This window comes from Streptomyces sp. CA-288835 (genome assembly GCF_050936385.1).
Lineage (GTDB): Bacteria > Actinomycetota > Actinomycetes > Streptomycetales > Streptomycetaceae > Streptomyces.
In genome coordinates this window covers 4,389,200-4,444,797 of the sequence record NZ_JBNJMW010000001.1, presented here as the reverse complement: position 1 = coordinate 4,444,797, position 55,598 = coordinate 4,389,200, and the positions used below count along the sequence as shown (strand labels likewise).

The following is a 55,598-nucleotide window of genomic DNA, read 5'->3' as shown; positions in this document are numbered from 1 at the left end:
CCAGCACGGGTGAGAAGCGAGCGGGCGGCCCGAGGAAGGGTGTCCCAGGTCGGCTGAGGGTGCGGTGGGGAACCTGGTCACCCGGAGGGCGTGGGCGCGCTCGCGCCTCGCCAGCACGCCGGGCCGGCTCAGCGGCCGACGGCCGGTGGGTGGGTAGGTGAGTTACGGAAAATGTGACACTGAGGGGGTCAAGTGTCACACTTTCCCGCAACTGGTACGGAGCCTGGGGCGGGCGGCCGAATCGCCGCAACTCCGAAGCAACCAGGGGGAAGCAACCAGGGTGGGTTCAGGCCGACGGGCAACGACCGCCCCGCTCCTTCATCGCATCAATTACTTCTTGATGTTCGAGAGGAAGGCGGACCAGGCGGTGGGGCTGAGCAGGAGTACGGGGCCGTTGTGGGACTTGGAGTCGCGGACGGGGATTGCTTCGGGGAGGTTGGGGGCTACCTCTACGCAATCACCGCCGGTGCCGTTGCTGTAGCTGCTCTTGCGCCAGAGCGCGGCGCTCAAGTCAATCTCGTGGCTTGCCATTTCGATAGTCCTCTGCCGCAGCCTCGATCATGGCCAGGGACGCCTCAGGCGGCAGTGCGGCGGCCCTGAGCAGATCGTACGACTCGCGGTACTGCTTCACGAGCGCCGGGTAGTCGATGACTTGGCCGCTGTGCAGGCTCTCGACGTACACCACAGGGGGAGCATCCGCGAAGGTCATGATCTTGGTCATGCCCATCATGAACGGGTGGGCAGCTGCGTTTTCCGGGACGATCTGCAAAATGGAGCGTGTGGTCCGGACCACCTCCGCGATGTGATCCAGTAGTTCGGCCATCTGCTCGTCCGGGAGGATCGGGCGACGGATCAGCGACTCGTCGAGAATCGCCCAGAACTTCGGTGGATTCTCCGAGCTGAAGAGTTCCACCCGTGCCACCCGGGCGCTCACCTTCTCCTCGACCTCTTCGTCCGAAGCCCGGGGCATGGCTGCCCGTACGAGCGCCCGCGCATACGCCGCGGTCTGTAGCAGCCCAGGCACCAGCATCGGTGCCCACTCCTCAATCGACGCCGTCAGCCGCTCCATCTCCGCGACATCCGCGAAGTACTCGGCGTGCCCCGACCTTCGCGCCTTGCGTACGTCCTCGCACCGGCGCTCGAAGAAGCCGTCGGTCTTCAGGACCCGGTCCACGTGCTGCGCCAGGTCGCGCGGCATGCGCCGCTCGCCGCGTTCGATCTCGCTGAGGTGGCTCTGTCCGTAGAAGCTCCCCTCTACCAACTGCTGAAGCGTGAGCCCCGCTTCCTCCCGCTTCCACCGCAGCTCCTTGCCGTAGAAGGTCGGGACGCTCTCCGAACCGTCGATGTCCTTGCGTCGCACCATGGCTTCCGCCCAATCCACAACCGGGCGAGGCCGCGCATGCCGATGGGGGTCGAGCCCACCTGGCTCGGCCCCCATCGGAGACGCCTCGGCCGCGGCGGTTCCCCCTCCGCGCCGCCGCGGCCGATCCCCGTCGGGAAGTGGGCTTCTTGGAGTGTCAGCTGGGCGGGCTGTTGTCCTCGGGCTTGGTGTCTCCGTCCGCCACCGGCTGGCTGGGCGGGCTGTTGTCCTGGGTGGTCGCGCCGCCGTCTGACACCGGCTCGCTCGGCGGGCTGTTGTCCAGCGTGGTGAAGCCCTCCTTGCCTACCGGCTCGCTGGGCGGGCTGTTGTCTGCGGGCTTGAAGTCCGTGTCCTTGGCCTTCTCGGTCATGTGCTCAACTTCCTCTTCTCTGGTGAGTGCGAAGTGAGGAACGCCCGCCCGGATGCTCCCCCGAGGGCCACCGGACGGGCGTCTTGGAGCCGTATCCCCCGGTCGGGCTCCTCGTCAGACCGTCTGCCCCCCGACGCGACGGTGTGACAGATATGACAGTGCCTTGCGGCGATAAACGAATGCTGAACGTCCGCAACACACTCGAGCATCTCCTGTTGCCAAGGCACGCTCAGGCCGCCGCGGTAGGCCTGAGCAACGCGCGTACCTCGTCGGCTTCCTCGGCGCTGTCGTTCGCTTCGTAGAGGTTGAGAGCCTCCCGCCAACAGGCCTGCGCCCGGTCCGCCTGCCCGAGAGCCGAGAGTGCCCGGCCGAGGAGGGTCAGGACATTGCCCCGCATCCAGTCGCCGCCGACGCAGCCGAGAGCGAGCGCCTGTTCGGCTCCTTGGGCCGCTCGTGCGGGGCGACGGACGGCGAGATGCACCTCGGCGATCCGGAAGTGGGTGTTTCCCTGCCAGAGCCGCTGCCGATGGTCGGTGAAGATGCCCAGCGCGTCCGAGAACTCGCTGAGCGCCTCGGCGTGACGTCCGGCGGCGGTCAGAGCCATGCCCAGGTTGTAGTGCCCGTTGGCTTTGCGCATCGGCTTCCCCAACTCGGAGTGGGCCGCGAGTGCTTGCTCTGCGATCTCGACCGCCTTCGCGACGTTGCCCATCCCCAGATGGGCGCGGGAGAGGTTGGCGAGCGCGACGGCTTCGTTGAGTCTGTTGCCGACCGCCCGGTAGCCCTCTATCGCCTGGTCGAAGAGCGTCTTGGCGTCCACGTACCGCTTCTGCCGCAAGAAGATGTTGCCCCGGTCGTTGGCCGCCCAGCTCCTCGCAGTGATGTCCTGCGCGGAGGCCGCGAGTTCCATGGCCAGCTCGGCCTGTTCCGCCGCCTGATCGATACGGCCGCAGACCAGGAGGACCTGAGAAAGGGTCGTACGCGCTCTGCCCTCCGCCCGTACGTCTCCCGCCGCCCGGGTGGCCTCGCAGGCCGCTCTCGCCGTTGTCTCGTACTGGTGGGAGTTCGCGCCCGACTCGGTCAGGTCCTTGGCCATCCACAGGAGGTCGACCGCGCGCCGGATCCGGTCCGTGCCTGCGGACTGCTGTACGCAGGCCAACAGGGAAGCCGCCTCCGTGTACAGCCAGTCCAGGGCGGCGGCGCCCTCGGTGAACCGCAGTCCCGCGTACTCCGTCGGCTCCAGGTGATCTACGAGCCGGTCACCGGGCCGCTCGATCGCATAAACCCCCGCCGCCGTGGCCAGGTAGAAGTCCAGCAACCGCGACATCGCCGCATCCCGCTCGCTCGGCGGCTGCTCATCCCGCTCCGCGCATGCACGCGCGTAGAGCCGCACCAAGTCGTGGTACCGATAACGACCCGGCGCCGCGGACTCCAGCAGTGACGTATCGACGAGCGACTCCAGCAAGTCCTCGGTGTCGTCCGGCGGAAGGTCCAGTACGGCCGCGGCGGCGGCCAGGGAAATGTCCGGCCCGTCCGCCAGCCCCAGCAGCCGGAACGCCCGCGCCTGCGCCGGCTCCAACTGCCCGTATCCCAGCTCGAACGTGGCCTTCACCGCCAGATCTCCGGCCTGCAGCTCATCCAGCCGCCGCCGTTCATCGCCCAGCTTCGCCGCCAGCACCGACACGGTCCACGTACGACGGGCGGCCAGCCGAGACGCAGCGATGCGGATGGCGAGCGGCAGGAAGCCGCACGCCGCCACCACGTCCAGCGCGGCCTCCCGCTCCGAAGCCACCCGTTCCTCGCCCACGATCTTCGTGAAGAGCAGCAGCGCTTCCTCGGGGGACATCACGTCCAGGTCGACCAGATGCGCGCCCGCCAGATCCACCATCCGTACGCGCGAAGTGACCAGCGCCGCGCAGCCCTCCGTCCCGGGCAGGAGTGGACGCACCTGGGCGGCGTCTCGCGCGTTGTCCAACAGCACGAGCACCCGGCGCCCGTCCAGGACCGACCGGTACAGCGCCGCCCGCTCCTCCAGCGAGTCCGGGATGGCTGAGTCAGCCGTCCCCAACGCCCGCAGAAAGGCCCCCAGCACCGTCTCCGGCTCGGCCGCCCGCGCCCCCGCCCCCTGCAAGTCCACGTACAACTGCCCGTCCGGGAAGGCGGACCGCGCCTGATGCGCCACATGCACCGCCAGCGTCGTCTTCCCCACGCCCCCGATCCCGGCCAACGCCGACACCGCCATCACCCGGCCCTCGGCCGCCGACGCCGCCGACAGCACCTCGCTCAGCTCGGCCACGAAGGATGCCCGGCCGGTGAAGTCCGAGACGGTGGCGGGGAGTTGGGCCGGTTTCACCGGTGCGGCCGCGGGCTCCTCCACCGGCGCCGACGGTTCGGCCAGCGCCGGGTCCGCCTGCAAGATCCGCTGCTGCAAGTCCTTCAGATCCGGCCGCGGGTCCACGCCCAGCTCATCCGCCAGCAGGCGCCGCGTATCCGCGTACACCGCCAGGGCCTCCGCCTGCCGCCCGCTGCGGTACAGCGCGAGCATCAGCAGTTCCCGCAGGCGCTCGCGCAGCGGATGGGCGGCTGTCAGAGCGGTCAGCTCGGAGACGGCCTCCGCGTGGCAGCCCTGGTCGAGGTCCATGTCGAGCCGGGTCTCGACCAGTTGCAGCCGCCACTCCTCCAACCGGGTCCGCTGCGTGTCCGCGTACGGACCCGGAACACCCGCCAGCACCTCCCCGTCCCACAGGCTCAGCGCCTTGTTCAGTAGGACGCGCGCATGGCACAGATCGCCGGCATTACGGGCCTTCTCCGCGTCCGTCGCCAACTCCTGGGCCAGAGCCAGGTCCAGCGCCCCCTCGCCGAGCGAACGGATCGCGTACCCGCCCGACTCGCTGACCAGGACCCCGGAGCCGAGGACCTTCCGGAGGCGAGAGGCGTACGTACGGACCGCCGCCAGGGCCTGGGAGGGCGGCTCCTCGCCCCAGAGGGCGTCGATCAGTTCGGAGGCCGTGGCCGTACGGCCCTCGCGCAGGAGCAGTGCCGCGAGCAGTGCTCGTTGCTGCGGGGAACCGGTGGGCAGTGGCTCCGCGCCGTGCCAGGCGCGTACCGGGCCGAGCAGGCTGAAGCGGAGCGGCGCGTCCGATTTCTCGGGGCGCTCCTGCTCCAGCGGCTCTACTCGCGGTACACCGTCCATCGCTGTCCCCCTGCCGAAAACCCCTGCCGAACTGTCATGACAACCAGGCCAGTTTGCCTTGTGACCGCCGGATACGTCAGCCGTGGGAGACGCCGATCACAGGCGGACATGCCATGGACTGAAACGTCTCACATAGCCCTCACACGGTCCTCTCAACCTAGAGACCGCTTACCGCAAACGGATACAGGGGCGGCTCGGCCGGTGAGCCGTCGACCGCACGGCGCCCGCATAGCTGACGCCCCGTCAGATCAGCGCTACCGTAAGACCTCATGGAGACCATGGAGACCTTCCCGAAGATCATCTCGGTGGACGACCACACGGTCGAGCCCCCCAACGTCTGGCGGGACCGGCTCCCGTCGAAGTACCAGGACCGAGGCCCCCGTATCGTCCGCGCGCCGCTGAAGGAAATGACCTTCCTGGGCGGCAAGTTCGCCCCCGTCATGGGCAACCCGGGCGACGACGGCCCGATCGGCGACTGGTGGGTCTACGAGGACCTGCACCGCCCCCTCACCCGCCTCGACACCGCCGTCGGGTACTCCCGCGACGAGATCAAGCTCGAGATCATCACATACGAGCAGATGCGCCCCGGCTCGTACGACGTCCCGCAGCGCCTCGCCGACATGGACGTCAACCACGTCCAGAGCGCCGTCTGCTTCCCCACCTTCCCCCGCTTCTGCGGCCAGACCTTCACGGAGGCGAAGGACCACGAGCTGGGTCTGCTGGGGGTGCGTGCGTACAACGACTGGATGGTGGAGGAATGGTGCGGGCCCGAGGCGCAGGGGCGGCTGATACCGCTCACCCTCATCCCCCTCTGGGACGCCGAACTGGCGGCGCAGGAGGTACGCCGCAATGCCGCTCGCGGCGTACGCGCCGTCGCCTTCTCCGAAATACCCCCGCACCTCGGACTGCCGTCCGTCCACACCGACGACTGGGACCCCTTCCTCGCCGCCTGCGACGAGACCGGCACCGTCATCGCCATGCACATCGGGTCCAGCAGCAAGATGCCCTCCACCTCCGCGGATGCGCCGCCCGCCGTCGGCTCCACCATCACCTTCGCCAACTGCTGCTTCTCGATGGTCGACTGGCTGATGAGCGGCAAGTTCGAACGCTTCCCGAACCTCAAGGTCATGTACGCGGAGGGCCAGATCGGCTGGATCCCGTACATCCTCGAGCGCGCGGACGTCGTCTGGGAGGAGAACCGCGGATGGGGCGGAGTGGCCGACAAGGTCCACCGCCCGCCCTCCGAACTCTTCGCCGAGCACGTCTACGGCTGCTTCTTCGACGACGCCTTCGGCCTGAAGAACCTGGACGCGATCGGCGTCCCGAACGTGCTCTACGAGACCGACTACCCCCACTCCGACTCCACCTGGCCCAAGTCCCGCGAGGTCGGCGAGGCGCAGATGGGCCACCTGGACGCGGACGTGGTCGACCGGATCGTACGGCGGAACGCCATCGATCTGCTGGGGCTGACGGAGGACGGGCTGTGGGCCGGACCGGGCGGTGCCAGTTGAGCATCGGACCGCAGCACGGATTGCAGTACGGGATGCAGCTCCCGATCCAGTCGCAGAGCACGATCTACGCCGAGGCCTGGGAGGCGGCGGCCGGCCCCGACGACCTCGTGGAGATCGCCCGGGCGGCCGACCGCTCCGGCTTCGCGTACATCGCGAGCTGCGACCACGTCGCCATCCCGCGCCGGCTCGCGGCCGCGATGAGCACCGTCTGGTACGACCCGGTCGCCACGCTCGCCTTCCTGGCCGCGGCCACCGAACGCGTACGGCTGCTCAGCCATGTCGCCGTGGTCGGACTCCGGCACCCGCTCATCACGGCCAAGCAGTACGCGACCCTCGACCACCTGAGCGGGGGCCGCTTGATCCTGGGCGTCGGCGCCGGCCACGTACAGGAGGAGTTCGAGGCGCTGGGGGCCGACTTCGAGCGCCGCGGACCCGTACTCGACGAGAGCATCGACGCGCTGCGATCCGCCCTGGGCCCCGACGAATTCCCTGAGCACCACGGGAAGTTGTACGACTTCGAAGGGCTCGGGCAGCGGCCACGGCCGGCGCAGGCTCACGTACCCATCTGGGTCGGCGGTTCCTCACCCGCCGCCCTGCGCCGGGCCGCGGTCAAGGGGGACGGGTGGCTGCCGCAGGGGGATCCGCGGGACCGGCTGCCGGGCCAGATCGCCCAACTGAAGCGGATACGGGAAGAGGCGGGCGTCGCCCAGCCGGTCGTCCTCGGCGCCATCACCGAGCCGCTCTACGTGGGGGAGCCAGGGTGGGACGTCGGGCGTCGCACACTCTCCGGCCACCCCGAAGCCCTGGCCGAGTCCCTACGGGCGTACCGGGCAATGGGCGTACACCAGATCCAGGTCCGCTTCCGCTCCCGCAGCCGAAGTGAACTCACGGACCAGATGGGGACGTTCGGAGCGGAGGTGGCTCCGCATCTCTAGCTGAACCACTCTGGCCTTTTCCCCCTCTACTCGGCTAGAACTTCTTCGGCCCCACATTCACCAGTGGGTTCTCGTGGATTCGACCGCTCAGGGGGAAACTTGACGATGTATCACCACACGCGGAGACGTCCCAGGCGTCTCAGACTCGTCGGTGCCGCGGTGACCGCGCTCGTGCTCGCGGCGACGGGGACCGCGACACAGGCGATGGCCGCGCAGGACACGGCGCGGAAGGCACAGTCCGCCAAGACACCGCCGCCGCCCGTGCCGACGCTCACCTGGTCCGACTGCCAGGGCGGCTTCGAGTGCGCCAACGCCGATGTTCCGCTGGACTACCGGGAGCCGCAGGGCCGCACGATCACGCTCGCGGTGGTCCGCAAGAAGGCGGCCGACCCGGCGAAGCGCAAGGGCACGCTGTTCATGCAGCCCGGCGGGCCCGGCAACTCCGGGGTGGACTTCGTCCGCAACAACTACGAGGACCTGCCGGCCGCGCTGCGCGACTCGTTCGACGTCTTCGGCTACGACGTCCGCGGTGTCGGCCGCAGTTCGGCGCTGACCTGCTTCGACGACGCCCGCTACACCAAGGCCGTCACCGACGCGAAGGGCGTTCCCGGCCCCGACGCCTTCGGTCCGGCGGTGCGCGAGGCGGCCGAGTTCAACCAGGCCTGCCTCGACAACTCGGGCCCGCTGCTGCCGTACGTCGGCACCGAGTACGTCGCCCGTGACATCGACCTGCTCCGGCAGGCGCTCGGCGAGGAGCAACTGACCTACTACGGGCGGTCGTTCGGCTCGTACATCGGCACCGTCTACGCGGCGATGTTCCCGAAGCGGGTGCGGGCGCTGTCGCTCGACGGGGCGTACGACCCGTACAAGTACGCCTACCGCCCCTACGACTACGACAGTGCCCAGTACCGGGCGCTGGACGGCTCGATGAGCCGCTTCCTCGACTGGTGCGCCGCCGACCCGGCGACCTGCGGCTTCGGCGACGGCGACCCGCGCGGGGCGTTCGAGAAGCTGAAGAGCGACCTCGACGCCAACCCGGTGCCGACCGCGAACGGCGGGCAGGCCAACGGCTACACCCTCGTCTACCGGCTGATGTTCAACATCAACGAGGGCAAGGTCATCTGGCCCTCGCTCGGCGCGGCGCTGAAGAAGGCGCAGCTGCGGGACAACACCTCGTTCCTGCTGCGGCCGCCGTCCCCGGCCAGCTTCGACTTCCTCGGCCCGAACGTGGTCGTCGAGTGCGTCGACAAGGACTACCCGCGCAGCCCGCACAAGCTGAAGCGGAACGTCACGGCCAACGCGAAGGCGGCGCCGCTGCTGGGCCCGGCCATGGCGTACGGTCCGCCGACGTACGACCACCAGCACGCCACCGCGTGCGTGCAGTGGCCCGCCGAGAAGGCCAGCCGCTACGACGGCTCCTTCCGGGCGAAGGGCTCGGCGCCGATCCTGGTCCTCGGTACCACCGGTGACCCGGACACCCCGTACCAGGACGCGGTCGCCCTCAGCCGGCAGCTGGACAACGCCTCGCTGCTGACCTTCCAGGCCGAGGGGCACACCGCCTTCGGCCGCAGCGCCTGCGCGACGGACGCGGTCGTCGGCTACCTCGTCGACCTGAAGGTGCCGGCCTCCGGCACGACTTGCGCCGACGAGACCCAGCCGCCGTCCACCACACCGAAGAAGGCCCCGCCCGGCACGACCCTGGGCGAACTCCGCAACGGCGTCAACGAGCGCGTGGAGCGCATCGGCGACGTGAGCTGACGGTTTCAGTGGACTGACCGGCTCGGTGAACTGACCCGTTCGGTGAGCTGATCGGTTCCGTGAACTGACCGGTTCGGTGAGTTGATCGGTTCCCTGCCCGATCGGCCGGTACGAGCCCCGGGTGCCCGCCTCACACGGCGAGCGCCCGGGGTTTCGCGCGTCCTCACACGGCGAGCGGCCCCGGGTTTCGCACGTCCTCAGCACGTTCGAGGGAGCCTGTCTGACAGCATGACAGCGGTTTCTTTGAACATTTGAACAGGATCACGCCGAGCCCCGTACGTACAGACGTCACGACTTCGGCTGAAGGACCCGCGAGATGCGATCTTCCAGGCACGTCAGCACGGCGAATCACGTCCCCCGTCCTCCCGCTCCCGTTGATTCTTCCCGGAGACTGACCGTCATCCTGGCCTGCGCCGAAGACGACTGGCCGCACCACGACTGGCCGGCCTCGGACGATCCGTACGTGGGCCGAGTGGTGCACGCGCCCGAGCCCCACCTCGCGCTGCACGAGCATGCCGACATCGCGGACGTCGTGGTGCTGCCCTGCGAGAACCCGGCGTACGCCTTCCCGCGGCTGCTCGGCTCTATGGGTGACATGAACGCATCAATGATCGTGATCAGCCCCGACCGTGACCCCGAGACGATCGTCGACGTCTTCCGCGGCGGAGCCGGCTACCTGGTCGAAGGCGACTACTGCACCTGCATGCTCTCCGCGGCGGTCGTAGGAGCCACGACCGGCCACACCTATCTCTCGCCGGCGGCGTGCGCGGCCCTCAGGGAGTGCGCGCAACGGATGGCGCCCCCGCGCGACGACGCCCGGCAACGACTGAGGGCCCTGCTCTCGCCCCGCGAGCTCCAGATCATGGAGTTACTGTCCACGGGCTTGGGCGCGCAGGAGATCGGCGTGCGCCTGAGGCTGACCGAGAAGACCGTCCGCAACAACCTCAGCAACATCTACGCCAAGCTGGATGCCCGGGGGAGTACGGACGCGGTCCTGCGGTGGCTGGGCGCCAGGCAGGGCGACAGCCTGGGGTCCCCGAGCTGACGTTGCCGTGACGGCCACGGAAGAAGCCCCCGCGTGAGCGCGGGGGCTGGTTGTGCTCCGTTTGTCGCCGTTGGCTGTCGCCGTCCGCCGACGAGCTACGGCGCCGGGATCTCGGACAGCGGGATCTCGACGTCCGTGACGTTCGCGCCGCCCTCGCCGAATCCGGGCTGCTGCGACTCGGCGCGGATCTCGGCGCTCTGCGGGCTGCTGGCGCCCTGGACTTCCTCGGCCTCCGGCGTACCGCACTTCACGTTGCGCAGCCAGAGGCGGCCGTCAGGGGTGCCGTTCTTCAGGATCTGCGGATAGAAGACATGCACGGTCCTGGCGCCCTCGCTGGGGGAGAAGAACACCTTCTGGCCGTTCTGCTCTTCCTTGTACGTGGCCTTGAGGTACCCGCTCACGTCGGTGCGCTTCTCCGACCACATGAAGAAGCCGATGTGGTCGGGCTGCACCTTGTCGGTCCTGGAGAAATCGAAGCCGGTGCCGGTGTCGTCACGCTCGAGGTTGAATTCCGTCGTGTTGAACTTGGCGCCGATCTCGAAGAACGAGTTCCCCAGCTTGGAATCGGCGGCGGCGACGAACCCGTCTTCGAGCGTGATGGACCTGACCACAGACGTGGACACCGAGAAGTTCTTCTCGAGAGCAGTCGTGGCTCCGCAGTTGTCGGACGGGGTGGAAACGCGCTTGTTGGGCCCCAGGTTGTTCCTCTTGACCTGGACGTCGACGAATTCGCAGTTCTCCAGTGCGGCGGCGTCCTCCGCGCAGTCCCTGGACACTTCGGAGGGGGTGGCGGCACCCGCCGAGTACATCAGCGGAACGGCCACCCCAGCTGCCACCACTGGAGCCAGCATGAAGGTGATGCGCTTCTTGCTGCTCCGGTGATTTCCCTTGCGGCTGCTGCGTGTCATGGTGCGTCTCCTTGGGGGGAAGTGTGAGGGGCTGGGTTGCGGGCGTCCGTCAGCAATCGGTCAGGACGGGATCGGGCTCCCCGTCCGCGATTCCGGGAGCGCCGGCGGCTCCGGGCAGGGTGACGGGTCCCTCGACGACATCAGGCGCCGTGTAGTTCTGCTCGGGGACGGCATTGGTGGTGGTGGTCGCCTCGCGGGCCTCGATCTTCACTCGCCATTCGCCCGTCATCCGCTGCATCTTCGGCGTGAACTCCATGTGGAGAACCTTGCCGACCGGAACTTCCCTCGTTTCCTTGTCGCCTGCGGTCACCGTCTTGAGGGTCAGGTCGGTCGTTCCCTTGTGCTTGAGCCAGGACCCGCTCAGGGCGCCGAAGAGCCCTCCGCCGGCGCCCTGTTGAGTCGCGGTGTACTTGCCCTCGCCCTGACCCACGGTCGCCTTCCAAGTGGCGTCGACCTTCGCGGGCTCGGTGGCGTTCGGCTCGCAGTTCGGGAAGTCGACCGTGACCTTTTCCGTGGGGCCGTCGAAGAACTCAATGCTCTTTGTCTCGACGAAATCGCAGGTGTCGGACTCGAAACCGGGGCCGGCGATCCCATGGCCGCCAAAGTCCTCGAGTGACTGTTTCTTGCCGTTGAGGACCTTGGTCCTTTCGCACAGCCTGATGATCTCTTCCGCCGTCTTCTCCTCGGCCGCGTTGGCCGACGGCAGCAACACCGTGGCGACGGCGGCGCCCGTCGTGATCGCCGCGCCGATAGCTACATACCGGACCTTCTTGTTCTTGAATCGCCTCTTGGCCACGCTGGCCTCTCCTTGATGGGGGGTTTATTGGGAGTTCCTTTGCCTTCCCGTTGAGAAATATTGGCGTCCGCTTCGTGGTCCCGACAGAGTCAAATGTCCCTACCGGCCGGTCACTTGGCGTGTCCATTGCCACACGCTTCGAACGCCGCCACCCCTTGCCCCGGCGGGCACTGTGCTGTCTCCGCCGAAGCCGCCAACCCTTGCCTGACGGTCCGTCAGCTAAGACCATGGGGATCGTCGTCATGTGTGTGACGAAGCGTCAGGAATGCAGTCAGCGCGCGTCCTCCACCACTGAAGGAGAAACCCATGGGCAAGCTCGACGGACGCGTCGTCCTCATCACCGGTGCCGCGCGCGGCCAGGGTGAGCAGGAGGCGCGGCTCTTCGTCGCGGAGGGCGCCGAGGTCGTCATCGCGGACGTACTGGACGATCAAGGGGAGGCGCTGGCCAAGGAGTTGGGCGCGCGATACGTGCACCTCGACGTGAGCCAGGAGGCCGACTGGCAGTCCGCGGTGGCCGTGGCCAAGGAGGCGTACGGGCGGATCGACGGGCTGGTGAACAACGCCGGGATCCTGCGCTTCAACGAGCTGGTGAGCACGCCGCTCGAGGAGTTCCAGCAGATCGTGCAGGTCAACCAGGTCGGGGTCTTCCTCGGCATCAAGACCGTCGCGCCCGAGATCGAGGCGGCGGGCGGCGGCACGATCGTGAACACCGCCTCGTATGCGGGCATGACGGGCATGGCCTGGATCGGCGCGTACGCGGCGACCAAGCACGCGATCGTCGGCCTGACGCGGGTGGCCGCGCTGGAGCTGGCCGGGAAGGGGATACGCGTCAACGCCGTCTGCCCCGGCGCGATCGACACCGCCATGAGCAACCCGGCCCAGCTCAACCCGGACGAGGACGCCGAGAAGGCCGCGGCCGGCATCGACCGGCTGTACCGCAAGCGGGTGCCGCTCGGGCGGATCGGGCAGCCGGAAGAGGTGGCGCGGCTGGTGCTCTTCCTCTCCGGTGACGACTCCTCGTACATCACGGGGCAGCCGTTCGTGATCGACGGTGGCTGGCTGGCCGGGGTCAGCGTGCTCTGATGTCCTGACGCCTCGTCAGCTATTGACCCTTCGCGGGTGCGGTGCGACAGTCTGCGCAGCAGAACTGACGCCTCGTCAGATCCGCTTCAAGCCGATGTTGGGGACGGTGAACCTCCTTGGAATTCGGGCTCTTTGTACAGGGATACGTGGGCAAGCGGGCCGAGACCGATCCGCTCGCCGAGCACAAGGCGCTGATGGAGGAGACCGAGTACGTCATCCAGGCGGACAAGTCCGGCTTCAAGTACGCGTGGGCGTCCGAGCACCACTTCCTGGAGGAGTACTCGCACCTCTCGGCGAACGATGTCTTCCTCGGGTATCTGGCGCACGCCACCGAGAGGATCCACCTCGGGTCCGGGATCTTCAACCCCCTCGCCCAGGTCAACCACCCCGTGAAGGTCGCCGAGAAGGTCGCGATGCTCGACCATCTCTCCGAGGGCCGCTTCGAGTTCGGCAGCGGGCGGGGCGCGGGTTCGCACGAGATCCTCGGCTTCATCCCCGGCGTCACCGACATGAACTACACCAAGGAGATCTGGGAAGAGACCATCGCCGAGTTCCCGAAGATGTGGCTCCAGGAGGAGTACGTCGGGTTCCAGGGCAAGCACTGGTCGCTGCCGCCGCGCAAGATCCTGCCCAAGCCGTACGGGAAGGCGCACCCCGCCATGTGGTACGCGGCCGGGTCCCCGCCCTCGTACGCCATGGCCGCCCGCAAGGGGCTGGGCGTGCTCGGCTTCAGCGTGCAGAAGGTCTCCGACATGGAGTGGGTGCTGGAGCAGTACAAGACGGCGGTGGTCGAGGCGGAGCCGGTGGGTGCGTTTGTCAACGACAACGTCATGGTGACGTCCACGGCTGTCTGTGCGCCTACGCATGAGGAGGCGGTGCGGATTGCCGCCGGCGGGAATCTGCACTATCTGCAGTCGCTGGTGTTCCGGTACCACGACACGTTTCCTCGGCCGGAGGGGTTCCCGGTGTGGCCGGAGACGCTTCCTGAGTTCAGCGAGGAGATCATCGAGCATCTCATCGCTGAGGAGTTGCTGATCTGTGGGGATCCGGATGAGGTGCTCACGCAGTGCAAGAGGTGGGAGCAGGCGGGGGCCGATCAGCTGTCCTTTGGACTGCCGATCGGGATTTCGCGTGAGGACACGTTGCAGACGATTCGGCTTGTCGGGGAGCACGTGATTCCGAAGATCGATACGGATCCTGTGCATCGGACCTCGCGGTTCCGCGCCAGCGCGTGAGCGTCGTTGAACCGGGGGTTCGATGGCGGCTGCGGGCCGTCCGTGGTTGCTCGCGCAGTTCCCCGCGCCCCTAAAGGGCGCGTCCAGTGCACCGAGTTTTAAGGAGGCGAGCTCCATGCTCGATCACGTCATCAAAGGCGCGACCGTCGTTGACGGGACGGGCGCGCCCGCCTATACCGCCGACGTGGGGATACGCGACGGTCGGATCGTCGTCATCGGTACGGTCACCGAGGAGGCTCGTACGTCCGAGGACGCCAGCGGCCTGGTCCTCGCCCCCGGCTTTGTCGATCCCCACACCCACTACGACGCCCAGCTCTTCTGGGATCCGTACGCGACTCCCTCCCTCAATCACGGGGTGACTACCGTCGCCGGCGGGAACTGTGGTTTCACGCTCGCGCCCCTGAATCCCTCTCGGCCCGACGACGCCGACTACACGCGGCGGATGATGTCCAAGGTGGAGGGGATGTCGCTCGTGGCGCTTGAGGAGGGGGCGCCTTGGAGTTGGCATTCGTTTGGGGAGTATCTCGATGCTCTTGAGGGGCGGATTGCCGTCAACGCCGGGTTCATGGTGGGGCATTGTGCGTTGCGGCGGTATGTGATGGGGCCGGATGCCGTGGGTGGGCAGCCTTCCGAGAGGCAAATGGCGGAGATGCTGCGGCTGTTCCATGAGTCGATGGACGCGGGGGGCTGGGGGCTGTCGACCACCCAGTCCTCCTCGCACTCCGACGGGGACGGGAAACCGGTCGCCTCGCGGCATGCGAAACCCGCCGAGCTGCTGGCCCTGTCCCGGGCCGTCGCGGAACACGAGGGCACGCAGATCGAGGCCATCGTGGCGGGCTGCCTCGATCAGTTCAGTGATGACGAGATCGATCTCTTCGTGGAGATGAGTGCGTCGGCTGGCCGTCCCCTGAACTGGAACGTCCTGACGATCGACGCGTCCGTCCCGGAGCGCGTACCGAGGCAACTGGCCGCAAGTGAGCGTGCCCGTAAGGCCGGTGGCCGGATCATCGCGCTGACGATGCCGATCCTCACGCCGATGAACATGTCGCTCGGTACCTTCTGCGCGCTCAATCTGATCCCCGGCTGGGGCGAGATCCTCGGCCTGCCGGTGCCCGAGCGGATCGCGAAACTCCGCGACAAGGACGTACGGACCGAGATGCTGCGTCGCGCGGACAGCAAGGAGGCGGGCGTGTTCCGGCGGCTCGCCGACTTCGGGCGGTATGTCATCGGGGACACGTACAGTCCGGAGAACGAGGGGCTGAGCGGCCGTGTCGTACGGGACATCGCGGCCGAACGCGGCCAGGAACCCTTCGAGTGCATCGTCGAGATCTGCGCCAACGACCAGATGCGTACGGTCCTTTGGCCCATGCCGCCCGACAACGACCCCGCCTCCTGGGCGCTGCGCGCCGAGACCTGGCAGCACGAGGACGTGATGCTGGGCGGGTCCGACGCTGGGGCGCATCTGGACCGGATGTGCGGGGCGCCGTACACGACGCGGTTCATCGGGGACTGTCTGCGCGGGCGGAAGCTCGCGACGCTGGAGCAGGCGGTGAAGATGCTCACCGACGATCCCGCCCAGCTCTTCGGCCTGCGGGAACGCGGGCGGATCGCCGAGGGGTGGCATGCCGACCTCGTCCTGTTCGACCCGGAACGCATCGACGCCGGTACGGCCACGCTGGTGCACGACCTGCCGGGAGACAGCCCGCGGCTGGACTCCAAGGCGATCGGGATCACGGCGGTGTGGGTGAACGGGGTCGAGGCGATTCGCGGGGATCAGGTGACGGGGGCGGTGCCTGGGAAGGTGCTGCGGTCCGGCCGGGACACGCGGACGGTGAGCACCAAGTGACCGGGGCGAGTGGTGAGTTGCGTACCGAGGTGAGTACGGGGTGACGGACGGGCAGCGGCTGTTCATCGGGGGTTCGTGGGTCGTGCCCGATGACGGTTTCTACGAGGTGGTCGACCCGGCGACCGAGGGGGTCGTCGGGTTGGCGCCGGAGGCCTCGCGGGATCAGGTGCTCGCGGCGGCGGCCGCGGCTCGCGAGGCCTTCGGATCCTGGTCGCGTACGTCCCCTTCGGAGCGTGCGGCGATCCTGGACCGGGCGGCGGACCTCATCCAGCGCAACCTCGTCCCGTACGCCGAGCTCGCCCAGGCGGAGAGCGGCGCCACGACCGGGACGGCGCGCGGGATGCAGGTGGGGGTGGGCGCGGCCCGTTTCCGGCGGTACGCGAAGGGGGCGCTGGAACCGGTCGAGGAGGCGCTGGTCCCGCAGATCAACGAGGCGGGGCCTTTCGGCGCGGCTGCCGTCATGGGCGCCCTGGCCGTACGCCAGCCCGTCGGCGTCGTCACCTGCATCACCTCGTACAACAACCCCTGGGCGAACCCGGCCGGCAAGATCGCCCCAGCCCTGGCGATGGGCAACACGGTGGTGGTGAAGCCCGCGCCGCAGGACCCGCTGTCGGTGTACCGGATGGCGGAGGCGCTCGAGTCGGCGGGCGTCCCGCCGGGTGTCGTGAACGTGGTGTCGGGCTCGCGGGCGGAGGTGGGTGAGGCGGCGGTGGAGTCGGGTGACGTGGACATGGTCAGCTTCACCGGCTCGACGGCGGTCGGGCAGCGCATCGCCGAGGTGTGCGGGCGGGACATGAAACGCCAGCTCATGGAGCTCGGCGGCAAGGGCGCGGCGATCGTCTTCGACGACGCGGACGTGGCGTCGGCGGTACGGGGGATCGGGACGACCTTCTCCTTCTACAGCGGGCAGATCTGTACGGCACCGACGCGGGTCCTTGCGCAGCGGGCGGTGTACGACCGTGTGGTCGACCAACTCGCCGCGTACGCGAGCTACTTGAAGGTGGGCGACCCGCGCGCCGAGGGCACGGTCGTGGGCCCGGTGATCTCGTCGGCGCACCGGGACAGGGTCGAGTCGTACGTCGAGCTGGGCCGCAAGGAGGGCGCGCGGGTGGTCGCGGGCGGCGAGCGCCCCGCGTACGACACGGGCTTCTACGTCGCCCCGACCCTCCTAGCGGACTGCACGAACGACATGCGGGTGGCCCGGGAGGAGATCTTCGGCCCGGTGGTCGTGGTCATCCCCTTCGACGAGGAGGAAGAGGCCGTCACCCTCGCCAACGACTCCGACTACGGCCTGATCGACTACGTCTGGTCGGGCGACGTGGCCCGCGCCTTCCGCGTGGCCCGCCGCCTGCGCGCGGGCGGCGTCGGCGTCAACACGGTCGGCCGCAACATGGAGGCCCCGTTCGGCGGCTTCAAGAAGAGCGGGGTGGGGAGGGACGTGGGGTCGTACGCGCTGCATGCGTACAGCGAGGTGCAGGCGATCGTTTGGCCAGGGTGACGCCGACTGCGAAGGGCAGTCGGTAGGCGTGCCCGCGCCTCACCGGCTCGCCACCTGCGCCCAGCGCCCCAAGGTGGCGTCCTCACCCTCGGTGGGCTCAGCTGCGGTCGTCATGATCCCGGCCTGGCCCGCACGCGCGCGGACCTTTCCAGGTCCTCGGCGAGCATCTGGCGGCGCAGTATCCGCGCGGTGTACGCCGAGACGTCCCCCTTGGCCGTCACGAAGGCGGCCACGTCGTCGGGCAGGCTCAGGGTCACGTCGACTGTCATGTGGGCATCATGCCGCGCAGGTCGTCCGGTGTCCGCCGCAGCAGCGTCCGGCCTGTCCGGATCGGCGGGAGCAGCTACTCCTTGCGCCCCGTCGCCGCGACCGTGACGCCGAGGCCCACCATCGTGAGTCCGCCCACGCCGCCGACCAGGGAGAGCCGCCGCGGTGACCGGGCGAACCAGCCGCGTGCAGTGGCGGCGGCCAGGCCCCAGACGCTGTCGGACGCCAGGGCGATGACGTTGAAGACCAGGCCGAGCAGCAGCATCTGGGCCACTACGTGGCTTTGGGTGCGGTCGACGAACTGGGGGAGTACGGCGGCGAAGAAGACGATGGTCTTGGGGTTGGCGATTCCGACCGCGAAGCCCTCCCGCAGGGTGCGCCGACCGTCGGCCTTGGCCGCGTCAGTGTTGAACGCGGCCTGGAGCGCGCCTCGTTGTCGCCATGCCTTCACGCCCAGGTACACCAGGTAGGCACCACCGGCCAGTTTCAGCGCCGTGAAGACGAGAACGGAGCGCTCCACGAGGGAACCGATGCCCAGCGCGACGGCCACGACGAGTACGTACGCGCCGATCGTGTTCCCCACGACGGTGGTCAGCGCGGCACGGCGCCCCTGCGCCAGCGCCCGCCCGATCACGAACAGCACGCTCGGACCGGGCACCACGATCAGCAGGAACGACATGGCCGCGAAGGCGAGCAGTCGGTCGGTGGGCACCATGGGGTCATGCAACACGGGGAGGGCCCACCGGCGCATCCCCTTTTCACAGGGGGCGGCCGGACGATGCGACCCGAACTGGCCCTACTCAGGCCTGGGTTGAGTACGTGTGCTCATACCCTGCGCCCGCAGCGCGGCCAGTATCGGTGCAACGGCGCACAGCCGAGAGCGCCGGTCCGGTCCAGCTGAGTCTGTTGGGGGAATTTCTCATGTCGCGACGTATCGTTCTGTCCGTGACCGCCGGTGTCGTCGTCCTCGCAGGTACCGGAGCGTTCGCCGTCGCCTACGCCGGGGACCAGCCTCTTTCTGTGGCGCACAGCACTGCTCGCTACGTTGCCCCCGACGGCGACCGCAACGGCTCGTTCACCTTCACCACTGACGTTACGGCGTCCTCTGGCGTCAAGGACGTGAAGGTCCTGGCCTGGCCGGCGAACTCGTCCTTCGCCAAGCAGCAGCTGACCGCGAAGGACATGGCCGCCGTGGAGTCGGCCGTCTGCAAGCCGTCCGGTGAGGACACCGCGCGCTGCACCTATACCGTCACCGTCACCCGCGCCGAAGCGGACGCGTCCCCGCGCGGTCTGTGGCACGTCGCCGTCCTGGCCACCGCCGAGGACGGCGACACGACGCTGGACACCAAGGCGGCCGATTTCACCGTGGGGTGATCCAGACGCGCAGGTCGTCCGGTGTCCGCCGGAGCAGGAACGTGACGAAACCGAGGGTGTGGCGGTAGCCGTGCAGCCACCCGGCGCGGTGCTCGGCGGCGGCCGCGTACGCCTCGCCGCTGTCCGGGTCGGCGGGGTGGTCCAGGGCCCAGCGGGACAGGGTGCCGGTCCAGGACCACTCGTACTCGTCCCATTCCTCGGTGGTGCTGACGTGCCCGTACACGGGCGTCCACCCGTCCGCGACGATCCTGTCGACGGTGGTGCCGAGATCGGTGAACTCGTCGGCGAACCCGGCGTCGAGAGTGCGCTGGTCCGGCTCGCGCTCCCAGAAGCCGTCGCCGATCAGGGCCGTACCGCCGGGGGCGAGGTGGCGGCGGACGGCTTCGAGGGTGGGCAGCAGGCCGCCGAAGGCGTGGGTGGCGCCGACGCAGAGTACGAGGCCGAACCGGTCGTCGGCGGTGAACTCGCGGGCGTCCTGGGCGTGCAGGGTGACACGGTCACCGAGTCCGCGTGCCGCGATGTCCTCGCGTGCCCGCGCGATGGTGTCCGCGTCCAGGTCGACCCCCTCGGCCCTGACCTCTGACCGCCCCTCCAAGGCCCGTATCAGCCAGGCCCCCTCCCCGCACCCGAGATCCAGCACCCGCTCGGCGCCGTCCCGAAGGGCCCGGTCGAGGAGACGGGCCACCGAGGCGTCGCTCAGGGGCGCGGCGATGGGGTGGTCGGCGTGGGCGAGGGCGCTGATGCGGCGGCGGTCCATGGGGGGATCATGGCGCGGATGGGGCGGGGTGTCTGCTGGATTTCGGTCGGGCTGTCGCCGGGTGCTCCTTACCTTGCGTCTGAAGCAGGAGGCCTCCCGGGGACGGCGCCGGTGCTACGACCTGTCCTGGGCGTGCTTCAGCCGTGGTTCGGGCTCGCCTTCAGTGTGTGGAGGAGGGCGCTGAAGGCGGTGGGGGTGGCGGAGAGAATGGCTTGGGTGGGGTCGGCGCTTTCGGTGAGGTGGATGGTTTGGGGGGTGGCGGATATGTGGACGCAGGATTCGCCCTGTCCGCAGTGGGACGACTTCTGCCATGTGCTGGCTACGTGCAGGCAGGCTTCGCCCTGGGCGCAGTAGGACGACTTCTGCCAGGCGATGGGGGGCATCTTGGGTCCCTTCACAGGTTCTGCGTGAGGTCGTGGATGAGGTTCCGCGATTCGGCGGGCCTGAGGGCGGTGGCTTCCAGGCGGTCGAGAAGCAGCCGGTACTGCTCGAGTTGGGCTTCTGAATCGATGAATACCGGGCCGTGGGACTGGTCCAACTGTGCGGTGTCGAGCGCTGGAACCGGGCCCCTCACGAAGTACACCGACTGACCGGATCCGGGGTAGGAGCCCGCGTCGAACGGGATCACGCGAATCGTCACGTGGGAGTGGTCGCTCAGTTTGAGCAGGTGTTGCAGCTGGGCGCGGGTCACGTCCAGGCCGCCGAATTGCATGCGGAGGGCTGCCTCATGGATCACAGCTCGGTAGGGGGTCGCGTTGTCCTGGTACAGCACTGCCTGTCGCTTGATGCGGAACGAGATGCGATGCTCGATCTCGGGTGGTGACAGTTCGGGGACGGCTTGGCGGAAGATCTCGCGCGCGTACTCGACGGTTTGGAGGAGGCCGGGGACATGCATGCTGTGCGCGGCATGCAGATGGGTTCCGGAGGGGGAGCGGGAAGTGGTCCGTGAGGCGCTCACGGTCATCGAGCGGGATCCGGCGGCGGGGCGCGAGATCCCCGGCTGGCGCCCGCCCTCCGTGGAGTACACCTATACGACACCTCTCGCCCACGACTCAGCCGAGGCGATCACCGTCGTGTACACGCATACGCCCGGCATGGGAGTGACGGTCGTCTACTACTTCCGTGATCCACAGGTCATGGATCCGTAGGCCCGTGGATCACCAGCCCTTCCCTGCGGTGCCTGCCCCCTGGGCCGGCACCGCAACGCATGCTCAACGTGGCTGGGCCTCCTCTCGAACGCGTGCGCCGCGGGGCTAAGCGTCGAGACGTTCCGTGTATGCCTCGGTCGGAGGAGCGGGGGTGGGGCTTGTCATGCCCGCCGACCAGAAGCTCGCGGTGCCGGGGATGGGCGTCACGTCGTTGACGTACGGGGCCGTCGCCGTGCCTGCTGGGCCTCGTACTACCGTCCAGCCGTCGCCGTCCCGGCGTAGGTACGTGCTGCGGGTCTGGTCCTGGAAGTTCCAGCCCGATATCCATGCGGCGCGGCCCTCGGCGTCGGCCGCGATTCCGGTCAACGATCCGACGGTGAAGCCCGGTTGCACCTGCGTCCAGGCCGTGCCGTCCCAGTGGGCCAGAACGGGGTTGCCGGGGCGGCCCGGTGGTCCGCCGATGCCGGCTTCGGTGCCCACCGCCCATACGTCGTCCGGACCGGCCGCATGCAGATCGCCGATGCTCAGGCGGAGGCCTGTGATCGGCGGCAGGACGGTCCACTCTCCGTCCCAGCGGGCTACGAGTCCGGACCATCCGTCGCCGGTTGCCCGTGCCTGGTCGCCGCTCACCCAGACCTCGTCCGGCGAGCGCACTACGACCCGGTACAGGTTCGCGCTCGCGGCAGGCAGCGGGTCCAGCCATCGCCATTGCCGCCCGTCTCCCTGCAGCAGGCCGGTGCTGCCGCCGCGGGTGCCGCTGACCCACACCCGCCGGTCGGGGCCGACCGCCACCGCGTCCATCCGGACGTCCGGCTCGCCGAGGCCCGGGAACGCGGCCTCGCGCCACGTGGTTCCGTCCCAGCTCAGCAGCGGGCTCATGCCCTCGTCGGCAGGCATGCCCACACTCCACGCCGCGGTGGCGCTGACAACGGCGACGTCGCTCAACCGCGTATACGTCAGATACGACAGGTCGGTCTTCGACCAGGCGCTGCCGTCCCAGCGCATGGCCAGCCCTCGCCCCTGCGACGGCCCGGCGCGGCCCTCCTCGCCCACGGCCCAGGCCAGTTCGGGTCCGGCAGCGGCGATACGGCGTAACTGCGCGGCCGGGATACTGCCGGGCGCCGGCACGGCCTGCCAGTCTTGGGCACGGGCCGCCCGCCCGTTGGCCCGGACCGATCCCGCACCGAGCGCGATCCCCGAAACGGTGCCGATCGTTCCTGCCACAAATCGTCTTCGTCTCACTGCTGGGTCCCTCCATGCGGGTAGGAGAGACCACCGTGAAACAGACAAGTCCAGAGGTCTAGACGCGCACGTGACAAAACCCGGCCCAACTATCCGAGGTGGACGGGGAGTTCACGCGCCGCAGGCACTGCAGCCGGGCAGAGGAGGGCGCCTGCCCGACCCTCGCGCGCGAAAATGTGACACTTCGACTGCCGAGTGTCACATTTTCGCGAAACAGCCTCCGGGGGGGGGGAGCTGCCTCTGAACGCGCCTCAGTCGTCCAGATCCACCCGCACCGTCAGCAGATCCGTCCCCACCAGCCGCACCGCCGTGCTGTTCGCGCGGGGCAGCTTGCGCAGGCGGGCGATCGGGTCGTCGTCGGGGAGCAGGTGGGCCGTGCCGGTGTGCCAGCGGCCCTTGATGCGGACGCGGACTCTTGGGTTCGCCTGGATGTTGCGTACGTACTGGGACTTCTCGCCGTACTCGGAGACGATCCAGAACTCGTTCCCGACCCGGCTTCCGCCGAGTGGGGTTCGGCGTGGCCGGCCCGACTTTCGGCCTGTGGTCTCGAGGAGCGTCTGGAAGGGCAGTTGTCTGGACAGCGGGTTGGCTACGCGCCGCTGGAACGTCGTGACGGCGCGGAACTTGAGGTCATGGAAGCGCGACATGAGGCCCTGGTCCTTCTCGTCGGTGACTCGAGAAGTCTCTCAGGCGGTCCGTACCTACCGCCCCAAGAAGATCGGGTTCGTGAACGCCGCCAGTGCCCCGGGCAGCGGTGCCACTGCCGCCTCGTGCCGGAGTTCCGCCCGTACGTACGCCGCGTACTGGGCCGTCGTACGCCACTCCACCGTGCCGGAGCCCGAGACCGGGAGGACGGGGCTGGTGTGCAGGACGCCCTGGTCCGTGACGAAGCGGGCCGTGCAGCGGGGGGCGCCGGTGACTTCCAGGCGGACGGTGACCGGGTCGTCGCGGTCGACCTTCAGGCGGCCGCCGATGCCCGCGTGTTCGCCCTTCGGGCCGAAGGCCGTGAAGGAGAGCGTGACCGATTTGGACTCGGCTACGTAGGAGCGGCCCGCCTTCAGGCCCTCCTGGATGGCATCGCGGGTCAGGTCGTCGGCTAGGACGACCGTCTGCGGGGTGCCTACGGGGTCTGGCGGGCGGTGGGCGTCGCTGTTGCCCATCGCCGGGATCCAGTCGCGGCCCTCGCGGACCGAGGCGACCAGCATGCCGTCCCAGTCGGCCAGGGAGACCTCGTCGTCGGGGCCGTACGGGCCGTTCCACACCTCGACCACGTCCGCCTCGCCGAAGCCGAACTTCCAGTTGCAGCCGATGCAGGTGGCGTGCGGGTGGGCGGGGACGACCAGGCCTCCGGAACGGCGGATCTCGCGCGCGTACTTGCCGAAACGGTTGTCGCGGGCGCGGTAGCGCCAGTCGATGAACGTGCCGGGGTCCGTGCCGAGTGCGACGACATGGCCGTTACGCGTCGTGACCTCTTCGCCCATCAGCACCAGCAGGTCGTCGCCCGCCACGTCGGCCCAATGGGCGTGCGAGGCATGGGTGTTGTGCTCGGAGGTGTTGATGAAGTCGAGGCCCGCCTCGCGGGCGAGGGTCGCGATCTCGGCGGGGGTGCGGCGGCCGTCGGAGTACCAGGAGTGCAGGTGGCAGTCACCGCGGTACCAGGCGCGGCCGCGGCCCTTGGCGCGTGTGGGAGGGTACTTCGGCTTCACGGCGGCGCCGGAATCGCCGTACGTGAGCGTGATGGTGATCTCGTACGGGAGTCCCTGCGGGGCCACGGTGTAGGGGCCGAGCGCGATGTACCAGGTGCCCTCGCGGATTGGGCCGGGGATATAGCCGGGCGTCGCGTCGTCGGCGCGGATGAAGAACTCCGTGCGCGCCCCACCCGACCAGCCGCGGAAACCCTTGCCACCCAGCTCCGTGCCGCGCTGGTCGAAGATGCCGATGTCGAGCGCGTTGCCCGCGGTGCCGGCGGGGACGGAGGGCTTCTCGTAGGTGTACGAGACCTTGATCTCCCGTACGCCGTCCGGGACTTCGACCGGCAGATACACGAAGTCGGGGGAGCCGGTGGGCAGTGTGCCGCGCACCGTCTTCGTCTCGTGGTCCGCTGCGGCGTCGGCGGCCTCGCTCGGGAAACTCACGCTTCCCAACGTAAGCGCGGCGGCGGCTCCCGTCACGAACAGGGCGCGTCTGCCGATTCCGTGGTCGTCCTCGCACATGCTGCTGCTCCCAGGGTGTGGGGTGTGGCAGGGGATGGCACGTACCAGTTTCGTATTGAGCCGTGAACTCCCGTGCAAGGGAAGGGAATCGGCAGCTTTCATCGGTGCTTCGGGGGAGGGCTTCTCGGGAGGGCTTCCCATGACTTCCGGCCGTCAGGTCGCTTGCGAGGCGTTTGACGAGGTACGCGTCGAAGGCTCGTCCGACCGGTCGGTATGGACTCTGGGCGCTGGTCAGGCTAGGAAGGGTTCATGCGGATCTCCACGACGATCTTCCTCACCGACGAGACGATCAGCCCGACCCTGCTCGCCCGCGAGCTGGAGCAGCGCGGTTTCGCCGGGCTCTATCTCCCCGAGCACACGCACATCCCGGTCGAGCGGACGACGCCGTACCCGGCGGGGGGTGAGCTGCCACCCGAGTACGGCCGGACCCTCGACCCCTTCGTCGCGCTCGGCCAGGCGGCGGCGGTCACCACCGGGCTCGGGCTCGGTACCGGCATCACCCTCGTCGCCCAGCACGACCCCATCGACCTCGCCAAGCAGATCGCGACGCTCGACCACCTCTCCGGCGGCCGTTTCACACTCGGCATCGGCTTCGGCTGGAACGTCGAGGAAGCCGCCGACCACGGCGTCGACTGGCGTACGCGACGGGAGCTGGGCCGGGACCGGATGGCGCTGATGCGGGCGCTGTGGGCGGCCGAACCCACCGCGTACGAGGGCGCGTTCGGGTCCGTACGCGCCAGTTACGCCTACCCCAAACCCGTACAGAAGCCGCGTGGACCGGTCGTCGGGCCGCGCACGCTGATCGGGGGAGCGGCCGGGCCGAAGCTCTTCTCCCACATCAGCGAGTACGCGGACGGCTGGCTGCCGATCGGTGGCCGCGGGCTGACCGAGTCGATGCCGGTCTTGCGGTCCGCGTGGACCGAGGCGGGCCGCGACCCGGAGGCGCTCCAGGTCGTGCCGTACGCCGTGCTGCCCACCCCCGGCAAGCTCGCGCACTACGCGGACCTCGGTATCGAGGAGGTCGTACTGCAACTGCCGCCGGCCGGGGAGGCGGAGGTGCTGCGCGTACTGGACGACTACGCGAAGTACTTGTAGCGGGCGATGGGGCCGGGCCGCGTTACTTGTGACACGGCCCCCAGCGTGCCTGATCAATGCGACCGTATGCTCGAAAGATGACGACTTCCGCGAGCTCCGGAACCGGGCCCACCGCGAATGCCATGCGGCGGGCTCTCAAACGTGCCCGCGACGGCGTCGCGCTCGATGTCACCGAGGCGGCCGTGCTGCTGCAGGCGCGTGGCGAGGACCTGGACGACCTGGTGACGTCCGCCGGGAGGGTGCGGGACGCGGGCCTTGAGGCTGCAGGCAGGGCTGGCGTCATCACGTACTCGAAGAGCGTGTTCATCCCGCTCACCCGGTTGTGCCGGGACAAGTGCCACTACTGCACCTTCGTCACCGTTCCCGGCAAGCTGCGCCGGTCCGGGCACGGGATGTTCATGTCGCCGGACGAGGTGCTCGACATCGCGCGGCGCGGAGCCGAACTCGGTTGCAAGGAAGCCCTGATCACCCTCGGAGACAAGCCCGAGGAGCGGTGGCCCGAGGCGCGCGAGTGGCTGGACGCGCACGGCTACGACGACACCATCGCGTACGTACGGGCCATATCGATCCGCATCCTGGAGGAGACGGGGCTGCTGCCGCACCTCAACCCCGGGGTCATGTCGTGGACCGACTTCCAGCGGCTGAAGCCCGTCGCGCCCAGCATGGGAATGATGCTGGAGACGACCGCCACCCGGCTGTGGTCCGAGCCGGGCGGCCCGCACTACGGCTCACCCGACAAGGAACCGGCGGTGCGGCTGCGGGTGTTGGAGGACGCGGGGCGGTCGTCCGTGCCGTTCACAAGCGGGCTGCTGATCGGGATCGGGGAGACGTACGAGGAGCGCGCCGAGTCGCTGTTCGCGCTGCGCAAGATCTCGCGGGCGTACCACGGCATCCAGGAGCTGATCATCCAGAACTTCCGCGCCAAGCCGGACACGGCGATGCGCGGGATGCCGGACGCCGAACTGGACGATCTCGTCGCCACGGTGGCCGTCGCGCGGCACATCATGGGTCCTTCCGCCTGCCTCCAGGCGCCGCCCAATCTCGTGGACTCCGAGTACGGGCGGCTCATCGGCGCCGGTATCGACGACTGGGGCGGCGTCTCGCCGCTCACCATCGACCACGTCAATCCTGAGCGGCCGTGGCCGCAGATCGATCAACTCGCCGAGCAGTCGGCGGCGGCCGGCTTCGAACTGCGTGAACGGCTGTGTGTGTACCCGGAGTTCGTGCAGCGCGGCGAGCCCTGGCTGGACCCGCGGCTGCTGCCGCACGTACGGGCCCTGGCCGACCCGGAGACCGGCCTGGCGAGCCCCGACGCGGTCGTCGAGGGCCACCCGTGGCAGGAGCCGGACGAGGCGTTCACCTCCTCCGGCCGCACCGACCTGCATCGCACCATCGACACCGAGGGGCGTACGGGCGACCGCCGGAACGACTTCGACGAGGTGTACGGAGACTGGGAGGCGCTGCGGGAGGCGGCGGCGCCCGGGATGGTGCCCTCGCGGATCGACACGGACGTGCGGGCGGCGCTCGCGACGGCGGCCGACGACCCGACGCGGCTCACCGACGACGAGGCGCTGGCCCTGCTGCACGCCGACGGCCCGGCGTTGGACGCCTTGTGTCGTATCGCGGACGACGTCCGCAAGTCGGCGGTCGGCGACGACGTCACGTACATCGTGACGAGGAACATCAACTTCACCAACGTCTGCTACACCGGCTGCCGTTTCTGCGCCTTCGCCCAGCGCCGCACGGACGCCGACGCCTACACGCTGTCGATGAAGCAGGTGGCGGACCGCGCCCAACAGGCTTGGGATGTCGGGGCAGCTGAGGTCTGCATGCAGGGCGGGATCCACCCCGACCTGCCCGGCACCGCGTACTTCGACATCGCGCGGGCCGTGAAGGAACGCGTCCCCGGCATGCACGTCCACGCCTTCTCCCCCATGGAGGTCGTCAACGGCGCGACCCGTACCGGGATGTCGATCCGCGAATGGCTGACCGCCGCCAAGGAGGCGGGCCTCGGCTCCATCCCCGGCACGGCGGCCGAGATCCTCGACGACGAGGTCCGCTGGATCCTCACCAAGGGCAAGCTGCCGACGGCGACCTGGATCGAGGTCGTGACGACCGCGCACGAACTGGGCATCCGTTCCTCGTCCACGATGATGTACGGGCATGTGGACCAGCCCCGGCACTGGCTCGGCCACTTCCGGACGCTGGCGCGGATCCAGCAACAGACGGGCGGTTTCACGGAGTTCGTGACGTTGCCGTTCATCCACACCAATGCGCCCGTGTACTTGGCGGGCATCGCCCGCCCCGGCCCGACCATGCGCGACAACCGCGCGGTGGTGGCGATGGCGAGGTTGTTGCTGCACCCCCACATCCCCAACATCCAGACGAGTTGGGTGAAGTTGGGGACGGAGGGCGCGGCCGAGATGCTCCGCTCCGGCGCGAACGACCTCGGCGGCACGCTCATGGAGGAAACCATCTCCCGTATGGCGGGCTCGAGTTACGGCTCGTACAAGTCGGTCAAAGACCTGATCGCGGTGGCCGAGGCAGCGGGCCGTCCGGCGCGTCCACGCACGACGCTGTACGGGGAGGTCCCGGAGGAACGGCAGCGGGCCGCGTCGGCTTCGGACGGCCACCTGCCGGAGCTGCTGCCGGTGCTGGACTGAGCCAGGCCGCGGACGAGGGGGAGGAGGTACGTGCCGGTGACCACCCGACGAAGGCTGCCCGCGCGACGACGGCTGTCCCCCTGGGTCTGGGTCACCACGCTGACCCTGGCCGCCGTCGCGGTGGTCGCATTCCAGGCCGTACGCGCCGAACAGGCGGCCCAGCCCAAACCGACCGCCTCCGCGAGCCCTTCCGCCTCGGCAAGCCCGTCCGCGCCGGCGGCCGTACCCGACGACTCGGGCACGGGCCGGCGCATCGTCTACTCCCTCAGCCAGCGGCGCGTATGGCTGGTCGACTCCGGCAAGGACGCCCGCCGCACGTTCACAGTCTGGCCGGGCTCGGTGAGCCCCCTCCCGGGCACCTACACGGTCACATTCCGCAACGCCTCAGCAACCGGCTACGACGACGTCCCGATCGAAAACGTCGTCTACTTCACCACCCGCTCCGGCGTCTCCATCGCCTTCTCCAACGCCAAGGACGGCTCGTCGCCGTCACCCGACCCCGGAGTCGAAACGGGCGGAATCCGCACCCGCACGGCAGACGGGGCCGCGATCTGGGACTTCGGTTCGACGGGGACGACGGTTTCGGTGATCGAGTAGGCGCACGGCAGCGGTGCAGTTCCTGCTATCGCTCGGTGTCCTTGGGGTGGCGCGTGGATGCGAAGACCAGGTGCACGGTGCGGCGCGCTTCGTCGACGAGATAGCGCACGCGGCCTCCCGCTGTCACCTCGTACTCCCACTGGGGGTACTCGCGGCCACCCAGATTGCCCGTGGCCAGACGACCGCGCAGCCGGTGCTGACGGTCGGGATCCGCTCGGGACAGGGGATCGCTGCGTAGTGCCTCGAAGCAGCGTCGCGTGTTCCCCGGCGCCTCGGCGCCCAACTCGCCCCAGCCCTTGGCTGCCTCGTTCGTCGCGAACCGCAGACGCCATTCCCCGCCGACCGGCGGCGGGGCGACGTCGTCGCCGCGCTTCGGGCTCACGGAGCGGTCACCTCGCCGTGGTCCTCGTCCGGCAGCGGGCGGGTGAGCTGCGAGGTCAGCTCGGGGTCGGCGAGGATGCGTGCCGTCGCGCGCCACTCGACGACGACTCGGTGGAGATTGACGTGGACGTCCAACTGGGCCGCGTCGTACGTGGCGTCGATGAGCTCGGCCACGAACTGCTTCAGCTCTTCCAGCGACAGATGCCGGACCCACGGGAACACCGAGGGAAGCGCACGCTGTATGGCCCGCTCACCGGCATCGCTGCGGACCAGAGCGGCGAGAAGGCGGGCCGTGATGTCGGCCGTCTCCTCACGCTGCTGGTCATGGCGTGCCGTGGTGAGGTACAGATCCTCACCGTCCCGACGCGTGATGTGCACACGCTGGGACCGGTCGAGGGTCTCGGCTACGCGCTTCGAATTCTTCGACAGCTCGGAGAAGGCGACCGTGGGAGCGGACATGATCCGACGGTACTTCGGAACGTATTCCGAAGTCAATCGGATGACTCGCGGGGTGCAACGTCACCTGGTGCGGCTGACGTCACCACCCCCCGTCGCACGCCCCGCCGCCCCCGGCAGATGCACCACCAGCAGCACCACCCCGCTCAGTACGAAGACCCTGAGAGCGGCGTCCAGGCCGTTCCAGTCCTCTGACTGCCACATGGAGAACCACTCGCCGCCTATGGCGATGAAGCCGGCGCCGAAGAGGAGCATCACCATCAGGAGGCCGGCGGTGCTCGCGCGGCGGGCTCGGGTGAGGTCCATGCGGCGCAGACCCGTGCCGTAGAGGGCTGTGGCGGTGATGAGGACGAGGGCGGCCAGGGTCTCCCAGGCGATGATGGCGACGTAGGCGATGTCCTGGAGGGTGTGGGACTCGATCGCGCGCCACATCAGGTCGTCGTCCTTGAAGGTGGTGTCCATGGCCAGGACATGGCGTACGAACTGCTGGTTCGTGCCGTAGTCGGTGATGTTGCCGAACGCGACCAGCGCCATGTAGAGCGCGACCGTGCCGGTGAGCAGGGCCGCGGTGACGGGGAGTGCCCGTCCGCCTCCGGTGTTCGTCATGAAAATCCCCCTGAAGTTCCCATGAATGCCCCAATGGATGCCCTCATGGGCATCTCCATGAATGTCCCTCTGTGAGCGGTCAAGTTCCTTGAGGGACAAGGGTGTTGGCCTAGCGACTATTCCCCGTTTCCGCCGTCTTCTAGCCTGGGTACGCGCACCTCACGCCGCCCCACATCCCCGCCCAGAATTCGCAAACCGTTCCGGCCCTCAACCGACTGTTCCCGTTCGATTACAGTGCTGAGCTGTCAGAGCCGTACGGGACGGTAGCCGTGCGGGACGGGATCTTCGGGAGGCCTCGGTGGGTGCGACGTCCGGTGCCGTCTGGGGGCGTGCCGAGCAGCAGGACTTCCGCAGCCGGGTGCGGGGCACGTTGCTGGGCGCGGCCCTCGGTGATGCGCTGGGCTCGCCGGTCGGGGCGCTCTCGATGGACGAGATCCGCGCGGAGTACGGCCCGGAGGGCGTCCTCGACCTGCCCTTCGGGCACGGCAGCCGCGGCGCCGTCTCGCATCTGACCCAGCTCACCCTCTTCAGCATCGACGGGCTCATCCGCGCCCAGGTCCGCCGGGACACCGGCGCCTGGCACCCGCCGACGGACCTCCACCGCGCGTACCTCCGATGGGCCGCCACGCAGCACGACTGGGGTCCCGACGAACGCCGCAAGGAGGACGGCTGGCTGGCCCGCGAGGAGTGGCTGTACGCCCGCCGCAACCCCGCCCGCGCCTGCCTGATCGGCCTCGCCGACGACATGATGGGCACCCTGGACGCCCCCAAGAACCTGGAGGAGATGGGAGCCGAGGCCGCGGCCCGTTCGGCGCCGTTCGGGCTGCTCGTCGGCTGGGAGCCGCAGCTGGTGATGCAGCTCGCCGTCGAGTGCGCGGCCCAGACCCACGGCCACCCCGTCGCCTACCTGTCGGCAGGCGCGTACGCCCTGATCGTGCACGGACTGGCCCGCGGCGAGAGCCTCGACGCCGCCGTGCAGCGCTCGCTCCAGCTGCTCGCCGACTGGCCGGGGCAGCAGCCGGTGACCGATGCCCTGCAGTACGCGCTGGGTGCCGTACGGCAGGGCATGCCCACGCCGGCCCGGATCGAGGAGCTGGCCGGAGCGGGTACGGCGGAGGGGCTGCTGTCGGTCGCCGTGTACTGCGCGCTGGTCGGCGAGGACACCCGGCACGGGCTGTGCCTCTCCGTGAACCACGGCGGCCCCTCGGGCGCCGCCGGGGCCCTCACCGGCGCCCTCCTCGGCGCCCTGCACGGCGAGACGGCCCTCCCGCCGGCCTGGCTCGCCGAACTGGAGGGCCGCCCCACGATGCTCGTCCTCGCCGACGACTTCGCGATGGAGATGACCCAGGGGCCCGCCCTGCACGGACCGGCCGGGTCGTCGCCGGGGTGGCTGGCGCGGTATCCGCGGGCGTGAGGCCGGCATCAGGTTCCTGGCGCTGATGCGACGCGCGTATGACCGACGCCGACGCCCGTATGACCGACGCCGGCGCGCATGTGACCGACACCACAGAGACGCGGCGCTCCGAGCGGACAGGGCTGGTTGTGGAACTTTCCTTACGTGCCCGGATACGGGCCGGTGACCCGGATGCCTTCGCCGAGCTGTTCGGCGCGCACGCCCGGGCCGTGTACAGCCATGGCGCCCGGCTGACCGGAGACCTGGGCGCCGCGGAGGACGTGGTGTCCCTGACCTTCCTGGAGGCGTGGCGGCTGCGGGAGAAGCTGAGACCCGACGCCCCGGCTCCCGAAGAGGGGCTCCCTGACGGCGAGTTGGCCGAGGGCGACGGCCTACGGCCCTGGCTCTACGGCATCGCCACCAACGTCCTGCGCAACACCTACCGCGCCGCCCGTCGGCACCGCGCCGCGCTCGGCCGACTCCACGGCCGCACGGCGGACCGGGACACCGTGCCCGACTTCGCCGACGAACTCGTCGGCCGCATGGAGGACACTGAACGGCTCGCCGCCGCCCGCACCGCCCTCGGCCGGCTCCGCCGACCCGAGCGCGAGGTCTTCGCGCTGTGCGTCTGGTCGGGGCTGAGTTACGCGGCCGCCGGCGAGGCCCTCGGCGTGCCGGCCAGCACCGTACGGTCTCGGCTCTCCCGCGCCCGCGTGCGCCTGCGTCGCCTTGCGGAGGAGGAGCTGGCCCGGAGCGCGCCCGCCGACCGGCCGCCGGAAAAACCGAGACGCCGGCTCCGCACCGGACAGGTACCGGGTGGCCGCCCCGAAGCGGCCCGGTCGACACAGGAGAAGCACCGATGAACCCCGAAGAGCGCGAAGAACTGGCCAGGCTGCTGCCGAGCCCGGGCGACCCGGTCCTCCCGAGCGACCGCCATGACCTGCTGAAGGACCATCTGATGCGAGAGCTCACCCAGGCTGCCCGGGTAAACCCGGCCACCCCGAAAACCCGGGGCACCCCGGAGACCCGGGCCGTCCCGAAAACCGGGGCCGTCCCGAAAACCCGGGCCACCCCGGAGACCCGGGCCACCCCGGAGACCCGGGCCACCCCGGGGAATCCGGCCACCCCGGCGAACCCGGCGAACCCGGCCATCCCGGAAGTCCACGGCAGCCAGGACGACCGGAACACCGTCACGGCCCCCGCGCCCCGGAAACCCTCCCCCCGCCGCCGTTTCGCCCTGATCGCCCTCCCCCTCGCCACCGCGACCGCCGTCGCCGCCGCCGCAGTCGTCATCGCCACCGGCGCCTTCGAGACCCCCACCCCCGACCAGAAAGCAGCCGACCTCCTCAACCGCATCGCCACAGTCGCCGCCGCCAAGGAATCCGTGCCGGTCCGCGACGACCAGTACGTCTACCTCCGCACCCAGGGCTCCACGAAGATCACGGACAAAGACATCCGGCACTTCCGCGAGCAGCGCTGGACCGCCGTCGACGGCAAGCGCGAAGGACTCGCCCGGACCACCTACCTGAACGGCTTGAAGACAGGCCCGCGGGACCCGTTCCAAGGGATGACCAAGGGCAGTACGAGGGACATGAAGCTCGGCGCCGACCCGAACGCCATCACGCTCCACGACGTGCAGACGCTGCCCACCGATCCCGACGCGCTGCTCAAGAAGATCTACGACGACGCGGGCGGCGAGGGCGAGCACAGCCAGGCCCTGGAGAACATCGGCGACATGCTCGACGAAGCGACGCTCCTCCCCGAGACGGGCGCCGCCCTCTACCGAGCCGCGGCGAAGATCCCGGGCGTCTCGGTGGTCGAGAACGCCGAGGACCAGGCCGGCCGCCCCGGCATCGGCCTGAGCTTCAAGGAGCGCGACGAGCGCCACGTGTGGGTCTTCGGCAAGAAAACCCTCGACTACCTGGGATCGGAGAAGAGCGCACTGCTCGACGCCGCAGTCGTCGACAAGATCGGTGACGAGCCGACGAGTTGACGTCCAGTCAGCACGGAGGGTGGCCGCTCGTAGCGGAGCGGCCACCCTCACGGTCGTACGTACGTATGCGCAGCTCAGTCCTTCACCGGCGCCCCCACCACGTCATCCGCCGCCCCCGCCGGCGTCGGGATCGCCGCGGCCGCCGAACCCGAGCCGTCGTCATCGTTGTTGATCTTCGCGATGATCTCGTCGCGCTCCGGGGTGTCCTCCGGCTTCACGTAGCCGATGAGGATGTAGAGGACGAGCGAGACGGCGAGCGGAATCGACACCTGGTACTGGAGCGGGACGCCGCCGTCGAGGTTCCAGTGGATCGGGTAGTTGACCAGCCAGAAGGTGACGAGGCCGAGGCCCCAGCTGATCAGCGCGGCCGTCGGGCCGCTCTTGCGGAACCACGGCAGCAGGCCCAGCATCAGCGGGATCGCGATCGGGCCCATGAGCCCCGCGACCCACTTGATGACGACGGTGATGATGTCGCCGAAGAAGTCGGAGTTGACCTGCGTCGCGATGGCCATCGACAGACCGAGGAACAGCAGCGTGGCCCAGCGCGCGGCCAGCAGCCCGGTCCGGGTGTCCCACTGGCGCACCTTGCGCGAGACGGCGGGCATGATGTCGCGTGTGACGACGGCGGCGATCGCGTTGGCGTCCGACGAACACATCGCCATCGTGTGCGAGAAGAAGCCCACGATGACCAGGCCCAACAGCCCGTGCGGCAGCAGCTGTTCGGCCATCAGGGCGTACGAATCGGCCGGCACGTCCGTCTGGATGATCAGCGGCGCGACCCACATGGGGAAGAACAGCACCAGCGGCCAGATGAGCCAGAGCAGGGCGGACAGGTAGGCCGAGCGCGTCGCGGACTTCGCGGAATCGGTGGCCATGTAGCGCTGGGCCTGGTTCCACATGCCGCCGTTGTACTCGAAGGTCTTGATGAACAGGTACGCGATCAGGAAGACCATCATGTACGGGCCGGCCAGCGGCTCGGAGTGCCCGTCGAGCGCGGGCTCGTCCCAGACGCTCCACAGCGTGCTGAAGCCGCCCAGCTCGGCCATGACGGCGATCAGCATCGCGATACCGGCGATGAACTGGATGATGAACTGCCCGAGTTCGGTCAGCGCGTCCGCCCACAGGCCGCCGACGGTGCAGTAAACGGCTGTCACTGCACCGGTGATGAGGATGCCCATGTTGAGCGAGACCCCGGTGAACACGGACAACAGGGTCGCGATCGCCGCCCACTTGGCGCCCACGTCCACGATCTTCAGCAGGACGCCGGACCAGGCAAGGGCCTGCTGCGTGGGCAGGTTGTAACGGTTCTTCAGATACTCCAGCGGGGAGGACACGTGCAGCCGTGAGCGCACGCGGTTGAGCCGGGGTGCGAAGAGGCGGGCGCCGATCGCGATGCCGATGGCGATGGGGAAGGACCAGGTGACGTAGGAAGTGACGCCGTACGTATAGGCGATGGCCGCGTAGCCGGTGAACATCACGGCGCTGTAGCCGGACATGTGGTGGGAGATGCCGGACAGCCACCACGGCATCTTGCCGCCGGCGGTGAAGAAGTCGCTGACGTTGTCGACGCGCTTGTGGGACCAGACGCCGATCGCGACCATCACACCGAAGTAGCCGATAAGTACGGTCCAGTCGAGACCGTTCATATGCCCCCCTCTTAGGGTTCTCAGGGTCCCGTTCAGGGTCGTGAAGCGCCCGCTCATCGTCAGTTCGCTGACATGGCGACGACAACGCCCCGTACCGTCAAGAGGGGGTAAAATAGTTCTGCTTACTGACCTCGGTTCATGTTCCTGAACGCATTCGAGACCCGGCTAACGCATCAACTCCCCCGCATTGACCAGCAAAGACTGCCCCGTGATCGCCCGCGCCCGCTCCGAGGCCAGGAACACCGCGGCATCAGCCACGTCCGAGTCCGTGGCCAACTCCGGAAGCGCCATACGAGACGTCAGCCGCTCCAGCACGTCAGCCTCCGGCACACCCTCGGTATGCGCCGAGAACTGGACGTACATCTCGACCGGCGGCCCCCACATCCACCCCGGCAACACGGTGTTCACCCGGACCCGGTGCGGCCCCAACTCCCTTGCCAGGGAGTACATCGCGGACGTCAGCGCACCCTTCGAGGCCGCGTACGCCATCTGCCGCACCTGCGTGGGAGCGGCGACGGCCGACTGCGTCCCGATGAAGACGACCGACCCGCCGCGTTCCTTCAGCGCGGGCAGACAGGCGCGCGTCATCCGCAACGTGCCGAGCAGGTTCACATCGATGACGGACTGCCAGGTGGCGAAGTCCGCGTCCTGAAGACCGCCGAAGTAGCTGTCCAAGGCGGCGACATGGACCACGGCGTCGATCCGCCCGAACCGCTCCGCCGCCAGCGCGGCCAGCGCCTCGCACTGCGCCTCGTCGGTGATGTCCGTCGCGCGGTACGCCGTGTGCGCGCCCTCCGGATCGATCTCAGCCGCGACCTTGGCGAGATTCGCCTCCGTACGCGCCCCGAGAACGGCGTTCCCCCCGTCCCGTACGACCGCCGCCGCGACCTGGTGCCCGAGCCCGGCACCGACTCCCGAGACGATCACGGTCCTGCCTGCGAGCAGTGACATGCCAAGGCCTCCTGACTCTGGCGGATTGTCTGACGGGGCGTCAGAGTATGGGCGTCCGCCGGAGGAAGGAAGGGGAACGGCATGAGTGAGGAGACCCGCAGCGAGGTGTACGCGGAGCTGGCCGCCTTGGGCCCGTACGGCGTCCACCCGGGCCACGCCCTGATCACCATGGTCGAGCCACATCCGGGCCACGAGTACGCGTACAACCGCTGGTACGAGGACGATCACTACTACGCCGGTGCGATGGCGATGCCCTGGATGTACGCGGGCCGCCGCTGGGTCGCCACCCGCGACCTCCAACTCCTGCGCTACCCCGAGAAGTCGGCGGTCGCCCAGCCGGTCACCGCCGGCTGCTACATCACCACGTACTGGGTCACCGACGGCCGCTACGACGACCACATGAAGTGGACCGTCGGCATCAACAAGCGGCTCAACCGCGACGGCCGCGTCTATCAGGACCGTACGCACGTCTTCACGGCGTTCCAGGACCACGAGGCGACGGTGTACCGGGACGGGGCGGCGGGCCCGCGCGACTTCCACGCGCTGGACCATCCGTATGCGGGGCTGGTGGTCGAGGTCATCGATGCGGAAGGGGCGGAGCAGCGGGCCGAGTTGCTGGAGTGGCTGCGTTCACGGCACCTGCCGAAACGCCTCGCCGGTTCGCCCTCCGCGATGGTCACGATCTTTCGGCCGACTCCGTTGCCCAGCGACCGGATGTCGTATGTGAAGCAGGTCGAAGGGGTCGATACGCGGCTGACGTTGCTGTGGTTCCTGGAGGCGGATCCGCGGGAGTGCTGGGAGGAGTACTTCACGGGGCTGGAGGAGCCGGTGGCGGAGGCGGGGCTGGGGAGGGTGGAGTTGGTGGCGCCGTTCATTCCTACGGTGCCGGGGACGGATCGGTACGTGGATGGCTTGCGCTGAATTGGTGGGCGGGCGCGCTCAGTTCAAAAAACAGCAGCCCCCTCGGCTGGTGACGGCGGCCAGTCGAGAGGGCTCTTGTTGGTGCTGTGGAACTTGTGGAGTTGGTTTGGCTCGGCCAGTGGGGGGTCGAGGGTCCTCAGGGACCCTCGGGTCTCACTGCTTGACCGATGTCACGAAGACACTCCATGCCTCGGCCGGGAAGGCCAGGCTCGGGCCCTCGGGGGCCTTGGAGTCGCGAACGGCGAGGGCCGAGGTGGTGGGTGACTTGACCTCGACGCACGCGCTGTTGGGGGAGGAGTACGAGGACTTCGTCCAGGTCTTCGTGGCGCCTTGCAGAATTGCCATGTTCGCTCCGATGGTGAATCGCTGGCCGAGGTCACCGGGCCATTGGGGCCACAGCGCAGTTCGCGCCAACTTTGTTGATCGAGTGGCGTGATCGACGCTACTCGCCAACTTCCTCATCCGGAGGAGCCGTTCACTCGTCTGGGTGGCATATTCCATCCGAACCTTCTGCTGGGGCGCGCTTTGGTATACCCTGCCCGACTTCAGCTCACGCCGCCGCCGCGGGCATAGTCCTTCGCGATATCGGCGATGATCTGCCGCGACCGCTCGGGGTTGAGCGCCTGGGCCCGCAGATGCTCGTACATGAGGCTGTACTTCTGCACGTCCGGCGCCTTCTCCAGGTACAGGTCGCTGGTGACGCCCTCGATGTAGACCACGCTCGAATCGGCCGCGTCGGCGAACTCCAGGATCGCGTACTGGCCGGCCAGACCGGAGTGCGCGCCGACGTCGAAGGGCAGTATCTGCACGGTGATATGGGGGAGTTGGGCCATCTCGTTGAGGTGCTCCAACTGCTCGCGCATCACGTTGCTGTCGCCGACCACGCGGCGCAGCGAGGCCTCGTCCAGTACGACCCACAGGCGCAGCGGGTCCTTGTCGGCGTTGATGCGCTCCTGGCGCCGCAGCCGGACCTGGACGCGTTTCTCGATCTCGGCGTCCGAGGATTCCGGGGATCCGCCGCGGACGATGGCTTCGGCGTACGTGGGGGTCTGGAGCAGTCCGGTGACGATCTGGGGCTCGTAGACCCGCAGGGATTCGGCGTCGGTCTCCAGGCCGATGTAGACGCTGTACGGGATGTCCCCGAACGCGTGCCACCAGCCCTGCTGGCGCGAGGCCTTGGCCATCTCCATCAGGCCCTCGACCATTCTCTGGTCCTCGACCTCGTACACCCCGCAGAGGTCTCTGACGTCGCGGGGGCTGATGCTGCGCCGGCCGTTCTCGAGACGGCTGATCTTCGACTGCGAGACGAGCAGGCGCTCGGCGACCTCCTCGGCGGTCATGCCCTTGAGCTCGCGGAGCCGGCGCAGCTCCTGGCCCAGCCGGCGTCGCCTGACGGTGGGATTGACATTGGACGCCACGGGACGTGCACCTCCGGCTGCGTACGGCCTGTACTTTGCGTGTCTGCTCTGCAGCAGATTGCCACCATGGCGCTGGCCGCGCTGGAAAACGGTAGATATGCCGGTGGGGTTCGCTGAAGAAGTTGCCTGCGGGTCCGTTGTGGCTTGTCGCGCAGTTCCCCGCGCCCCTAAGAGGCCTGCGGCCTCCTTCGGGACGCCGCGTGCGCCAACTCGGGGCGCCGGGCGCGCCAACGCGGCGGAACCACAGGGCGCTGGTGAGTGAAGACATGGCCGCGCGGGGCGGCGGGTCGTGTCGTCGTCCGGACGTACGGCCTGCTGCCCCGCGCGGCTCAGCGGCTCCCGAACCGGGTCTTGGGGACTTGCGGTGCGGCGCTGACGGTGGGTGGTGCTGTGCTGCTGTTGTTGCCGTGGCCTGGCGGTTCAGTGGGCCACGGCGCGCGCCATCGATCCTCGGCGCGGTTGCAACGGAACGCCCCGTGAGGGTTCCGGTGCGGGCCTGGCTCCGGCGGCGGCCTGGCGGCCGGGCGTCGGGGCCGGGCTGCGGCGTGGCTGTGCGGCCACACCGTTCTGGACGTCCATCACGGCGTGCGCCACGAGTCCGCCCATGGGGTCGTGCCTGATCAGATCCCGGAGGCGGGAGCGCGAGGAGCGCCCTTCGTTCCCCGGGTAGAGGTGCTTGCCCAGGCCGACGGCGTGCGCCAGCGCGGCCAGTGCGGCGGTCCGCGGGTCCGGCGGTACGCCGGTGCGGATCGCACTGTCCAGCCGGGCCTTGATCTCCCGGCTGATCTCCGTGTCCGTCGCTTGGTAGCGAGTCGTCGGAAGCACCCCGCACATCTGTCCCGCGACGGCATGGACCATGCCGCAGCGCTCCAGATGCGAGAGATATGTCTGGCGCAGCCCCAGTCGGGGCCCGCCGATCCAGTGAACGGCACGCACGGGAGCGCCACGCCTTCGCAGCAACTCCAACGCGCAGTCCAAAGTCGGATCTCCGGTCGGCCGTGGTGCAACCACGGCGATACGATCCCCGTCTGGGGCTATCCGTCCGGCCAGCGCCAGCTCTACTAGCTGTGCTCCGGCCAGACCAAGGTCGAGCGACTGCGGCTGTGCGGTGGTACCCGTGGTCGGGTCCAGCGCCAGCAGCAGAAGCTCCTCCGGAAGTGTTCTGCGGCTCCTGCCCATCCATGCCTCCCCGCGTGGATGAATGACAGGGTGACCCCTCTCACATCGGTCTGTCGAGGGTGCGTGACCGGAATGTAGTGGAACCAGTAGGTATGTCGTTCTCGTCTACCGCAGGGGTTAAGCCCGCACACAGGACACTGGTACATGGTTCGGACATCGATTCCGGGCGTCTGTTGGCGGCTCTTCAACGGTTCATGGTTCGGTTGGGCGCACGGTGAGTGGCGCATGGAGGAGGCATCGGTGACGGGCGAGTCCCCCGACAGGTCGAAGCAGCATGAGTCGTCGGCAGAACCGACGTCGGGGAGTACGGCTCCGGTTCCCGGTCCTGCCTCCTCGGGCGGGCGCGGCTCCGACGCGCGTCCCGCGCCGGGCGCGGATCCGCGGCTCGCGGTGGCGCGCGAGACGGTGACCGCTTCGCGCGGGCGGGTGGACACGGCTACCGCGGTGTTCTCCACGCGCGGCCTTGCGGAAGTGTCGGCTCCGGGTACCTCGGGTACGGACGCTTCAGGGTCGGTTGCGTCGAACATGCCGGAGACGGCGGACACTGCAGGGGCGGAGGGCTTGACTGCTGAGGGTTCCCCGGGGCGGGAGGACGCGGCGACTGCTTCGGAAGCGGAAGCGGAGGACGCCGCGGGCTCCGGTGCGAACGGTTCCCAGTCCTCCCCGCCGTCGCCGTCGTCCCAGTCGGGCGACACCCGGCTGCGGGACGCTGTGGCGGCTTGGGTCGCGGGGGCGGACGCGGGGGCCGAGGGCGGCGAGGGTGCCGGTTCGGGGTCCGGTTCCGATTCCGATGACCGTGAGTCGCGGGTCGGGGCGGAGAGTGACGGCGACGTCGAGAGCGACGGGGACGCCGCGCCTTCAGCCGATGCGGGCGATGACGGTACGACTCCGGAGGCGGAGGTCGGCGACGAGGGGGCTCGTACGGACTCCGAGGAGCGTGCGGAATCCGAGGCAGGTTCGGCTTCGGACGCCGGGGCCGGTCCGGACTCCGAGTCGGAGGAAGCCGTCGAGGCGGAGGGCGCCGCCTCCGGCACCGTGGAGACGAAGGACGACCTGTCTGCGGGCGACACCGAGGGCACGGAGCCCTCGGGCACCGCGGCCCAGGAGAATGACGCGGAATCCTCCGGCGAGGACGTGTCCGGTGACGCGAAGGGCGACCGCCCGGCGAGCGGCTCCGAGGCCCGGCGTGCAGAGGAGGCCGAGCAGTCGGACGCCGAGCCGGTGGGCGAGGGTGCTCTGTCCGGTGGCCGCGGATCCGATGCGCGCGACTCCGAGGCGGACGCCGCCGTCGGCGAAGGCGCTCTCGCCGCTGCCGAAACCGCAGCCGACGCCAGCGACGGCGTAGCCGTCTCGGCGGTGGGTCAGGGCGCCGACGGGGCGTCTGCCTCCGGCGAGGATGCTGCCAGTGGCGCGAAGGGCAACCGTCCTGCGAGCGGCTCCGAGGCCGAGGTCGCAGAGGATGGCGAGCGGCCGGAGACCGAGGCGGTGGACGGTGGCGTCGACGTGCAGTCGGACGCCGAGTCCACGGGCGACGACACCCCGGCCGGTGACCGTGGCGCCGAGGCGGACGCGCCGGAGGACACCGCCTCCGGCGGGATGGCTGCCACCTCTGGTGCCGAAGGCGAGGCCGCCTCGGCCGTCGCCACCCGCGACGCTGACGCGGAGCCTGGCGCCGACCAGGACGCGTCTGGTGACGCGGAAGACGACCGCCCTGTAGGCGGCTCCGATGACGAGCACGTGGAGGACGCGGTGCCCTCCGCCGAGGGCACCCCGGCCAGCGGCCGTGGTGCCGACGCGGATGAGTCGAAGGCGGATGCAGCCCCCGGCGACGAGACTGCTCCCGACGCCGGCGCTTCCGGCGGCGATGCCGCCCCCGCCTCGGGCGTCGGCGCGAAGTCTGACTCCGGAGCCGCGCAGGGCGGCGACGACGTCGAGCCGGAGGCGGACGCCGAACCCGCCGACGCCGAACCCGCCGACGCCGCACCCGGCGCCGACGCGAAATCCGACTCCGCGACCAACCAGGATGCTGAAGCGGAGCCCGACTCCGCGCCCGCCTACGACGCCCGCGCGAAGCGTGACCCCCGCGCCGACGGCGGAGCCACCTCGGTCTCCGACCGGGACGGCGACGGCGAGTCCGGCTCAAGTGCCGTTGACGACAAGCCCAAGCGGCCCGTCGACCAGCCCACCGCCACCTTCAAGGTGTGGGCGCCCGCTGTTGATCAGCCCACCACCACGCTCAAGGTGGGCGACGCCCAGCCGGACGAGAAGCCCAAGGACGCCGAGCCCGGCGCCGAGAAGTCCGACGGTGACAAGCCCCCCGTCGAGCGTGAGTCCGAGCGCACCAGCAAGTTCGTAGCGCTCAAGCCGCTCGACGAACCGGCTGCTCCCAAGGAGAAGCCGGTCGCTTCGCCGGAGAAGCCGGTTGGACCGCCGGAGAAGCCGGCTGTTCCGCCCGCCGCCGAGACCGCGGCCATCGCGCAGATCGGGCCCGAGCGGACCGCTCAGCAGCCGTTGCCGCCCAAGCCGCCGCTTGATCTGCTGGCTGAGCTGACGAACACGCCGCCGCCTCCGGAGACTCCGGTGCGGACGATTGTGCGGCGGGTCAAGATCTGGACACCGTTGGTCATCCTGGCGGCCGTGGTGTTCGCGGTGGTGCAGGCGGTACGGCCCTTGCCGGCGCCCGCGCTTGCGCTGACGGCCGACCAGTCGTACACCTTCGAGGGCGACAAGGTCAGCCTGCCGTGGCCCCAGGAGGGCCAGGGCTGGATGGACGTCAACGGCATCGGCACCGTCGACAACTTCGGCAAGCAGCAGCCCGTAGCCATCGGCTCCGTTGCCAAGGCCATGGTCGCGTACGTGATCCTCAAGGATCACCCGCTGAAGCCCGGCGACGAGGGCAAGAACATCCCCGTCGACGCGAAGGCCGAGACGGAGGGCGGTTACGACGCGGACGGCGAGTCCACGCTCAACACCATCAAGGAGGGCGACACCCTCACCCAGCGGCAGGCGCTCGCGGCCATCATGATTCCGTCCGCGAACAACGTCGCCCGGCTGCTGGCCCGTTGGGACTCGGGCGGCGACGAGGCCGCGTTCGTCAAGAAGATGAACGACGCCGCCGCGGACCTCGGGATGAAGAACACGAAGTACACCGACCCCTCCGGCCTGAAGGAGTCCACCGTCTCCACCGCCGAGGACCAGGTGAAGCTCGGCAACGAGCTGGTCCAGATGAAGGCGCTGACGGACATCACCAGGCTGCCCGTCTGGAAGGACCCCTCGGGCAAGGAGTGGCAGAACTACAACCGCCTCGTCCCGTACAACGACGCCATCGGCATCAAGACCGGCTCCACCACCAAGGCCGGCGGCAACCTGCTGTTCGCCGCCACCAAGGACGTGGACGGCGAGGTCGTGACCGTCGTCGGCGCGATCCTCGGCCAGCACCAGCCGCCGATCATCGACACCGTCAACGCGGTCAGCAAGACCGCGATGGTCGCCGCCCAGGACGCGCTGACCTCGTCGAAGATCCTGAAGAAGGGCGACGTCGTCGGGTACGTGGACGACGGGCTCGGCGGCCGCACCCCGGTCGTCGCCACGCAGGACGTCTCCGCGGTGGGCTGGGCCGGCAAGACCGTCGAGCTCGCCCTCAGCGACGACGGTACGGAGATTCCGCACGAGGCGAAGGCGGGAACCAAGGTCGGCTCGCTGAGCGTCGGTGACGGCACGGGCGACGCCGTCGAGGTCCCGGTGGCCCTCCAGTCGGACCTCACCGAACCGGACTACGGCTCCAAGCTCACGCGCGTGAGCTGACGGCCGGAGGGGCGAGCAGGGCTTCTGCCGCGCCCCATGGGTGCGTAGACGGCACGTACGTCCCGGTCACACAGCGTGGCGTACGTGCCGAGCCCCGCCCGGGCGACCGTCGGCGGGGTGCGTGCTAGCGTCGCAAGGATCGGGGTTGCTCGCCGGGCGTGGGACCCGGCCGGGAGCGGAACAACGGGACACGGGGAGTGCCTTTTACGTGGCGACAGCGGAGTCGACGCACGCCGAAGACGCCGAGCCGAGCCGAGGAGCCGGCCCGCGAATAGTCGAGCATGCGCGGGAGGCCGAGGGCCACGACCAGACCCACGACGGCACCCGAGAAGAGCCTCAAGAGGCCCACGACCGCAGCCGCGACGAGACCGGTGGCGACAGCCGCGCAGCGCGGGAAGGCCGCGACTCCGCCGCACCCCCGACGTCCCCGACGGGCCCCACCCCCTTCGCCCGCTTCCTCCGCCACCCCGCCACCCTCGCCACCGCGCTCGCCGGTGTGCTGCACGTCGTCTGGTTCTTCACGTTTGCCAACAGTGGGGGCGATCTCGCGGCGCAGGACGCCTGGGCGGAGTTCGTCGGGCGGCATCCGGACTCGGCGTACAACCTCGCCTGGTACGGGGGCATGCACCCCGTCTCGTACAGCGTCGTGTCCCCGTATCTGATGTCGGTGCTCGGTGTGCGGCCGACGATGATGATCGCGGGGACGGTCTCGGCGGGCCTGCTCACGCTGATCCTGATGCGCAGCTGGGCCGTACGGGATGTGAAGTGGCCCGCGCTGATGGGCGTGTTCGGGCTCTTCTGCAACGCCGTGTCCGGCCGGGTGACCTTCGGTCTCGGCATGGTCTTCGCGCTGAGCGCGACCGCCGTCGTCTTCTGCTGGCCCTACCGCTGGCGCTACAAGCGCTGGGCCAAGGCCCTGTGCGCCGCCCCGCTCGCCGCGATCGCGACCGCCGCGTCGCCGGTGGCGGGGCTGTTCGTGGGGCTGGTCGCCGTGGCGCTGTTCCTGCAGAAGCGGCGGCCGGGGGCGTACGCGCTGGGGCTCGCGCCCGCTGCCGTCGTGGGCGTGTCGGCGTGGCTGTTCCCGTTCTCCGGTACGCAGCCGATGATGTTCGGGTCGGTCGTGCTGCCCTTCCTGTTCTCGGGCTTCATCGTGTTCCTCGTCCCCAAGGAGTGGAAGACGGTCCGGATCACGGCCGGGGTGTACGGGCTGGCCGTGGTCCTCGTCTGGTTGATCAGCTCGCAGATCGGGTCCAACATCACGCGCCTCGCGATGCTGTTCGCGGGGGTCGTGCTGCTGGCGGCGCTGCCGTTCACGGTGCCGCGTTCGCGCAGGTGGTACGCGCTGGTCGTGGCCTGCGTGGGGTTCGTCGTGTGGATCGGCTTCAAGGCGGTGGACGACACCATCAACGCGATGCCCGCCGCGTCCTGGGCGCGTGAGCTCGCCCCCATCGTCGACCAGCTCCAGGAGGTGGGCGCCGAGAAGGGCCGCGTAGAGGTCGTACCGGCCCGCTCGCACCGTGAGGCGTCCGCGCTCGCGCCGTATGTGAACCTCGCGCGCGGCTGGAACCGGCAGGCCGACATGGAGCGCAACCCGCTCTTCTACGACGACACCCTGAACTCCGCCAACTATCACGAGTGGCTCAAGCGCTGGGCCGTCCACTACGTCGTGCTGCCCAAGGACGAACTCGACGGGGACGGCGGCGAGCGCGAACGCGAGCTCGTGCAGCGCGGCCAGCCGTATCTGAAGCAGGTCTGGGGCGACGCCAACTGGCAGCTCTTCAAGGTCACCGATCCCACGCCGCTCGCCGACCCGCCCGCCGTCGTCCTGCGGGCCGGGCAGGACGAGATGACGATCCGCGTGAAGGAGGCGGGGCGGGTGCTGATACGTGTCCCGTACTCGCCGTGGCTGGGCCTGGTCGACGCCGAGGGCAAGAGCGTCACGCCTCCGAAGGAGACGGAGGAGTCCAAGGCCTTGCGGGAGGTCGACGAGGACGCTCCGAAGTCGTTCGAGAACGTCGCCGGGTGTCTGATGGAGGCGGAGGAGGACGCGAAGGGCGACGAGTGGACGGAGCTGGTGGCTCCGCGGGCCGGTACGTATCGCCTCGCGGCGCGGTACCAGCTGCCGCGTGGCACGGGGTGCCCCGAGGAGATGCGGGAGGCGCTCCTCGGGGTTGGGAGTCGTGCTCCGCAGGTTCGGTGACGGGGTGCGGGTCCGGTGGGGGCTGGTCGCTCCCCCACTCTCGGCTTCTCCCCCACTCTCGGCTTCGCTCGAGCGGGGGGACCCCCATGAGCGGGGGGACCCCCATCGCGGCGGAGCCGCAAATGTCACAGCCCCGCGCCCCTGAAGGGGCGCTCCCGGCACCCTGTGCTTAAAGCCGTCACCCCGTGCTTGAGCCTGTCCCCGAGTTCCTAGATCGGAAACGCCACGTCGCACACCTCGTCCTCTGGCCCCGCCTTGTCCCAGTCCGCGAAGTAGATCTCGCGGCAAGGGCCCGCGTAGTCCAGGCCCTCTCGTTCCATCCAGGCCTCTACGGCCTCGAAGGCCGCGTGGATCTGGGGGGCCTCTACCTGGGACTTGGTGATGCGGGTGTAGGCGACGCGGCGGGCGGGCTCCAGGCGGGCCGCCGCGTCCCAGGCGCGTGCGTGCTCGGTTGCCCAGGCGCGTGCCGCGTCCGGGTCGGCTACGGGTACGCAGGTCTCGACGGGGCCGTCACTCACGTCCGCGACCTCGGAGTGGTAGACGACGAACGACGCGCCCGTCATCCCGCCGCACTCCTCGGCGGCCGATTCGAGCCGCCCCAGTGACGCCGGGATCCAGGTGGGCAGTTCGTCCTCGACGGTGTGCCGCTTCTCCGTGATGACCCACTGCTCGGGTACGTCCATGGTGTGGACCTCGAACTTCGCGTACAACTCGGAACTCCTTCCGGAAAGCCGTCCACGGAGGTAGTGCGCGAGTGTGCGCTGCCCGGCGAGGCGTTCCTCGACGTCCGCCCAGTACGCGGCGACGAGGTCCGCGGCCCGTACCCCGTCGGCCTCCGCCATCACTTCGGCGATCCGCGCGAGCGGCATGTCGAGCCGACGCAGCAGGAACACCAGGCGGGCGCGTTCGACCTGGCTTTCGCGGTAGTAGCGGTAGCCGCTGGTCTCGTCGACGTACGCCGGTGTCAGCAGGCCCAGGCGGTCGTAAAGCCGCAGCGCCTTCGGCGAGAGCCGCGCGCGGGCGGCGAACGCGCCGATCGTGAGCAGGTTCTCGTCCACGGCACCATCCTCCGTCACCGGGCGACTGCCGCCCGGTGACGAGGACGGTGATCCCTGCCCCAGGGGCAAGGTCAAGCGGAGTGGTCAAGCGGACCGGTCAAGTGGCGCTACGCGACAGCCTTCTCCACCGCCGCCACGATCTCCGCGGACTCCGGCTCCGTCTGCGGCGAGAAACGGGCGAGGACCGTGCCGTCGCGGCCGAGCAGGAACTTCTCGAAGTTCCAGCGGATGTCGCCGCTGTGGCCCTCGGCGTCCTCGGTCGCCACGAGCCGCTCGTACAGCGCGTGCCGCCCCTCCCCGTTCACCTCGACCTTCTCGGTCATCGGGAACGTCACGCCGTACGTCGCCGAGCAGAACTCCGCGATCTCCTCGGACGTACCGGGCTCCTGGCCCATGAACTGGTTGCAGGGCACCCCGAGCACGGTGAAGCCCTGGGCGGCGTACCGCTCGTGCAGCTGCTCGAGCCCCGCGTACTGCGGAGTGAGGCCGCAGCGGGAGGCCACGTTCACGATGAGTACGGCCTTGCCCTTGTACTGGCCGAGGTCGGCGGAGCCGCCCTGGAGGGCATCGATGTCGACGTCGTACACGGATACGGATGATTCGTCAGTGGTCATGCCCGGATGCTAACCGGGCTGGGTAAGGTCACCCGCGTGACGAGGGTGAATGGGATCTACGAGACACTCGACGACCGCTTCCGCACCGGCCGCTGCACGCTCGGCGACATGCGTCTGGAGCGCCTGTACGACGACTGCCGCTGGGCCGAGGGCCCGCTCTACCTCCCCGCCTGGCGCCAGGTCATCTGGAGCGACATCCCCAACGACCGCCTCCTGCGCTGGGACGAGACGACCGGCACGGTCGGCGTCTTCCGCACACCGGCCGGCCACAGCAACGGCAACACCGTCGACCGCCAGGGCCGGCTGATCAGCTGCGAGCAGGGCAACCGGCGGGTGACGCGCACCGAGCACGACGGGCGGGTGACGGTCCTGGCCGACCGTTACGACGGCAAGCGGCTCAACAGCCCCAACGACGCCGTCGTACGCTCCGACGGCATGCTGTGGTTCTCCGACCCCGACTTCGGGATCCTCAGCGACTACGAGGGGCACCGGGCGGAGAGCGAGATCGGCGCCTGCAACGTCTACCGCCTCGACCCGGCGACGGGCTCCGTGACCTTGGCGGCCGACGGCTTCCGCGGCCCGAACGGGCTCGTACTCTCCCCGGACGAGCGCCAGTTGTACGTCTCCGACACCCGCCTCAACCAGGTCCGCGTCTTCGACGTCCACGACGACGGCACGCTCGGCGAGGGCAAGGTCTTCGCCGAGTGCCGCCCCGGCGGCGGGGTCTTCGACAACATCCGCTTCGACGACGAGGGCCGCCTGTGGGTGGCCGCCTGCGACGACGGTGTCCACTGCTACGACCCCGACGGCACCCTCATCGGCCGCCTGCTGATCCCCGAAACGGTCTCCAACATCACGTTCGGTGGCCCGAAGAACAACCGCATGTTCATCACGGCGACGACGTCGTTGTATTCGCTGGTGATGTCGGTGACGGGCGCGCCGCGGCTTTGACGGGACATTGATGGGACTTTGACGGGGCCTTGGCGGCGGAAGCCGCCGGTTATCGAAGGAAGTAGTTGAGGAGTGCGTCGGCGCGCTTGCCGAAGGGGGCGTACAGGAGGCGGACGGCGTTGTAGCGGCCTTGTACGTAGATGCCCTTGGGGTGGCTGAGTGTCCGGAAGCCCTCGATGCCGTGGTATTTGCCCATTCCGCTGGCGCCGACGCCGCCGAAGGGGAGGTCGTCCTGCCCGATGTGCATGATGGTGCCGTTGATGGTGACGTTGCCGGAGGTGGTGCGGTCGAGTACCTTGCGCCGGTCCGTGTCGTTGTTGCCGAAGTAGTAGAGGGCGAGCGGTCGGGGTCGTGCGTTGACGTAGTCGATGGCGTCGTCGATGTCGCGGTAGGGGAAGATCGGGAGGATGGGGCCGAAGATCTCCTCGTGGGCGATGCGCATGTCGTCGGTGACGCCGAGTACGACGGTGGGTGCGAGGGTGTGCGGGCGGTGGGCGGCCTCGCCCGGCCGGTGACCGACTTCGATGATCCGTGCCCCGTGGCTGCGGGCGTCCTCGATCAGGTCGGTGAGGATCGCGTACTGCTTGTCATTGATGATCGAGGTGTAGTCCTTGCTGGTCGGGCCGTCGGGGTAGGCGGCCTTGGCCTGTCTGGCGTAGCTGTCGATGAAGGTGTCGATCTCGGATTCGTGCACCAGGGCGTAGTCGGGGGCTATGCAGGTCTGCCCGCCGCTGAGGAGTTTGCCGAAGACGATGTCGGACACGGTCCGGTCGGTTACGTGTCCCTTGGCGACGATGGTCGGGGACTTGCCGCCCAGTTCCAGCGTGACGGGGACGAGGTGCTCGCTCGCCGCCTTCATCACGGCTCGTCCGACCTCGGTGCTGCCGGTGAAGACGAGATGATCGAAGGGCAGGGAGGAGAACGCGGAACCGTCGCCGCTGACGATCGTGACCTGCTCTTGTGGGAAGAGCTCGCTCAGCATCGACGCGAGCACGGTGTTCGTCGCCGGGGTGAACTTCGACGGTTTGAGCATGACGCGGTTGCCGGCCGCGATCGCGGTGACGACTGGCATCAGCGACAGGTTGACGGGATAGTTCCACGGTGAGATGACCCCGACCACCCCGAGCGGCTGGTACTCGATGCGGTTGGTGCCCCAACGCATGTGCAAGGCGGTGTGGCGGCCGGTCGGGCGCATGAACCGACGCAGATTGCGCTGAAGGTAGCCGATGCCCTCGACGACGCCTAGGAGCTCCATCATCGCGGTCTCGTGGCGCGAGCGGTTTCCGAAGTCGGCGTTGATCGCCTCCTCGATGGCGCTGCGCCGGGCGATCAGCGCCGCCTTGAACCTGCTCAGGTCGTTGCGCCGCGCCGCCAGTGAGGGCGCTCCGTCGCGGCGGTAGGCAGCGCGCTGAACGGCGAGGATGTGGCCGAAGCGCTCCGCGTCGGTGGGCTGTGGGGTGGCTTCTGTGATGGTCACGATGGTGGTCCTTTGCTACTGGTGGGGACGATGGAGGAGCAATGCCGCCTGGGACGTGGAACGGGTCGCCGAGAGCGGCGGCTTCCGGTTAGGGGCGGGCCATGCGGCCCATGATCCGGACGGTCAGGCGGCGCGGCAGGATCTTGCTGGCGAGGGCGAGCGGGCGGCCGTTGGTGATCACGGACGGGGGCGCGGAGCGGCGGTCGAGGGTGTCGAGGGCCGTCTTGACGACGTGTTCGGGGGTGACTCGCTTCGTGCCGTAGTCGGCCGTCTCGCTGCCGGCGGCGTCGTAGAACTCGGTCTTCGTGGCGCCGGGGCACACGGCGAGGACGCGTAGGCCGGTGCCATGGTTCTCCTCCCACAGCGATTCGGTGAAGCTGAGGACGAAGGCCTTGGTGGCGCCGTAGACGCTCAGGTACGGGGTCGGCTGGAAACCCAGCAGGCTCGCGACGTTGATCAGGATGCCGGTGTCGGTGGCGGTCAGCGGGTCGATGTAGGCGCGGCTGAGGTCGACCAGTGCGCTGACGTTCAGCGCGATCATGCTCTGCAGGCGGTCCGGGTCCTCGTCGGTGAGGGCGTTGTGGCTGCCGAAGCCGGCGTTGTTGACGAGTCCGGTGGCGTAGATGCCACGGGATTCGAGTTCGGCGCGCAGCGTGCGGCCAGCGTCGGGCTGGCCGAGGTCGCGGGCGACGACGTGCACCGTGACGCCGTGGGCGCGGGTGAGTTCGTCGGCCAGGTCCTTGAGCCGGTCCGCGCGGCGGGCGACGAGTACGAGATCCGCGCCGCGACGGGCCAGTTGGCGGGCGAATTCCGCGCCGAGCCCGGAGCTGGCTCCGGTGACGATGACGGTCTGGCGGCGATAGTCGATTTTGCTCATAGCTTCACTCTACGCACACTCTTGCACTGAGTGCAAGAGATTGCATAACGCGAAGAGATGTACCATCGGTGCATGGCTCAGAAACCAGCACCTCTTCGTGAGCAGACCCGCTCGGTGGTTCGCGCGCTGATAGCCCGGACCGCGCTCGAACTGTTCGCGGCCAAGGGGTACGACGACACGACCCTCGAGGAGATCGCCGCCGCGGCGGGCGTCTCCAAGCGCACCCTGTTCAACTACTTCCGCAACAAGGAAGACCTCGCGCTCAACGGCCTTTCCGAGCAAGGGGAATTGATCGCCGCGCGGCTCGCCGAGCGCCCGGCCGACGAGGACCCGTGGACGGCGCTGCGTGCGGCGTTCCATGCGCTCGAGGAGATGGAGACCACCCTCGAGCGTCGGCTCGAGCTGGTCACCCTGCTGTTCGGCAATGAATCCCTGCGCGCCGGCCACGCCGAGAAGCAGGCCCGCTGGCAGGACCTGTTCGCGCCGCTGATCGAGCCGCGACTGCCTGACTCCGACCACCGCCCTCTGCAGGCCCGCGCGATCGCGGCCGCAGCGATCACCTGCCTCCAGGCGGCAACAGAAGAGTGGATGCGCCTGGGCGGACAGGCCGACATCTCCGACCTCTACGACACCGCCGTACAGGCCATCCGCCGCCCCGCCTCACCACCAGAGAAGACAACGACATGAGCAAGCGCCTGCCCCCCGCCGACCTGCCGAACATGGCCGCCGCCCTGCGCGCCGAACGCACCGAGATGCTGGACTTCACCAGCAGCCTCACCGACGACGAATGGACCGCGCACAGCGCGGCAGCCGGATGGCGCATCGCCGACGTCGTCGCCCACATCGGTGCGACGGCACGGAACTTCTACGTACCCTCCGGGCTGCGCACAAGCTTCGCCGCCAGCCTGGAACAGGCGAACGAGGACCCCGTCGACCGACGGCGGAACTGGAGCCGCGCCAAGGTGATGGCCGAGTACCAGCGCGCCAGCCGGCGAGCCACCACGATCCTCGACTTCGTCAGATGCACGCCCGCCGCCCGAGTGCGGGCGCCGCTGGCCGAACTCGGTCGCTACCCCTTGGGTCTGCTGATGGCCGGCGCACTCGTCTTCGACCATCACACCCACCTGCGCCACGACATGGCCCCGGCGCTCGGCCGACCCGCGCCGCCCACCGATGCGGACAGGATGCGCGCGGTCCTGACGTGGATGATCGCCGTACTGAGCAATCAGGTCGCGCAGGCGCCGGTCGCCGGACTCGATGCCCGCGTCGCACTCACACTCACCAGCCCCGGCGGCGGGACCTGGTGGATCGACGAGGCAGGCGGCCTGGCTCCGTTCGACGGCAAGGTCGCCGCGCACATCACCGCCCCCGCGCTGACCTTCCCCGACTGGGGCACGCAGCGCTCGTCCTGGCGCGACCGCGACGTGACCCTCACCGGCGACACCGACCTCGCCGCCCGCTTCCTCGACACCGTCAACGTCATTTGACGGGCCGCCCTGCGACACTGAAGGAAGAGCGAGTTGGCGGTACGCGGCCGCCAACTTCACCACGCACTGGGGGACTTCAGATGGCACTGTTCGGAAACGCCCACACCATCGATCCGGCAAAGGCTCAGCACGAGTACGCGCGACTGCTCGGGATGGACGAGCAGGTGTACGCCGCGTACCTGCTGATCCGCGACACCATCCTCTTCACCGACCGCCGCCTCATCCTCATCGACAAGCAGGGCATCACCGGCAAGAAGACCGAGTACCACTCCGTCCCGTACCGCAGCATCACCCACTTCTCCGTCGAGACCGCCGGCCACTTCGACCTCGACGCCGAGCTGAAGATCTGGATCTCCGGCACCCCGGCCCCGATCGAGAAGACCTTCACCAAGGGCGTCGACATCTACGAAGTCCAGGCGATCCTCACGCAGTTCGTGGCCCGCTGAGGGCTGTCAGCGCTTCAGGCTGACGATCACCGATCTGCTCGTAGAACCGCCGTCATGGGTGGCTTCGGCGGAGCCGACGCCGAGGACCTTGTCCGTCCCCGGGACCGCCGCGATGGCGTTCAGCCGGATCGACGGCCGTACGCCGGACTCGACCCAGTTCGCGTCCGGCAGCTCTGACCGCGAGATTCCTTCGCAGTTGCCGCCCGCGGTGATGTACCGGCTCGCACTGAGGACCACCCCGCGGTCACCGTCGCGGACCCAGCGGCCGCGATCCGAACACACCCCCTCCGAGTTCGGCAGCTTGATCCAGCCGGTGCCGTTCCAGCGCAGCCGGATGGCCTCATCGGGGGGGTCGGGTTCGTCGTCCTCGGGGATGGAGGTGTGGTCGCCGTAGACACGTATGTCGTCCTTCGCCAACGCGACGACCTCGGTGAAGTAGGCCAGCTGCTCGGGCGCCGGGACCGAGTAGTGGTACTCCGGCGTCGGTACGGGCTTCCAGGCGCGGCCGTCCCAGTGCACGGTGGCGGGCTGGGCGCCCGGGCCCTCGTCGGGGCCGTGCGGGTAGTGGTAGCCGACCGCCCAGAGGTCGTCGGACGCGACGCCGTCGAGTGAGGTGACGGCGACGGGCAGGTCCATGGCAGTCCAGCGGGCGCCGTCCCAGTGAGACGCGCCCGCGTCGCCATCGAGGACCCAGATGTCGTCCGCTGCGAAAGCCCGCACATCAGCGGCCGGGTGGCCGTCGGGCAGTTCGGGCAACGCCGTCCAGCGCGTCCCGTCCCAGCGGGCCATGTGCGGCGCTTCCCCTTCCTCTTCCTCCGTGCTCGCCGTGAGCAGGATGCCGTTGGAGCCCACGGCGTCGAAGCGCGCCTGCTCAAAGCGGCCGCCCCCGAACGACGCCGGCAGGGGACGCCGCTGCCACCCCGTGCCGTCGTCGTGCAGCAGGAAGCTGTCGCCCGCCACCCAGACGTCGTCGTCGGCGGTCGCCATCACGTCGTACAACTCGCCCGTCTCCTCGAAGACCTTGTCGTACGTCCAGGTCTTACCGGAGTCGATCACGGCCCGAAGGCCTGCCACGGTGACGAAAAAGACCAGGAAAGCGGCGATCGTCAGGTTGACCTTGACCATGCGCATGTTCACGTACGAGGAGAGCGGTGCGGCGGCGGCAACAGTTCCGCTCTTTACGCTTTCTGCACCTGGTGTCGGCCCTCACACATGGCGGACCCGAACTCGCACCAGACGATCTTCCCGGGGTCCCGCTCGGCCACGCCCCACTTGTCCGCCACCGTCGAGGGCGGCGCCTGCCTCGAAGTCGCCTACGACTGGCGGAAGTCCAGCTACAGCACTGAACAGGGGGCGACTGAGTCGAGGTGGCCACCCACCCCTCAGCCATCCACATCCGCGACTCCAAGATCCCTGACGGCCCGCTCTTCACCGTCACCCCCGCCACCTGGACGTCGTTCCTCACGCTCGCGCGCGACCGCGACTGACAACGCCACCGTCAGGGCGATCGACACGGTGGCCATCACCACCATCGCCATGCCCGCCGAAGTCAGTTGGGCCACGGCCCCCGCCAGCCCCGCGCTCACTCCCTGCATCGTGAGCATCCCGGCGGAGTGCAACCCCAGGGCGTGGCCGCTGAGTTCGGGTGGGGTCAGGGACATCAGCCGTTCCTGTTGGACCAGGCTCGCGCCGAAGCCGACGGAGGCCACGGCCACGACAACCGCCGCCACCGGAACCCCGGGCCGCAGCGCGAACACCAGGTAGGGCGCGGCCAGGAGCAGAAGCAACGGGATGCCGAACCGTTGCCGTACGCGGGGCGGGAGGACGCGGCCGACCGTCACGTCCCCCACGAACATCCCCAGCGCCGCGCACGCGAAGAGCAGGCCCGCGTGGTCGGGGGCGTACGGGACGTACAGGGACTCGCAGCCGACGATCAGGCCGTTCGGGATCCACAGGAGCAGGTAGACGTTGCGGCGGGGTGCGTACGACCAGAGGCGGGCGTTCGTGCGCCAGGTCTCGGCCACGGAGGGGCGGCCGGACGCGCGGGGCGGGCGGCGGGTCAGGCCGGCGCGGGCCGTGATCGCAGCCGCGAGGTACAGCGCGGCTGCCGTCAGCAGCGTGCCGCGCGGGGACAGGAGCGTGACCAGGACGCCGCCCGTCGCGTACCCGGTGATCTGCGTGAGCCCGTTCGCCATGTTGAAGACCGAACGCCCCAGCAGATAACCGTCCTTGGGCAGGATCTCGTTCAGCAGACCCCAGCGGACTCCTCCGCTCAGCGAGGCCACCAGGCCCAGCAGCAGGATCAGGGCGAAGAGCGCCCACAGGGGCACGGGCGTCGCCAGGACCGTCGTACCCGCCGCGAACGCCAGGGACATGCCCGTCATCGTCGCCCGGGGCGGCAGCCGGTCGGCCGCCGACAAGAGCGTGGTCGCGCCCAGGACCTGGGCCAGGGACGGGCCGAACATGCTCAGCGCCGAGAGCAGGGGCGAGTCGGTGGCCGCGTACACCAGCGTGCCCAGGGCCAGACCGCTCATCGTCTGCGCGGCGACCTGGACGAGGGAGGTCAGGAACAGCGGCGTGAACTCCCGTGTGCGGAACAGGGATCGGTAGGAGCGCATGAGCGGAGTCTCGGAGCGTCCGGATCCCGGCCGTTAATGTTTCGCACTGAGGCGAAACCACGAGACCGGGGGCGGGCAGGCAGGCATGGGGTGGTGGCAGGTCAACGCCGACACCCTCGCCGGGAGCCGTTTCGTGCTGTCCCCGCTCGCCGAGACCTTCGCCGGTCTCAAGTTGCTGCACGCGGGGACGGCCGCGCATCCCGGCGAGCGGGCGTGGCTCGATGCCCATCT

At 69.3% G+C, this 55,598-nt stretch carries 52 protein-coding genes and 1 pseudogene (1 of these 53 cut by a window edge); 25 read left to right on the top strand and 28 right to left on the bottom strand.

Annotated features, from left to right (window positions below; translation table 11 throughout):
• Nucleotides 1-330 precede the first annotated feature (330 nt).
• The 4 genes from ACQEVY_RS19825 to ACQEVY_RS19810 all read right to left on the bottom strand — a co-directional run bounded on the left by ACQEVY_RS19825 (nucleotide 331) and on the right by ACQEVY_RS19810 (nucleotide 4,920).
• Nucleotides 331-531, bottom strand: coding sequence for a DUF397 domain-containing protein (locus ACQEVY_RS19825; protein WP_432950321.1), 201 nt, complete (start codon nucleotides 529-531; stop codon nucleotides 331-333).
• Complete coding sequence (locus tag ACQEVY_RS19820) at nucleotides 512-1,363, bottom strand: helix-turn-helix domain-containing protein (protein ID WP_432950319.1); 852 nt, start codon at nucleotides 1,361-1,363, stop codon at nucleotides 512-514. The genes ACQEVY_RS19825 and ACQEVY_RS19820 overlap by 20 nt, the downstream gene beginning before the upstream one ends.
• A 154-nt stretch (nucleotides 1,364-1,517) precedes the next feature.
• On the bottom strand, nucleotides 1,518-1,730 hold the full coding sequence (locus ACQEVY_RS19815; RefSeq protein WP_432950317.1) for a hypothetical protein: 213 nt from the start codon (nucleotides 1,728-1,730) through the stop codon (nucleotides 1,518-1,520).
• 229 nt (nucleotides 1,731-1,959) lie between these two features.
• Nucleotides 1,960-4,920, bottom strand: coding sequence for an AfsR/SARP family transcriptional regulator (locus ACQEVY_RS19810; RefSeq protein WP_432950315.1), 2,961 nt, complete (start codon nucleotides 4,918-4,920; stop codon nucleotides 1,960-1,962).
• Nucleotides 4,921-5,198: 278 nt separating this feature from the next.
• Between ACQEVY_RS19810 and ACQEVY_RS19805 the strand changes: the two genes are divergently transcribed.
• From ACQEVY_RS19805 to ACQEVY_RS19790, 4 genes are all read left to right on the top strand, one after another.
• Complete coding sequence (locus ACQEVY_RS19805; RefSeq protein ID WP_432955301.1) at nucleotides 5,199-6,431, top strand: amidohydrolase family protein; 1,233 nt, start codon at nucleotides 5,199-5,201, stop codon at nucleotides 6,429-6,431.
• Nucleotides 6,432-6,463: 32 nt separating this feature from the next.
• A complete protein-coding gene (locus ACQEVY_RS19800) occupies nucleotides 6,464-7,366 on the top strand; it encodes a TIGR03619 family F420-dependent LLM class oxidoreductase (RefSeq protein WP_432950313.1) in 903 nt (300 codons plus the stop codon).
• Between the two features lie 105 nt (nucleotides 7,367-7,471).
• Nucleotides 7,472-9,124, top strand: coding sequence for an alpha/beta hydrolase (locus ACQEVY_RS19795; protein WP_432950311.1), 1,653 nt, complete (start codon nucleotides 7,472-7,474; stop codon nucleotides 9,122-9,124).
• A 316-nt stretch (nucleotides 9,125-9,440) separates the two neighbouring features.
• Nucleotides 9,441-10,169 (top strand): response regulator transcription factor, encoded by a 729-nt coding sequence (locus tag ACQEVY_RS19790; protein WP_432950309.1) that lies wholly within the window; start codon nucleotides 9,441-9,443, stop codon nucleotides 10,167-10,169.
• 95 nt (nucleotides 10,170-10,264) lie between these two features.
• Here the strand turns inward: ACQEVY_RS19790 and ACQEVY_RS19785 are convergent, their stop codons facing one another.
• Both ACQEVY_RS19785 and ACQEVY_RS19780 read right to left on the bottom strand, forming a co-directional pair.
• Nucleotides 10,265-11,077, bottom strand: a complete 813-nt coding sequence (locus ACQEVY_RS19785; RefSeq protein ID WP_432950307.1) for a hypothetical protein — start codon at nucleotides 11,075-11,077, stop codon at nucleotides 10,265-10,267.
• 49 nt (nucleotides 11,078-11,126) lie between these two features.
• Nucleotides 11,127-11,873 (bottom strand): hypothetical protein, encoded by a 747-nt coding sequence (locus tag ACQEVY_RS19780; protein WP_432950305.1) that lies wholly within the window; start codon nucleotides 11,871-11,873, stop codon nucleotides 11,127-11,129.
• Nucleotides 11,874-12,179: 306 nt separating this feature from the next.
• Here ACQEVY_RS19780 and ACQEVY_RS19775 point away from each other — a divergent pair, with 306 nt between their 5' ends.
• The 4 genes from ACQEVY_RS19775 to ACQEVY_RS19760 all read left to right on the top strand — a co-directional run bounded on the left by ACQEVY_RS19775 (nucleotide 12,180) and on the right by ACQEVY_RS19760 (nucleotide 17,535).
• The gene (locus ACQEVY_RS19775) at nucleotides 12,180-12,956 is read left to right on the top strand and encodes an SDR family NAD(P)-dependent oxidoreductase (protein WP_432950303.1); all 777 of its coding nucleotides are present in this window, start codon (nucleotides 12,180-12,182) and stop codon (nucleotides 12,954-12,956) included.
• A 116-nt stretch (nucleotides 12,957-13,072) separates the two neighbouring features.
• Nucleotides 13,073-14,191 (top strand): LLM class flavin-dependent oxidoreductase, encoded by a 1,119-nt coding sequence (locus ACQEVY_RS19770; protein ID WP_432950301.1) that lies wholly within the window; start codon nucleotides 13,073-13,075, stop codon nucleotides 14,189-14,191.
• A gap of 22 nt (nucleotides 14,192-14,213) precedes the next feature.
• Nucleotides 14,214-16,037, top strand: coding sequence for an N-acyl-D-amino-acid deacylase family protein (locus ACQEVY_RS19765; protein ID WP_432950299.1), 1,824 nt, complete (start codon nucleotides 14,214-14,216; stop codon nucleotides 16,035-16,037).
• Between the two features lie 40 nt (nucleotides 16,038-16,077).
• Nucleotides 16,078-17,535 (top strand): aldehyde dehydrogenase family protein, encoded by a 1,458-nt coding sequence (locus ACQEVY_RS19760; protein WP_432950297.1) that lies wholly within the window; start codon nucleotides 16,078-16,080, stop codon nucleotides 17,533-17,535.
• Nucleotides 17,536-17,645: 110 nt separating this feature from the next.
• Here ACQEVY_RS19760 and ACQEVY_RS19755 read toward each other — a convergent pair whose 3' ends face one another.
• Nucleotides 17,646-17,804, bottom strand: a complete 159-nt coding sequence (locus tag ACQEVY_RS19755) for a hypothetical protein (RefSeq protein ID WP_432950295.1) — start codon at nucleotides 17,802-17,804, stop codon at nucleotides 17,646-17,648.
• 74 nt (nucleotides 17,805-17,878) lie between these two features.
• A complete protein-coding gene (locus ACQEVY_RS19750; RefSeq protein WP_432950293.1) occupies nucleotides 17,879-18,517 on the bottom strand; it encodes a LysE family translocator in 639 nt (212 codons plus the stop codon).
• A gap of 206 nt (nucleotides 18,518-18,723) precedes the next feature.
• Here ACQEVY_RS19750 and ACQEVY_RS19745 point away from each other — a divergent pair, with 206 nt between their 5' ends.
• Nucleotides 18,724-19,176 carry a DUF5707 domain-containing protein gene (locus ACQEVY_RS19745; protein WP_432950291.1) on the top strand — a complete coding sequence of 151 codons (453 nt, stop codon included), beginning with the start codon at nucleotides 18,724-18,726 and terminating at the stop codon, nucleotides 19,174-19,176.
• On the opposite strand, the gene ACQEVY_RS19740 is transcribed toward ACQEVY_RS19745, so the two are convergent.
• From ACQEVY_RS19740 to ACQEVY_RS19730, 3 genes are all read right to left on the bottom strand, one after another.
• Nucleotides 19,163-19,933, bottom strand: coding sequence for an SAM-dependent methyltransferase (locus ACQEVY_RS19740; protein ID WP_432950289.1), 771 nt, complete (start codon nucleotides 19,931-19,933; stop codon nucleotides 19,163-19,165). The genes ACQEVY_RS19745 and ACQEVY_RS19740 overlap by 14 nt on opposite strands.
• Nucleotides 19,934-20,070: 137 nt before the next feature.
• Nucleotides 20,071-20,316: a DUF397 domain-containing protein gene (locus tag ACQEVY_RS19735; RefSeq protein WP_432950287.1), complete on the bottom strand. Its 246-nt coding sequence runs from the start codon at nucleotides 20,314-20,316 to the stop codon at nucleotides 20,071-20,073.
• A gap of 11 nt (nucleotides 20,317-20,327) precedes the next feature.
• Nucleotides 20,328-20,897, bottom strand: a complete 570-nt coding sequence (locus tag ACQEVY_RS19730) for a DUF5753 domain-containing protein (RefSeq protein WP_432950285.1) — start codon at nucleotides 20,895-20,897, stop codon at nucleotides 20,328-20,330.
• Between ACQEVY_RS19730 and ACQEVY_RS19725 the strand changes: the two genes are divergently transcribed.
• Nucleotides 20,872-21,081: a hypothetical protein gene (locus ACQEVY_RS19725; RefSeq protein WP_432950283.1), complete on the top strand. Its 210-nt coding sequence runs from the start codon at nucleotides 20,872-20,874 to the stop codon at nucleotides 21,079-21,081. The two genes, ACQEVY_RS19730 and ACQEVY_RS19725, sit on opposite strands and share 26 nt — an antisense overlap.
• 105 nt (nucleotides 21,082-21,186) lie before the next feature.
• Here ACQEVY_RS19725 and ACQEVY_RS19720 read toward each other — a convergent pair whose 3' ends face one another.
• From ACQEVY_RS19720 to ACQEVY_RS19710, 3 genes are all read right to left on the bottom strand, one after another.
• Nucleotides 21,187-22,305, bottom strand: a complete 1,119-nt coding sequence (locus ACQEVY_RS19720; protein ID WP_432950281.1) for a hypothetical protein — start codon at nucleotides 22,303-22,305, stop codon at nucleotides 21,187-21,189.
• Nucleotides 22,306-22,574: 269 nt separating this feature from the next.
• On the bottom strand, nucleotides 22,575-22,970 hold the full coding sequence (locus tag ACQEVY_RS19715; RefSeq protein ID WP_432950280.1) for a nitroreductase family deazaflavin-dependent oxidoreductase: 396 nt from the start codon (nucleotides 22,968-22,970) through the stop codon (nucleotides 22,575-22,577).
• A 54-nt stretch (nucleotides 22,971-23,024) separates the two neighbouring features.
• Nucleotides 23,025-24,536 (bottom strand): CehA/McbA family metallohydrolase, encoded by a 1,512-nt coding sequence (locus ACQEVY_RS19710; protein ID WP_432950278.1) that lies wholly within the window; start codon nucleotides 24,534-24,536, stop codon nucleotides 23,025-23,027.
• A 249-nt stretch (nucleotides 24,537-24,785) separates the two neighbouring features.
• Here ACQEVY_RS19710 and ACQEVY_RS19705 point away from each other — a divergent pair, with 249 nt between their 5' ends.
• From ACQEVY_RS19705 to ACQEVY_RS19695, 3 genes are all read left to right on the top strand, one after another.
• On the top strand, nucleotides 24,786-25,631 hold the full coding sequence (locus ACQEVY_RS19705; protein WP_432950276.1) for an LLM class F420-dependent oxidoreductase: 846 nt from the start codon (nucleotides 24,786-24,788) through the stop codon (nucleotides 25,629-25,631).
• A 77-nt stretch (nucleotides 25,632-25,708) separates the two neighbouring features.
• Nucleotides 25,709-28,294 carry a bifunctional FO biosynthesis protein CofGH gene (locus ACQEVY_RS19700; protein WP_432950274.1) on the top strand — a complete coding sequence of 862 codons (2,586 nt, stop codon included), beginning with the start codon at nucleotides 25,709-25,711 and terminating at the stop codon, nucleotides 28,292-28,294.
• A gap of 54 nt (nucleotides 28,295-28,348) precedes the next feature.
• A complete protein-coding gene (locus tag ACQEVY_RS19695; protein WP_432955300.1) occupies nucleotides 28,349-28,891 on the top strand; it encodes a hypothetical protein in 543 nt (180 codons plus the stop codon).
• Nucleotides 28,892-28,916: 25 nt separating this feature from the next.
• On the opposite strand, the gene ACQEVY_RS19690 is transcribed toward ACQEVY_RS19695, so the two are convergent.
• Genes ACQEVY_RS19690 through ACQEVY_RS19680 form a run of 3 tightly spaced genes read right to left on the bottom strand, consistent with a single transcriptional unit; the run spans nucleotide 28,917 to nucleotide 30,334 of the window.
• The gene (locus tag ACQEVY_RS19690; RefSeq protein WP_432950272.1) at nucleotides 28,917-29,273 is read right to left on the bottom strand and encodes a hypothetical protein; all 357 of its coding nucleotides are present in this window, start codon (nucleotides 29,271-29,273) and stop codon (nucleotides 28,917-28,919) included.
• Nucleotides 29,270-29,731, bottom strand: coding sequence for a prevent-host-death family protein (locus tag ACQEVY_RS19685; protein ID WP_432950270.1), 462 nt, complete (start codon nucleotides 29,729-29,731; stop codon nucleotides 29,270-29,272). The genes ACQEVY_RS19690 and ACQEVY_RS19685 overlap by 4 nt, the downstream gene beginning before the upstream one ends.
• A gap of 60 nt (nucleotides 29,732-29,791) precedes the next feature.
• Complete coding sequence (locus ACQEVY_RS19680) at nucleotides 29,792-30,334, bottom strand: DUF2165 domain-containing protein (protein WP_432950268.1); 543 nt, start codon at nucleotides 30,332-30,334, stop codon at nucleotides 29,792-29,794.
• A 298-nt stretch (nucleotides 30,335-30,632) separates the two neighbouring features.
• Between ACQEVY_RS19680 and ACQEVY_RS19675 the strand changes: the two genes are divergently transcribed.
• The 3 genes from ACQEVY_RS19675 (at nucleotide 30,633) to ACQEVY_RS19665 (ending at nucleotide 33,720) form a co-directional block, all read left to right on the top strand.
• Complete coding sequence (locus tag ACQEVY_RS19675) at nucleotides 30,633-31,748, top strand: ADP-ribosylglycohydrolase family protein (RefSeq protein ID WP_432950266.1); 1,116 nt, start codon at nucleotides 30,633-30,635, stop codon at nucleotides 31,746-31,748.
• Nucleotides 31,749-31,876: 128 nt separating this feature from the next.
• Nucleotides 31,877-32,590 carry an RNA polymerase sigma factor gene (locus tag ACQEVY_RS19670; RefSeq protein WP_432955299.1) on the top strand — a complete coding sequence of 238 codons (714 nt, stop codon included), beginning with the start codon at nucleotides 31,877-31,879 and terminating at the stop codon, nucleotides 32,588-32,590.
• Nucleotides 32,587-33,720 (top strand): CU044_5270 family protein, encoded by a 1,134-nt coding sequence (locus tag ACQEVY_RS19665; protein ID WP_432950264.1) that lies wholly within the window; start codon nucleotides 32,587-32,589, stop codon nucleotides 33,718-33,720. The genes ACQEVY_RS19670 and ACQEVY_RS19665 overlap by 4 nt, the downstream gene beginning before the upstream one ends.
• Before the next feature lie 74 nt (nucleotides 33,721-33,794).
• Here ACQEVY_RS19665 and ACQEVY_RS19660 read toward each other — a convergent pair whose 3' ends face one another.
• On the bottom strand, nucleotides 33,795-35,366 hold the full coding sequence (locus tag ACQEVY_RS19660; RefSeq protein ID WP_432950262.1) for a sodium:solute symporter family protein: 1,572 nt from the start codon (nucleotides 35,364-35,366) through the stop codon (nucleotides 33,795-33,797).
• A gap of 165 nt (nucleotides 35,367-35,531) precedes the next feature.
• A complete protein-coding gene (locus ACQEVY_RS19655) occupies nucleotides 35,532-36,317 on the bottom strand; it encodes an SDR family oxidoreductase (RefSeq protein ID WP_432950260.1) in 786 nt (261 codons plus the stop codon).
• Nucleotides 36,318-36,398: 81 nt separating this feature from the next.
• On the opposite strand from ACQEVY_RS19655, the gene ACQEVY_RS19650 reads away from it, so the two are divergent.
• The gene (locus ACQEVY_RS19650) at nucleotides 36,399-37,238 is read left to right on the top strand and encodes a hypothetical protein (protein WP_432950258.1); all 840 of its coding nucleotides are present in this window, start codon (nucleotides 36,399-36,401) and stop codon (nucleotides 37,236-37,238) included.
• A 153-nt stretch (nucleotides 37,239-37,391) separates the two neighbouring features.
• Here the strand turns inward: ACQEVY_RS19650 and ACQEVY_RS19645 are convergent, their stop codons facing one another.
• From ACQEVY_RS19645 to ACQEVY_RS19635, 3 genes are all read right to left on the bottom strand, one after another.
• On the bottom strand, nucleotides 37,392-37,583 hold the full coding sequence (locus ACQEVY_RS19645; protein WP_165345058.1) for a DUF397 domain-containing protein: 192 nt from the start codon (nucleotides 37,581-37,583) through the stop codon (nucleotides 37,392-37,394).
• A 200-nt stretch (nucleotides 37,584-37,783) separates the two neighbouring features.
• Nucleotides 37,784-38,656 carry a helix-turn-helix domain-containing protein gene (locus ACQEVY_RS19640; RefSeq protein ID WP_432950256.1) on the bottom strand — a complete coding sequence of 291 codons (873 nt, stop codon included), beginning with the start codon at nucleotides 38,654-38,656 and terminating at the stop codon, nucleotides 37,784-37,786.
• A gap of 420 nt (nucleotides 38,657-39,076) precedes the next feature.
• Nucleotides 39,077-39,835, bottom strand: coding sequence for a GOLPH3/VPS74 family protein (locus ACQEVY_RS19635; RefSeq protein WP_432950254.1), 759 nt, complete (start codon nucleotides 39,833-39,835; stop codon nucleotides 39,077-39,079).
• Nucleotides 39,836-40,396: 561 nt separating this feature from the next.
• On the opposite strand from ACQEVY_RS19635, the gene ACQEVY_RS19630 reads away from it, so the two are divergent.
• Nucleotides 40,397-43,639: a D-alanyl-D-alanine carboxypeptidase gene (locus ACQEVY_RS19630; protein ID WP_432950252.1), complete on the top strand. Its 3,243-nt coding sequence runs from the start codon at nucleotides 40,397-40,399 to the stop codon at nucleotides 43,637-43,639.
• Nucleotides 43,640-43,847: 208 nt separating this feature from the next.
• Nucleotides 43,848-45,839, top strand: coding sequence for an MFS transporter (locus ACQEVY_RS19625; protein ID WP_432950250.1), 1,992 nt, complete (start codon nucleotides 43,848-43,850; stop codon nucleotides 45,837-45,839).
• 209 nt (nucleotides 45,840-46,048) lie between these two features.
• Here ACQEVY_RS19625 and ACQEVY_RS19620 read toward each other — a convergent pair whose 3' ends face one another.
• Complete coding sequence (locus ACQEVY_RS19620) at nucleotides 46,049-46,897, bottom strand: MerR family transcriptional regulator (RefSeq protein ID WP_432950248.1); 849 nt, start codon at nucleotides 46,895-46,897, stop codon at nucleotides 46,049-46,051.
• 107 nt (nucleotides 46,898-47,004) lie between these two features.
• Entirely contained in the window at nucleotides 47,005-47,511 is a 507-nt protein-coding gene (locus tag ACQEVY_RS19615; protein ID WP_432950246.1) for a glutathione peroxidase, read from the bottom strand.
• 36 nt (nucleotides 47,512-47,547) lie between these two features.
• On the opposite strand from ACQEVY_RS19615, the gene ACQEVY_RS19610 reads away from it, so the two are divergent.
• The gene (locus ACQEVY_RS19610) at nucleotides 47,548-48,462 is read left to right on the top strand and encodes an SMP-30/gluconolactonase/LRE family protein (RefSeq protein WP_432950244.1); all 915 of its coding nucleotides are present in this window, start codon (nucleotides 47,548-47,550) and stop codon (nucleotides 48,460-48,462) included.
• Between the two features lie 49 nt (nucleotides 48,463-48,511).
• Here the strand turns inward: ACQEVY_RS19610 and ACQEVY_RS19605 are convergent, their stop codons facing one another.
• A complete protein-coding gene (locus tag ACQEVY_RS19605) occupies nucleotides 48,512-49,939 on the bottom strand; it encodes a coniferyl aldehyde dehydrogenase (protein ID WP_432950242.1) in 1,428 nt (475 codons plus the stop codon).
• Between the two features lie 88 nt (nucleotides 49,940-50,027).
• Nucleotides 50,028-50,816 carry an SDR family NAD(P)-dependent oxidoreductase gene (locus ACQEVY_RS19600; protein ID WP_432950240.1) on the bottom strand — a complete coding sequence of 263 codons (789 nt, stop codon included), beginning with the start codon at nucleotides 50,814-50,816 and terminating at the stop codon, nucleotides 50,028-50,030.
• A 72-nt stretch (nucleotides 50,817-50,888) separates the two neighbouring features.
• Between ACQEVY_RS19600 and ACQEVY_RS19595 the strand changes: the two genes are divergently transcribed.
• From ACQEVY_RS19595 to ACQEVY_RS19585, 3 genes are all read left to right on the top strand, one after another.
• Nucleotides 50,889-51,503: a TetR/AcrR family transcriptional regulator gene (locus ACQEVY_RS19595; protein ID WP_432950238.1), complete on the top strand. Its 615-nt coding sequence runs from the start codon at nucleotides 50,889-50,891 to the stop codon at nucleotides 51,501-51,503.
• The gene (locus tag ACQEVY_RS19590; protein WP_432950236.1) at nucleotides 51,500-52,303 is read left to right on the top strand and encodes a maleylpyruvate isomerase N-terminal domain-containing protein; all 804 of its coding nucleotides are present in this window, start codon (nucleotides 51,500-51,502) and stop codon (nucleotides 52,301-52,303) included. The genes ACQEVY_RS19595 and ACQEVY_RS19590 overlap by 4 nt, the downstream gene beginning before the upstream one ends.
• Nucleotides 52,304-52,383: 80 nt before the next feature.
• Nucleotides 52,384-52,749, top strand: a complete 366-nt coding sequence (locus ACQEVY_RS19585; protein ID WP_432950234.1) for a PH domain-containing protein — start codon at nucleotides 52,384-52,386, stop codon at nucleotides 52,747-52,749.
• A 6-nt stretch (nucleotides 52,750-52,755) separates the two neighbouring features.
• On the opposite strand, the gene ACQEVY_RS19580 is transcribed toward ACQEVY_RS19585, so the two are convergent.
• A complete protein-coding gene (locus ACQEVY_RS19580) occupies nucleotides 52,756-53,880 on the bottom strand; it encodes a hypothetical protein (protein WP_432950232.1) in 1,125 nt (374 codons plus the stop codon).
• 108 nt (nucleotides 53,881-53,988) lie between these two features.
• Here ACQEVY_RS19580 and ACQEVY_RS19575 point away from each other — a divergent pair.
• Nucleotides 53,989-54,236: pseudogene (locus ACQEVY_RS19575) on the top strand (DUF397 domain-containing protein).
• Here the strand turns inward: ACQEVY_RS19575 and ACQEVY_RS19570 are convergent.
• Nucleotides 54,132-55,367, bottom strand: a complete 1,236-nt coding sequence (locus ACQEVY_RS19570) for an MFS transporter (protein ID WP_432950230.1) — start codon at nucleotides 55,365-55,367, stop codon at nucleotides 54,132-54,134. The pseudogene ACQEVY_RS19575 and the gene ACQEVY_RS19570 sit on opposite strands and share 105 nt — an antisense overlap.
• Before the next feature lie 85 nt (nucleotides 55,368-55,452).
• On the opposite strand from ACQEVY_RS19570, the gene ACQEVY_RS19565 reads away from it, so the two are divergent.
• A protein-coding gene (locus ACQEVY_RS19565) for an ArsR/SmtB family transcription factor (RefSeq protein WP_432950228.1) crosses the window boundary here: on the top strand, nucleotides 55,453-55,598 show its start. 865 nt of this gene lie beyond the right edge of the window; 146 of the gene's 1,011 nt are visible here — the first part of the coding sequence; its start codon is at nucleotides 55,453-55,455; its stop codon lies beyond the right edge, outside the window.

Excerpts from the sequence above, each read along its gene's own strand:
- ACQEVY_RS19825 (WP_432950321.1), bottom strand. The coding sequence starts at position 531 with ATGGCAAGCCACGAGATTGACTTGAGCGCCGCGCTCTGGCGCAAGAGC.
- ACQEVY_RS19820 (WP_432950319.1), bottom strand. The coding sequence starts at position 1,363 with ATGGTGCGACGCAAGGACATCGACGGTTCGGAGAGCGTCCCGACCTTC.
- ACQEVY_RS19815 (WP_432950317.1), bottom strand. The coding sequence starts at position 1,730 with ATGACCGAGAAGGCCAAGGACACGGACTTCAAGCCCGCAGACAACAGC.
- ACQEVY_RS19810 (WP_432950315.1), bottom strand. The coding sequence starts at position 4,920 with ATGGACGGTGTACCGCGAGTAGAGCCGCTGGAGCAGGAGCGCCCCGAG.
- ACQEVY_RS19805 (WP_432955301.1), top strand. The coding sequence starts at position 5,199 with ATGGAGACCTTCCCGAAGATCATCTCGGTGGACGACCACACGGTCGAG.
- ACQEVY_RS19800 (WP_432950313.1), top strand. The coding sequence starts at position 6,464 with ATGCAGCTCCCGATCCAGTCGCAGAGCACGATCTACGCCGAGGCCTGG.
- ACQEVY_RS19795 (WP_432950311.1), top strand. The coding sequence starts at position 7,472 with ATGTATCACCACACGCGGAGACGTCCCAGGCGTCTCAGACTCGTCGGT.
- ACQEVY_RS19790 (WP_432950309.1), top strand. The coding sequence starts at position 9,441 with ATGCGATCTTCCAGGCACGTCAGCACGGCGAATCACGTCCCCCGTCCT.
- ACQEVY_RS19785 (WP_432950307.1), bottom strand. The coding sequence starts at position 11,077 with ATGACACGCAGCAGCCGCAAGGGAAATCACCGGAGCAGCAAGAAGCGC.
- ACQEVY_RS19775 (WP_432950303.1), top strand. The coding sequence starts at position 12,180 with ATGGGCAAGCTCGACGGACGCGTCGTCCTCATCACCGGTGCCGCGCGC.
- ACQEVY_RS19765 (WP_432950299.1), top strand. The coding sequence starts at position 14,214 with ATGGCGGCTGCGGGCCGTCCGTGGTTGCTCGCGCAGTTCCCCGCGCCC.
- ACQEVY_RS19755 (WP_432950295.1), bottom strand. The coding sequence starts at position 17,804 with ATGACAGTCGACGTGACCCTGAGCCTGCCCGACGACGTGGCCGCCTTC.
- ACQEVY_RS19750 (WP_432950293.1), bottom strand. The coding sequence starts at position 18,517 with ATGGTGCCCACCGACCGACTGCTCGCCTTCGCGGCCATGTCGTTCCTG.
- ACQEVY_RS19745 (WP_432950291.1), top strand. The coding sequence starts at position 18,724 with ATGTCGCGACGTATCGTTCTGTCCGTGACCGCCGGTGTCGTCGTCCTC.
- ACQEVY_RS19740 (WP_432950289.1), bottom strand. The coding sequence starts at position 19,933 with ATGGACCGCCGCCGCATCAGCGCCCTCGCCCACGCCGACCACCCCATC.
- ACQEVY_RS19735 (WP_432950287.1), bottom strand. The coding sequence starts at position 20,316 with ATGCCCCCCATCGCCTGGCAGAAGTCGTCCTACTGCGCCCAGGGCGAA.
- ACQEVY_RS19730 (WP_432950285.1), bottom strand. The coding sequence starts at position 20,897 with ATGACCGTGAGCGCCTCACGGACCACTTCCCGCTCCCCCTCCGGAACC.
- ACQEVY_RS19715 (WP_432950280.1), bottom strand. The coding sequence starts at position 22,970 with ATGTCGCGCTTCCATGACCTCAAGTTCCGCGCCGTCACGACGTTCCAG.
- ACQEVY_RS19710 (WP_432950278.1), bottom strand. The coding sequence starts at position 24,536 with ATGTGCGAGGACGACCACGGAATCGGCAGACGCGCCCTGTTCGTGACG.
- ACQEVY_RS19705 (WP_432950276.1), top strand. The coding sequence starts at position 24,786 with ATGCGGATCTCCACGACGATCTTCCTCACCGACGAGACGATCAGCCCG.
- ACQEVY_RS19700 (WP_432950274.1), top strand. The coding sequence starts at position 25,709 with ATGACGACTTCCGCGAGCTCCGGAACCGGGCCCACCGCGAATGCCATG.
- ACQEVY_RS19685 (WP_432950270.1), bottom strand. The coding sequence starts at position 29,731 with ATGTCCGCTCCCACGGTCGCCTTCTCCGAGCTGTCGAAGAATTCGAAG.
- ACQEVY_RS19680 (WP_432950268.1), bottom strand. The coding sequence starts at position 30,334 with ATGACGAACACCGGAGGCGGACGGGCACTCCCCGTCACCGCGGCCCTG.
- ACQEVY_RS19665 (WP_432950264.1), top strand. The coding sequence starts at position 32,587 with ATGAACCCCGAAGAGCGCGAAGAACTGGCCAGGCTGCTGCCGAGCCCG.
- ACQEVY_RS19660 (WP_432950262.1), bottom strand. The coding sequence starts at position 35,366 with ATGAACGGTCTCGACTGGACCGTACTTATCGGCTACTTCGGTGTGATG.
- ACQEVY_RS19655 (WP_432950260.1), bottom strand. The coding sequence starts at position 36,317 with ATGTCACTGCTCGCAGGCAGGACCGTGATCGTCTCGGGAGTCGGTGCC.
- ACQEVY_RS19650 (WP_432950258.1), top strand. The coding sequence starts at position 36,399 with ATGAGTGAGGAGACCCGCAGCGAGGTGTACGCGGAGCTGGCCGCCTTG.
- ACQEVY_RS19645 (WP_165345058.1), bottom strand. The coding sequence starts at position 37,583 with ATGGCAATTCTGCAAGGCGCCACGAAGACCTGGACGAAGTCCTCGTAC.
- ACQEVY_RS19635 (WP_432950254.1), bottom strand. The coding sequence starts at position 39,835 with ATGGGCAGGAGCCGCAGAACACTTCCGGAGGAGCTTCTGCTGCTGGCG.
- ACQEVY_RS19615 (WP_432950246.1), bottom strand. The coding sequence starts at position 47,511 with ATGACCACTGACGAATCATCCGTATCCGTGTACGACGTCGACATCGAT.
- ACQEVY_RS19600 (WP_432950240.1), bottom strand. The coding sequence starts at position 50,816 with ATGAGCAAAATCGACTATCGCCGCCAGACCGTCATCGTCACCGGAGCC.
- ACQEVY_RS19595 (WP_432950238.1), top strand. The coding sequence starts at position 50,889 with ATGGCTCAGAAACCAGCACCTCTTCGTGAGCAGACCCGCTCGGTGGTT.
- ACQEVY_RS19590 (WP_432950236.1), top strand. The coding sequence starts at position 51,500 with ATGAGCAAGCGCCTGCCCCCCGCCGACCTGCCGAACATGGCCGCCGCC.
- ACQEVY_RS19585 (WP_432950234.1), top strand. The coding sequence starts at position 52,384 with ATGGCACTGTTCGGAAACGCCCACACCATCGATCCGGCAAAGGCTCAG.
- ACQEVY_RS19580 (WP_432950232.1), bottom strand. The coding sequence starts at position 53,880 with ATGCGCATGGTCAAGGTCAACCTGACGATCGCCGCTTTCCTGGTCTTT.
- ACQEVY_RS19570 (WP_432950230.1), bottom strand. The coding sequence starts at position 55,367 with ATGCGCTCCTACCGATCCCTGTTCCGCACACGGGAGTTCACGCCGCTG.